The sequence below is a fragment of the Vibrio ichthyoenteri ATCC 700023 genome, assembly GCF_000222605.1.
Taxonomy (GTDB): domain Bacteria; phylum Pseudomonadota; class Gammaproteobacteria; order Enterobacterales; family Vibrionaceae; genus Vibrio; species Vibrio ichthyoenteri.
On the sequence record NZ_AFWF01000308.1, the window covers coordinates 1 to 57,671 of the forward strand.

Here is a 57,671-nt window from a genome sequence, read left to right on the forward strand (position 1 = left end):
CCATTTTGGGAGTCCTTACGCTTTGCGAATATTACAGAGAGTCACTTTGGTTTCTTGCATCAAAGTAACAGGGTCATAACCGTAAGTGGTCGCCGTGTTAGCAGCTTCACCAAGCACATAAGGAGCTGAACCTTCAGGATATTTATCCAGAAGACTTTCACCCTCGAAGCGACCACCGAAGTGGAACGGTAAGAATGCAAGGCCAGGCATAACGCGTGGAGTTACCATCGCTTTTACCTTAATACGGCCTTTCTCTGCACCTTCAACCCAAACGTCATCGCCATCTTGAATGCCAAGGTCGTTTGCGTCTTTCAGGTTAATTTCAACAAACATCTCTTGTTGAAGCTCAGCAAGCCATGGGTTAGAACGCGTTTCTTCACCACCACCTTCGTACTCAACCAAACGGCCAGAAGTCAGGATAATCGGGTATTCTTTCGATTTATCTTGTTCTTGGATTGATTTGTACATCGTTGGTAGACGGAAGATTGCTTCTTTGTCATCCCACGTTGAGTATTCAGCAAGAAGATCACGACGTGGCGTGTACAGTGGTTCACGGTGCAGAGGAACTCGGTCCGGGAACGTCCATACAATGGCACGTGCTTTCGCGTTACCAAATGGAATACAACCGTGTTTAATCGCAACACGTTGAATACCACCAGATAGATCGGTCTTCCAGTTTTTACCTTCAGCAGCCACTTTCTCTTCTGCCGTTAGGTCATCCCACCAACCAAGCTGTTTTAGTAGCTTGTCGGTAAATTCAGGGTAACCATCTTTGATTTCACAACCTTTTGAGTAGCTATCTACTGCAAGTAGGCTCTGACCTTCAAATTCAACACCAAAACGCGTACGGAAGTTACCGCCACCCTCTGCAACCGTCTTCGACGTATCGTAAAGAATATGCGTCCCTGGGTGTTTCATTTCAGGCGTACCCCAACATGGCCATGGCAAACCATAAGTTTCACCATTTGCTGGACCACCAATGCCTTCAAGTGTTGTGAAGTCAAATGTGTGCCAGTTTTGTTGGTGCTCCTTCAAACGCTCAGGGCTTTGACCTGAATAACCAATGGTCCACATACCTTTGTTAAATTCGCGGGTAATGTCTTCGATAACCGGTTGGTTGTTTTCAACTTTAATGTTCTTAAACAGCTGCTCAGAAATGCCTAGCTTTTGTGAAAGCAGGTACATGATTTCGTGGTCAGGTTTAGAATCAAACAATGGTTGGATAACTTGATCGCGCCATTGGATTGAACGGTTTGATGCAGTCACACTGCCGTGCGTTTCAAACTGAGTCGTTGCTGGTAACAGATAAACACCATCGGTGCGATCATTCATTACCGCGGCAACCGTTGGGTATGGGTCTACAACAACCATCATATCCAGCTTTTGCATCGCTTTTTTCATCTCAGGCCCACGAGTCTGAGAGTTTACTGCGTGACCCCAGTAGAACATTGCGCGAATATTTTCGCGTTGACGGATATTGTCTTTGTTCTCTAGAACGCCATCAACCCAACGAGATACAGGGATACCTGCACTGTTCATTGGTTTTTGGCCAGCGTATGAATTATCGTCGAAGCGACCGTGAACCCAGTTGTAATCTAGATCCCAAACCTTCGACCAGTGACGCCAAGCGCCTTCTGATAGGCCGTAGTAACCTGGAAGCGTGTCAGAAAGTACGCCAAGGTCAGTTGCACCCTGTACGTTATCGTGACCACGGAAAATGTTCGCGCCACCGCCTGATTTACCCATGTTACCCAGTGCTAGTTCAAGCACACAGTAAGCACGCGTATTATTGTTACCGGTCGTATGCTGAGTACCACCCATACACCAAACAACACAGCCAGGACGGTTTTCAGAAAGCAATTTCGCCGTTTCATAAACTTGAGCTTCAGCGACGCCAGTCACGCGCTCTACTTCTGCTGGAGTCCATTTTGCAACTTCAGTACGGATTTCATCCATACCAAATACGCGTTGGTAGATAAATTCTTTATCTTCCCAATTGTTTGCAAATACGTGCCATAGTACGCCCCAAATGAAGGCGACATCAGTACCTGGACGAAGAGCAACGTAATGATCTGCTTTTGCTGCTGTACGCGTACGACGCGGATCAGCAACAACGATCTTACAGTTGTTTTTCTCTTTAGCGATTAAGATATGCTGCATCGCAACTGGGTGCGCTTCTGCCGGGTTTGAACCGATGAATAACATCGATTTACAGTTGTGCATATCATTGAATGAGTTTGTCATCGCACCGTAACCCCAAGTGTTTGCAACACCGGCTACTGTGGTCGAGTGACAGATACGTGCTTGGTGGTCAACGTTGTTGGTACCCCAAAGCGACGCCATTTTACGATACAGGTAAGCCTGTTCGTTGTTGTGCTTAGCACTACCCAAGAAGTAAACCGAGTCAGGGCCTGATTCTTCACGAATCTTCAGCGCTTGCTGGCTAATCTCTTCTAGAGCTTGTTCCCACGAAAGCTTTTTCCACTTACCGTTTTCAAGCTTCATTGGGTATTTTAAACGACGCTCACCATGGCCGTGCTCGCGCAGTGCTGCGCCTTTTGCACAGTGGCCACCAGCGTTAAATGGGTGGTCGAATGCTGGTTCTTGATCCGTCCATACGCCATTTTGAACTTCCGCGTAAACACCACAACCCACAGAACAGTGTGAACAGATAGTACGTTTCTGCTCTACTTTTGCTTCTGGGTCGACCGTTTTAGCTTCTGCTTTTTTGATCATGCCTGGTGCAAATAAACTTGCGCCAACTACCGCGCCACCAGCCGCTAATGAAGAGTTCTTCATGAACGTACGACGTGATACACCAAGTTGATTTTGCTCTTTGCTCACCGAATCGGAGCGTTTTACTAATTTCATGCGCTAAGCTCCAAATTACAATGAGTCGTAATAATCGCGAACATGCTGAGTTTCACGATAGCCCGTCTTCTTTTCGTCAGATTTAATTTCCACAGTTTCTGCTGCGGTTGCCGCTTTGGTTGCACCAGCGACAACTGCACCAGCTACGGCGGCAGTCGTTAAGCCTTTCAGGAGATCCCTGCGGCTTGTATTAATATCATTATTATCTTTCATTATTGCTTCCTTACCCTCAGGTAGTTTTTTTGGGGGCTTGACGCCCCTCTTATCGATGTTATTACTCGTACTCAGTTACGTTTTTTACATCAATTTTTAAATGCGTTTTGCTCTTAGTATTTTTGCTGAACTGCACTTGCTCAAGCGTACCGAAAGCACGTAGCAGCGCTGCTGCTGAGCGGTAGAAATCAGCACTATTGGCGGTTTCTACCTGTTGCGCGAATGCGTCATACCAAGTCGCAATGTGCTTATTGAAGAAAGCTTGTTGAATCTCAACCTCTTCCTCCGTTAGCATCGCCATCACTTCACACAAAGCAGAAATATGATCTTCCGGCTCCTTCACTTGATCTTCACGTTCAAAGCCAAGCAATTCGAGGTCATGTCGAATATCCGCTAATGGTTTTTCCATTAGTGAACCCGTCATATGCCAAGAACCAAATAAAACCGCCTCTCCGCGACCAATACCGATAAAGAGATTTTGATATTCCTCTTCTAACGCTTCGCGTTCGGCATGTTTAGCGGCATCTTGGAGTGCAAACCAAGCTTTTTGCATGGCACTTTCTGTTTGTTCTACTTCAAGCGCAGTCAGAAATTCAATCAGTTCGGCACTTGGGGCTTGGCGAAATAAAGTCGCAAGCAAGAGATAGATATCGCTGCGTAGTGATTGTTGTTCGTTAATGTTTTCCACGCACAGCTCCTAATATTTCAATTGGTTAGTTGGATCTTTCGCCATGCTTTCAAACATGTCGATCACACGGCAGTCTTCACACATCGCAATACGACTCACGGCCGCTTCGTTATCAAAATGCGAGTGACCGCGTAACTTTGATTGCAACATATCAATCATAGATTGAGGTGCAAATGGCTTATGACAACGAGTACATTCCGCCGCTTTCTCTTGATGAATAATAGTCGCTTTTTGACGCGACTCCTTATCCCAGTTGATGCGAGGAGTTAATGTAAGAACATTTTCTGGACACGCTTTGGTACATAAACCACATTGAATACAGTCTTGTTCAACAAACATAAGTGAAGGAGATTGACCATCGGTATGCAGAGCACGTGTTGGACAAACCGCCACACAACTCATGCATAATGTACAATCTTTGCTCTCACACTCTACGTTGCCGTATGGCGCACTCGCTGAAAGTTCAACAATGTTATCGACTGGAATACGTGACATTGCCAATGCATCAAGAGCGGTAAACAAACGTTGACGCTTATTGCCTTCTAAATCGCCTAATGCCAGATCAAATGAATCAGTACAAAGTGTTGGAGGGCCTTCGCGTAATGATTCAAGATAAAGGATATCAATACACTCTTTTTGAATTCCCAAATGAGCTAATAGCTCTTGGGCCATTGATACTTCATTATTCAAAATACGAATGATCGTTGGCGGCATAAAGCGACTAGCAGCAAACAGAACTTGAGTCGCACCATTCACCAGCGCGGCGAACCAAGTATCAATGCCAATGGATGGTAATTCTTCTACAACGACCGGAATGACGTTATCTGGCAATGCTTTAAGTGCCATGACGTTGTAACTTTCATGACGCGAACTACAGATAAGAACGATCGGATCTAGACCACCAGCTTGCTCATAATTGGCGAGAGTACGCTCAATGAATTTTTGTGTATCACTTGGATTTGGTAGTGCGTAGTGGATAGCTTCTGTCGGGCAAGCCGTTGCACACGTTCCCACCCCTTGACAAAGGTATGGGTTAATTTCGATATGGTGACCGCTTTTATCGTCACCTTGACTGGTTAATGCACCAGCCGGACATGCGTCTACACAACGCTCACAACCTTTTACGCCGCGAGAGCTATGTGCACACAAATCGGTATCTAAACGGAAAAATTTAGGCTTATCGAAAGTCCCCATTAAGGTTGGGATCTCTTCCAAAGCATCGGCTAGTTTTGGATAACCACGACCAACAGGGTAATAACCAGGAACTGGAACCTCTTCGCTCATACAGCTATTTAGGCAAAGATCCAAAACCACATCAAAGCAATCATGACCAATCGCGACTTCTGCTAAGTTACTACGTAGCAGGTTGTTTTCAATCGTCACTTCAAAGGTACCAAGGAAACCGGTCACTTCTACTGAATTAGCGTAGTAAAGCTGACTATTGGTGCCCTTTTCCCCATCCGTAGAGAGCAGTGTCAAACTTTTCATTTGCGACAGTTGTTGTGCTGCGCTCTCAATGATGGTCGTAGGACCGACAATAAGCGTATTACCACCACTTTCATAACTGACCGTTGGTGGGATCAAATTGGTTAGCTCGACGGTGTTGTCAAACGCGTAAAGTCTCGCTTTACCATTTGTAGATGTTGCTTGTTCTAATAGTTGTTTTAGCATCGCTCAGTTCCAGGGTTTAAGCAGATGAATTTAACTTCGGTTACACCGAAATCTTATCTACCCTCCTAATAGCAAATGCCGTACCAACTTTTATTTTAATTAATATCAATAACTTAAAGTTGAAATTGCGAAGTCATCAGATAAAAAAAACCGAGTGAGACAAATTGTCTCACTCGACGTTGGCTTGAATAAGTCAAAATGTACCTATTTTTAGTGTGGTATATTTTGTCTCAGTGGTTTCTAGCCCTGATAGATAAGCCGCTAAACAAAAAATGAGCAATGCATTTTATTCGTCGATCATCACAGCGATTTATCGACAGTCGCACCATTATCATCTGCACAATCGGTGGGCTCGCTTTGCTTCGATGTTTCGCTAATCTCAGTTTCGTAATCACTGTCAGAATCCACTGATTGCGAAGGCTCAGCATCGGATGCATAAGCGCTTTCCGCTTCACTATCAACAATAGTGTTATCTGAACTTTCTTCAGTGATTGAATCATCAGATAATGTGCCATCTTCTTGTTCAAATGCTGAGTCTGACGTTGCGTTTTGTTCTGCCGCCTCTTCCGGTTTTTCCTTCACCCATTCACGTAATGTTTCCGCCACGCCTTGTGATAACGTCTTGAGGTTACTGTAATCCTCATCATAGTCATCTAAGCCATCACGAATATTAAATTCTGCCGACATAAACATCTTACGCATAGCCGCTTTCTTGGCACTCTCTTCTACCTGAGAAACCAATAAGTTGGCCAGTGACATTTCCTCTGGATCTTGAGTGTCAGGCTCTGTCGCCTCAGCTTCGTTAGCCTCTTCCGCTAATGCTGAACCTGTAGTTGTTGTCGCATCTACACTTGATGAGCGCTCTAAAGCATCCACAGTATCTTGATCGTTAACCTGTGATTCTATTGATTCTGATTGTTGAGTTTCTGCTAGCGTCATAGGTTCGCGAGCATGATCAGACTCTTTTTCAACGGCCTCGCTACCCAGTTTACGTTTCGACCAGCGGCTTAAAAAGTTAGTTGCCATTTGAACGTCCTGCACCTTTGCGTTTTTTACGTCGCGTTTCTAATAGTTCACCATGGCGACCGATGAAAGCTTCCATCCACGCCTGAATTGGCAAAGGAATATCATTTGATAAGACGAGGTAGTCGCCATCCATATATTGTGCAGCTACACTTTGCGAGGCGGTCAACGTGACCACTTTAACCACGTCATTGCCATTAAAGTTATCCAGAATAAGAAACAGCTTAGGCTGCTGAGAACTAAGGTTAAAGCGGTAATCAGTACGCTCGTCACGATGCAACTGCAGCAAGGTCAAACGCTCGCTCTGCTGTTCTGGTTTGATATTAAAACCAGTCAACTCTTGTTGTGTGGTTGTCCATCTACCCGTTTGTATTTCACGAGCGACTAGATCACATTCAACTGGCCAAATGTCATCGGTTTTTTCAAGCGTTAAAATGGACATAGTTCACCTTTGTTTTTCGTTATACTGCCTACTTACGCGATGTTTAAGCAATATTTGTTCCCAATACTACTCGCACCAATAAAGAATTGTGTTTCTAGCCAAAGTATCGATGACAAGTAGCAATGAAAAACAACGCAATTACCGCTAAGATAAATTCTAGCCGATGGACGCTTATCCGGATACTTTAACGCAAACCGTCATTGTGGTGACTAAATGGGGTACAGTAATTGCTTAAGCAGTATTAAGTCCGTGAGATTGCGTCAATTTGATGCGTGTAATAACTTTTATCCCGCTTGCTTGAGAGCCTCTCTCAAGTTAGTGACTAGCTATAGGAACTACCGTGGTTAAGCCAAATATAATTAAAACCAGTGAAAACCCACTACAAACCATCGAAGTAGAAGTGTATGACGAATATGGCGAGAAACTCACAGAGCAGATTGCCTGTGAACGCCCTCTTACCGTGATGCTTAACTGGCGCGAAGTGGTGACACTAATGACGCTTGGATCGCGCCCTGAATCATTAGTCTTAGGCTATTTGAAAAACCAAAGTTTTCTGTCTGATCCTGAGTCGCTAGAGTCGGTGATTATTGACTGGGAAACCAATTCCGCGGCTGTGATCACCAAAGAAAACACCGAACACATTGAAAGTGCCTTGAAGAAAAAGACGGTGACCTCTGGTTGTGGCCAAGGCACGATGTACGGCAATGTCATGAAGCAACTTGAAAATTACCAAGTGCCGCAAACTCCGATTAAGCAATCTGAAATCTATACCGCCCTAGAAGCATTAACACATTACAACGACACCTATAAAAAAGCGGGTGCCGTGCATGGTTGTGCGATTTGTCATGATGACCAAGTGCTGTCATTTGTGGAAGATGTAGGCCGTCATAATGCGGTCGACACCTTGGCCGGTGAAATGTGGCTTAATCAAGAAACCGGTGACGGTAAGATTTTCTATACTACAGGTCGTTTGACGTCTGAAATGGTCATCAAAGTGGCACAAATGGGTATTCCAGTATTATTATCTCGTTCAGGAGTGACACAAATGGGGCTTGATTTGGCGCAGAAATTCGGCATCACCACCATTGCCCGCGCGAAAGGTTTACGCTTCCAAGTCTTTACTGGAGCAGACAAAATCACCTTCGATGTCAAAGGCCAAACTGAACAATAACCGCTTCATCCACAGTAAGCCCCTATATATATTGGGGCTTACTGCTGTCTTTATTGAGTTGCAAAACCCCTCGACACTGCTATTAGTTTAATAACCGCTTAAAACCAAAATCACATCAAGTGAACAATATGATAAAGCGGACCTTAAACGTCATCAGCTAGGGAGGTGTCTATGTCTCAGTCACCCAATGTTTCGCGCGCTCTAAATGGAATTAGCATTCGTGCTAAATTAATCTTACTCAATGCTGTACTTATTATTGGAGTCATCTGTTACGGTTTTTTTGAACAGTACAGTCTCAACAACCTACATGAATTAGAATTAGCCTCAGTAGAAAACACCGCCGCTGAAGTTGATCTACTCAACCTGCGTCGCCATGAAAAAGATTTTCTTGCGCGTCACGAATTAAAATATCAAGAACGATTTGAACAAACCTTTTCCAAGCTTTCCACTCGACTGACAGATTTGGATCAGCGCATTCACGATCATGGACTTCAGTTTGATACTCGCATGGGTGTCATCGTGTCAACATTGGATAACTACCACGAAAAGTTTTCGCAGCTCGTCACGCAAATTGAAAAGATTGATTCTCAATCCAATAGCAGTGCTCTTTTGCCCCAGTTAGTTGAAGCGAGAGAAACATTACGTGAAAACGTTGTAGCGCTGAACAACCTGCAAGCGAAAGTCGCGTTTTCATCACTGATGGAAAATGATTTTAAGTACATAGGCAAACCCAGTGAACAAACCGAGCTTGGCCTGTCACAATCATTGCAGTCGTTCCATCAGACCTATGCAAGACACCCATCATTGAGTAACGCGTTTGACGATTACCAGCATGCCCTAGTCAATCTATTTGAAGCTAATATCGCATTAGGCTTAACACCCAATGAAGGTTTGCGAGGTGAGTTAAGAAGAACAGTGCATCAAACCGAACAAGAGATCCTCTCATTACAAACTGAAATTGAAACTGCCATTGTCCAAGCGTCGGACAAGGTTAAAAATCAACTGCATATCTTTGGCGCTATTATTGCCGCAGTCGTGTCAGGACTACTCATTTTGATTGGCCGTAGTGTGTTAAATCGGATACAAGATATTAATTCGATGATGAGTAATATCGCCAGTGGTAACGGAGATCTTACCGCACGCATGGATGCGCAAGGCAGTGATGAACTGGCTCAACTGGCCAACTCCTTTGATAGATTCATATCTAAGCTACACGGACTTATCCAAGATGTTGCTGGGGTCAAAGAAGTACTGAACCAAAGCTCAATTGAGAGTGAACAAGCCGCATCAAATAGCATTAAAAATGCAGAGCAACAACGGATTGAGTCTGAATCGGTGGCGACTGCGGTGAATGAACTGGTGCAAACCAGTAACGAAATTACGCAGAATATCGAGCATGCCGCTAGCAATGCCTCAAAAATGAAAGAAGGCTCTCATCGTGCGTTAGACATTACCCATAATGCCAGTAACAGCATGCAGAACTTGGCCAATGACATTGCCAACTCCCAAAACCTGATTGAACAATTAGAAGAACAAAGCCGTGAAATTAATTCCGTTATTTCAACCATCCAAGGTATTGCAGAGCAGACCAATTTGTTGGCTTTAAATGCAGCAATAGAAGCAGCACGAGCGGGTGAATATGGACGTGGTTTTGCTGTTGTTGCCGATGAAGTAAGAGATCTGTCGATGAAAACAGATAACTCTACTCGCCAGATTGAATCAACCATCAGTAATCTGACAGAACGTATTCATAGCACCGTTAGCATGATGTCTGAAAGTCAGCTGCAAGCCGAGTCGACCAAGCAAGAAACCCAACGAGTCGTAGAAGCGATTGATAGCGTCAATCAGCAAATTGAAGATCTATTTAATATGAACGCGCAAATAGCAACAGCATCGGAGGAGCAATCGATGGTATCAGCTGAAATCGATCGAAATATTACTCAGATAGCAAACCTTGCTAATGATACGCATCGCGAAGTTAAAGGGTCGGTCACTTGCAGCAAGCAAGTCAGTGACGTGAGTGTAAAGTTGGATGCCATTGTGGCGCAATTTCGCTACTAGCGCTTCAGCAGCACAATGTAGTCGTCAGAAACCCTTACCAATATTCACACTTTTTGCATAACTAGACGGCAAGTAAGCAAAAACCCCGGGTTAGTAATTCTAACTCGGGGTTTTTTATGCATTTTTTTGTTTAGCCTTGCTGGACAGCAAGACTAATAAAATGTCATTTACGCATCGATACCACGGTGTTTTTGGTATTCAGCATAAGTACCACGGAAATCGTGGATTTTGCCATCACGGATCTCAAGGATACGCGTTGCTAGCGAGTCTACGAAGATACGGTCGTGCGATACGAAGAACAAAGTACCTTTGTATTCTTCAAGAGCCGTGTTTAGCGCTTCAATCGATTCCATATCCATGTGGTTAGTTGGTTCATCCATTAGCAGCATGTTTGGTTTGTGCATCATTAGCTTACCAAGCAGCATACGACCTTGCTCACCACCAGACAGAACTTTAACTGACTTCTTAATATCATCTTGACCAAACAGCATACGACCAAGGAAACCACGAACCACTTGCTCGTCGTCGCCTTCTTGACGCCATTGACCCATCCAATCCGTTAGGTTTAGATCTTCCGCAAAATCATGGGCGTGGTCTTGCGCGTAGTAACCGATGTTTGCGTTTTCAGACCATTTGAACTCACCGCTGCGTGGCTCTAGTACACCCGCAAGTGTGTTCAATAGTGTTGTTTTACCCACACCGTTCTCACCGATGATTGCAACACGCTCACCTACTTCGAAAATCGCATCAAAGTTGCTGAATAGATCTTGATCAAAGCCTTGAGTCAAACCTTCTACGTTCAGTGCGTTACGGAATAGCTCTTTAGACTGTTCAAAACGAATGAATGGGTTTTGACGGCTTGATGCTTTAACTTCATCAAGTTGAATCTTATCAATCTGTTTTGCACGTGATGTTGCTTGTTTTGCTTTCGATGCGTTAGCAGAGAAACGTGCAACGAACGTTTGCAGTTCAGCAATCTGTGCTTTTTTCTTCGCGTTGTCAGACAGTAGACGAGTACGAGCTTGCGTTGCCGCTGTCATGTACTCATCGTAGTTACCTGGGTAAACACGTAGTTCGCCGTAATCCAAGTCAGCCATGTGGGTACATACTGAGTTTAGAAAGTGACGGTCATGCGAGATGATGATCATGGTGCAGTTACGTTGGTTTAGCGTATCTTCCAACCAACCGATCGTATCCATGTCCAAGTTGTTCGTTGGTTCGTCTAGTAGCATGATGTGTGGGTCTGCAAATAGAACCTGTGCCAATAGCACACGCAGTTTCCAACCTGGTGCTACTTCGCTCATTAGGCCGAAGTGCTGCTCTAGTGGAATACCTACCGCTAGAAGAAGCTCACCCGCTTTAGACTCAGCCATGTAGCCGTCCATTTCTGCGAATTCAACTTCTAGATCCGCCACCTTCATACCATCTTCTTCACTCATTTCTGGTAGAGAGTAGATACGATCGCGTTCTTGCTTAACAGCCCAAAGCTCTTTGTAACCCATGATAACCGTGTCGATTACGGTGAATTCTTCGTAAGCGAACTGATCCTGGTTTAGTTTTGCTACGCGCTCGTTTGGATCGTAGCTTACGTTACCTGCGCTTTGCTCTAGCTCGCCGCTCAGGATTTTCATAAAGGTCGATTTACCACAGCCGTTCGCGCCGATAAGACCGTAACGGTTACCTTCGCCAAACTTAACCGAGATGTTTTCAAAAAGTGGCTTAGCGCCAAACTGCATGGTGATATTCGCTGTGGAGATCAAAACCTGTATCCTAATCTAATTCGTCAAAAAACCGCGCCACGTTACTTATAAAGTCCCCTAACTGCAAGTGTTGATTTCAGTTTCGCCCATTTAAGAGCCGAGCTTTTCTTCGAACCAAGCTGTAAAGAACTCAATAAACTTATGCACTTTTACCGGTGTGTGTTCGCATTCGTTACCAACCAGGCTCACCGCGAGCGCGCCGTTATCCTATTGTGGCAGTAAAAGCTCGATTTGTGGATTATTGGCCAAGATATAACCCGATAAAAATGCAATCCCCTGATGTTTGTCTTTATGCCACCCAATTTGCTATGTATCACGACTCACTCAGAGGCGAGCCGTGGTGCCTTTTTATGACACGTTCCTGACATTTTGTTATCATTTATCAATACAATGCGTCCCCCCTTATTTTATAGCGGAAACTCCTCTTCCGTTAAAACAACTACAATAATTCCTAGATAACTAATTTAAGAGATAACTATGCGTTTTTATGTGCGCTGTTTATTGCTCGTCAGCATGCTGATGGCTTGGCCAACGCTGGCGAACAATGACTACGGCTTTCAGTCTCAACCTCAACGTTCTCCCGTTGCGGATGAAATCGCTCAACAAATTTCAGCCTTGCCTGAACCCCTATTTATGTCGAGTAAAGACAAACGCCAAGTCAATATCTTGCTCGCCAAGGTGCTGCGTGTTCAACGAGAGCAGATCGCGAAGTTTGATACTCAGCTTGTGGCTCATCGCCAAAATGGCTCCCCCCAAACATGGGCAGACGTACAAAACAGCTACTTTACATTGACCAGTCTCAACCAAAGTAAAGAAGCATTATTAGCATTGACCAATCCGGCTAATCGCGATCGTTTAACGGGTTTTGGCCCCTATGGGGTGACGCAATTTAAGCAAGAGTGGCAGTTAACCAAACTCAATGCTGAATATATCCTCTACTTCCAGATTGGTAGCTTTAAGGCGCTGATCAAAGATATCTTTATTTCGCCAATTCCGGTTATCTGGGCGGCGTTAAAAGTGCTCTTTATCTATTTTGGTCTAGTATGGTGGTTGTCCAACAGCAAGCGACTGATTGATCTATTCCGCGTTAGTCAATTGGAAAGCAATAACAAACCACCATTCTGGGTACGTATCGTTTGGTACATCAGTCGTGCGCATCGTGCAATTGCATGGTTAATCGCTATTACCTTGTCATTGCGCGTACTTTCGCAAATTCCAAGCCTGCAGCATTTGATCTTCCTAGAGATCTTTACTTGGTGGGTATTGGGTGGCTCAATTGCTATCAGCTTTATCTTAGAATTTGCTTACCGCAATAGCCGCACATCGTCACGTGATGTGATTGCTCTACGTTTATCGACCATCCGTCGCTACGTATGGAGTATCATTATTGCTGGCGTGATCATGCAGATTTCAATGCGAACTTTAGGAAAAGGCACCATCTACACTTGGATCTACAGCGCCTTATTCTTCTGGTTTGTATTGGTGACGATTTCCATTTTGCGTTTATGGCGTAAAAAGGTATTTGAATCCCTCAATGAATATACTGAGCGACCGGTATGGGTCTCGTGGGCAATTAATCGTCAAGATACGATGTTACTCAACATTGCCGCGACCGCGATTGGTATTACATGGTTAACTATTGAAAGTGCCAAACACCGCCTGATGGCGCTGCTATCACGCTCGACCCTATTTAGTCAGGCGTTGGCCTACCTATTCCGCATTGAAGTAGCAAAACAATCTGATATTGATAAGTGCCAACATCACCTAGTGCGCATTAAAGGCGAGCAAGTGTTTGAATACGTCTTACCAGGCAGTATGGATAGCACGTTAATCAACTACGCTACGGAAGAAGTTAAACAGCTCTCACGTTACCTGATGTCAGATAACCCCGCGATATGCGTGGTATCGGGCGAACGTGGCATTGGTTCTACGACACTGCTTAACAGCATGCTAAACAAGGTATCAAATGCCGAGCCAATTTATCTCAACTGCCCTTATTCCGGCTATTCAGGACTGTTGGCGCAACTGGCTCTGAGCTTAGGTCTTGATGAAGAATCAAGTGAGATTCAAATCCTAGCGTATTTGCGTAAGAGCGAAACCACCTACTTAATTGCGATCGATAATGCGCATCGCTTGGTGAAACCAATGGTTGGTGGACTTAGCGATCTTATTCGCGTCACTAACCTACTTCGTCGCTCGAAAAAGAATCACCGTGTTGTGCTTTCTATCGTGAAATCAAGCTGGCGCTTTGTTGATCGTGCCCGTGGTGAACGCTTGCTGTTTGATTTGGTTTGTTTCCTACCTCGTTGGAACGAAAAACAAATCGGTGAACTGCTCGATAGCCGCATCAATAAAGATCTTGAAAAACCGCTCTCTTTTGAAGGTTTAGTGGTACCAAAACAGTGGGATCAAGATGAAATGAGCGAAGAAGAGCGTGCGAAACAAGGCTTTTACCGCATTCTTTGGCACTACTCAGACGGGAACCCTACCGTCGCCTTGCGTTTCTTCCGTTTATCGATCAACCGCAATAAAGAAAGCGACCAAGCGGTGGTTCGATTGTTCCATGTACCTGAATCGCAAGAGCTTGAAAACATGCCAAAACCAATGCTGGCGGTACTGCGTTCAATCGTACAACTAGAAATTGCATCACCAGAGATTCTCTCTGACTGTACTCAACTGAGTATTGCCGAAATCACGGGTATTTTGCGTTACTTCCAAAGCCGTGGTTACATTGAGTGGAGTGAAGATCAAGCGCGTGTTTCGGATCACTGGTTCCGTCACATTACTAACGTTCTCGACCGTCAACATCTTTTGGTGAAGTAGTATGAAAAGATTAATAATCCTACTGTTTATTGGCTTTGCTGCCTTACCGTGTTTTGCAACGGAAGAGATCGCCAACGTAGAAAACATTTCTAAAATAGCTAGCTTGGTGCGTTGGAGTGGTGTTTTCTTCTCACTCTTTGTTATTGCTGGTGCGTGGTTGCTACTCAAGTTCATGAGTTCAATGGTGGAAAGCTTCGGTAGCCAATTCGTTCAATACCGCATGCTGCTACAAAAACTGCAATCCTTTACTCAGTTCTTCATCTATATGAGTACTGGTATTGTGGTGTTTATGATGAGCTTTCGCATCAACGATCAAATACTCGCATTGATTGGTGGTACGTTAGCAGTCTCGGTCGGTTTTGCACTAAAAGACCTTGCGGCATCGTTCATCGCAGGTATCACGGTAATGGTCGATCGTCCGTTCCAAGTAGGTGACCGTGTCACATTTGAAGGTAACTATGGTGATATCATTACCATTGGTTTGCGTTCGGTGCGCATGCGAACGCTAACGGATGACATCATTACTATTCCGAATAACAAATTTTTGAATGAAGTGGTTGTCAGCGGAAACTATGGTGCGCTCGATATGCAGGTGGTAATTCCGTTCTATGTCGGTATGAATGAAGACATCACCCTCGCCCGTGATTTGATCCAAGAAGCGGCGTCTTCAAGTCGTTATATTCACCTGCCTAAACCGGTGACCGTATTAGTGAAGCAAACCATCACTGATAACTACTTAGCGATTCAATTAACCTGTAAAGCGTATGTTGTTGATACCGCATACGAGAAGTTGTTTGAAACCGACATTACTCTGCGCGTAATGAAAGAGTTTAGAAAACACAACATCAATCCGCCGAAGATTGCGGTTAACGCGAGTTAATCTCGATTTATCGGAATAAAAAAAGCGCCTGATTTGGCGCTTTTTTCTTATCGGTATTTTATCTTATTGATCATAGATATATTAGTGATTATGTTCGCCGTCTGCGTGATCACATTGGGTTGGCTCGTAACGCGTTGCCAATACACGTTGAGTGAGGTTTTTTGCTGGCATCGCAAATGCTTTAGTAAATGCTTTAGTGTTTGCTAACGATCTAGCTTGCTCATCACCACCTTGAACTGTGTAAACGGGTTCTAGAGTTGGCGCAGCGATGGTCAAGGTATCAAGCACATCACCATCACAAACAACACTCGCCGTTTTCGGGTTATCAGAACGTGCTACGTTAACGTGGAACTTGTTCATGTTATCTGCATTGCGGCGATTGTTTTTCAGTGCATAGGTATCGACATCGCCGTTAGCCATTTCGACCTCTAGTGCACAGTTTGCAGCAAGGCTTGCGCTTTCAGCAGCGTAAACATAACCATATGAGCCATGCAGAGCTGGGAAGATAAAGCTTTCTAGTTGCTTCGACGGGTCGTAGTAACCCACTAATGTCGTCACAGGAACACCATATTGAGTTGGTTTGATCGCCTGATGTTGTTCAAAGCTTGCATCTTTCATCCATGTTTGACCATCAGAGACAAACACCAAACGACTGCCGTAAGGCACCACCATCGACTCCCCGTTAATGGTTAAGTTCGAGTGATAGCCCGCATCAGAGTTAAAGGTAAAGATCTTACCTTTATTGCTCGAACTGGCTTCAGGAACCGACATATCACGCGCCCAGTGTCCATTCCAAGTAGACAACTCGACTTTGTCAAAGTCACTTAGCAAGGCAGCAATACGCTCAGCGTTTGCTTCCCATGGCGCAACACTGGTGATTTCTAGAGTATCAACACGGTGGGTGTATTCCTCCATGCTCTCAGTCTCTTCATTCCACTTTTTAAAGCCCGTCGAAGACGTTTGATCAAACACCGCTTTGCTCTCTAAATTATTCTGGATAAAGAACATCGAATATGGCGTATACATCGTAAAGCGCTGTTGGTTATACATCGCCCAACCACCAGCCATTGCGTCACTACCAAAACTAAACATGTCGTTAAATGCAGGGACACATTGCCCATCTAAACAGCTCTCACCGCCATTTTTTTGCGGGGCAAAGTTAGGAATGAAGACATCGCGTGATGAATCCCAACCCCAAGTTGAGTTACTCATATTGGCTGGCTTATGAATTGAGCCTTCAAAACCGCCAGGGTAATGACCCAAACCGTAGTTGTGCCCTACCTCATGGCTAAATTCATTGCCAATTGAGCTATCTAGGGTAACCATGCCACCACCACCAGAACCACCATGGGTTACCACACCATTGCTATAGACACCTCGCGTATTATGCGCGGTTAACTGCGCAACAAAATAGGGATGTTCGCCCTCACCAACACCCGCGGTAGAGTGAATTCCGTAGTTAGCATTATTGATACCAATTGAGAATAACTCTTTACCAATACGCTGGCGCATGGTGCCGCCATGCCAACCACCTTCGCTTGGATCGTGGTCGGTCAGTAACGTGCCGTCCGGTAGCATCACTTCAAGCAGGTGAACAGGCTCATACTCATTCACCACCATTTTACTCAACGGTGCAGTTTCAAAATATTCACGCTGTGCTTGTTTGTCTTGTTGGAAGTCAAAACGTTCACGAGGCTCAACCAACATGCCTACATCGATAGTATGCAGAAGTAACTCGGTTGGTGCGCCGACTTTAATCCCTGTTAAACTGCCAGACTTACCGTTATTAGCAAAGGTTAGATTCAGACCAGGTACGAGCCACTCTTTTGGTAGTTCTGCTGACCAATAACCATCGGCATAACCGATTTCGTTAAAGATCAAATCCTCTTCGAGTACCCATGCACCGTTTACGTTTTTAAATACCGTCGTCGTACCATTTGTAATCGTGCGGGTACGGTCTTGGTAGTAGCTTACGTTTGAGTTATAACCTGCACTTGATTGGAAGATAAATGTTTTGCCATCAAGTTCTGGGTTGTTTTGTTCTAAAGCAATATCACGAATCCAATGACCATTCCACGTGTTTAGTTGCACTACATCATGCTCGGCTAATGCGCTAGAAATTGCCGTACTAGAAACCTCACGTACCGCAAACACAGCCGATTCATCATAACTAAAGTCAATATCCGTCGTGCTCATTTCAGGAATCGCAAGCACGTTACGAGCGAGCAGTTCAGGCGCACGCATATCCAGTGAGCCAAGAATTTCACCCTGACGGTTTTTCGCCGTCACGGTCACTTTAGAGTGAGGCTCGAATGCAGCTTCCGGTTTGAACATCACTTTGGTATTTCGTTCACCCACCAAGTGCATGCGTTTTTCATCGCTGGCTGGTTTCGCCGGAACAATGTGTGCTTGCGCGAATAAAACCGCACCGTTCAATTCACCGGTGAGCATGTTTTCAAGCTGATTATTATTAAAGAAGATTGATGGTTTTTGAACAACAGGAGTACATTCAGAGTTATCAAGAATGGTGGTTAGAGGGCGTTCCCAAATGTAATTCCCTTCATTGTCTTTTGAGCCACGACCGGCCGCATACAAAGCAAAGGTACATTTTTCCCAGTTTGGCGCGTCGTAGCCTTCCGGGAATAAGTCAAAACCACCCGCGTAACCCCAGTACTGCCAATGTTTCGGGATAAAGTCGAACACCGTTTGGAACTCTGATTCAATATCGAACAGATCAAACATGACGTTACCATCAAAGTTGATGCGCAGATTCTTGCCTTTGTATTGCAAGTACTGGTAATCACCTTGTTGAATAACATTTTCTGGTTGAGCAGCCAATAGTGCTAGCTCTTCCATTTTGGTCATAATTTTAACGCTAGCTTGCTCTAATGTTAACTCTGCAGCGTTCGCATTCGTCGCCAATACAGACGCAACCATAAGCCCTAATAGTCTTTTTTTCATATCTAGTCTCTGTTTTAATTATTGTTTACTTGTGAAAGTTGAGATTCACGATCAGATACGAAGAGGCCCCTTCGACTAGAATTTTAGAGCCTTTATTCAAAGACAAGCCAATGACAGTTTTGTTAACTTAGATCTCTATTCCAAATGATTCGTACTCAATGATTTAATAAGTGATTTATTGCCAAGTTAAATAATTTTGTAACTAATCATATAAAAATCAAATGAATCAAACAGAAAATTCAGATGATTATTCTTTAATCACAGGGTGGGCAATTAACGAACACCTGGAAAGGGCATTTAAAAAATCAGCTAAAACTTGGGGCTTTTAGGTGAACCAATATTTGGCTACGAGTAGACATCAAGCAAGGCCAATCTCGTCTACGTTTGCTCACAAGTACGCGATGTATTGCCATAACTCGACATTGCTCCCATCACGAGATTCAAATTAAAAATACTCGCTAAATTTTGGCAACAAGCTCAAATATCTTCATTTTATTGCGGAACAAATATCTCACTAAAGAATTTATCAAATCGATTTTTCTGCGAACCAATTCAAAATATCAAAGCAACAATGGCAATTTTTCATTCAAATAACATAAGGATAAAGTATGAAAATAAAATTGTTATCTTTCATGATTGGGGTCGCGATCAGTGGTCACTCGAGTTTGGTTCTCGCATCAATACCATCCTCAGCTTCAATCGATATCAAAAGTCAGTCCTCGGTTGAGCATGCTCCAACAATTGAACAATTTCACGTAGCGTCTCTTTCTGATGTAGCAGTGCAATTCAGCTGGAACAGCAGCGGAAAAAACAACCGCTACGAAGTGGACATCATCGAGCGTCCAGCGAATTCATCACCGATCGTTTATCGTGCTGATGCGATCGAGTCGGGTTTTTATCGTGGCCATCTCACCCCAAACACGGAATACGAAGCAATCGTAAAAGTTTGCAACGATAATGGCTGTAGCAGCAGTGAATCCCTCACTTTTACAACGCAGGCTGAACGTTATACCTACAATGATGCTCGCCAAGCGGATAATCATCTTTCTGGAAACCTTGCTGCGCACATCAATTTAGCCCAGACTCACACCAGCGTAACCCCCGATGGAAATGAAGACCAAGCCCGTCCATTCCTGATCGCCGAGCGAACCGCCCTCCTTCTTGTGACACCTAAGGCTTACTGGACCAATCATTTGTGGTTGGAAGTGCTACAAGATGGTGTCGTTGTTGAACGCGTTGCCATGAATCCACCCAGTGCGCAGCCTGAAACCGACCAACGAGATCATGGACGCGAGACTGTCGTTTTCTCTAACCACTCTTGGACTACCCCTATCAGTTGGCAATGGATGAAGCCGGGGATATCACTGCGTCTATCCGATAACTTTAACCGTGTCGGTGAACTCAGTGAAGATCGCTTTATATTTGGTGGCGCGCCAGAACTTGTGATTCAAAATATCGATATCGGTATGCTGACTGAACCTCGCGATCAGTACCGCATGATTGAAGAAATGCATCAACTGGCCCCTGATTACTTCCAAAAAATTCCTGCGTCTAAACTTATCATGGCGGATTACACCCCGCTCCACTTAACAAAAGTCACTCTGCCAAACGGCAAAGTGTATACAGAGCGTAGTGACGATGAAGGTGGTGTGTACGGCGGAGATATGCGTGAAGCCATCGGTAAAGCACTGGTTTCAACCGGCATAAACAACGCGAACTTTGGTATCGTCGATACCGCTGGCTATTCTCAAGGTTGGTTCCGCTACACTAACCATATCACCGCGCACAACAATCGCGGTGTTTACCAAAATGGTATTGTTAATCATGGTCTCAGTGGCGGGGGCGGCAAGGTAACCCTCAGCAGTAGTATAGGAAATGAATGGTCACACGAATTAGGCCACAACTATGGTCGTAGCCACTACCCGACGAACGCTTCCGTTCACGATCTGACCACTGGCTGGGGTTGGGATGCGTTCTACAACCGATTTGTCGGCAATCTGCATTGGTCTGGTGAAGCAACCACGATCTCTCTCGGTGGGCAGGTGGTGCCTCCATTTGAAGGGATCTATCGTTTCACCCGCGATGCACAAGCAGGTGGAGAAAGTGCAGGACTTGGTAAAGTCAGTCTATTTACACTGGAACACCCAACCCAAACTCAAGCGATCCAACGTTTCTTCAATGACCGACCAAACATTGACCTTGAAAGTCCAACCGGTTATCTAACATGGGATCACGCCGCACAACGCTATGTCGCAGCAGAAGTGGATCATGCCGCACCAATCGCTAATGGTGTCCCTGTAATCACCGTTTTGGGGATTTACGACCCAATGAATCTCAATCCGAGTCAAATTTATCCTTTGACTTACTCCAACTACGGCAATGTGTTTGAACTGCCTGAGCCAAGTGCTATTGAACCGCAACTTGAAGGTTGGCAATCGGTCTCGGATCTTAACGCCGAGGATCGCTTGGTGACGGAATGGCAAACGATGACCATTGATGGGGAGCAACGCTCACTTTGTCAGTTTAGCTACACAAACGGCAATAGTGAACAAGCCAACTTTGTCGGCTATGAAGACAGCAACGAAGGCGTGTGTCGAACCAGTGCCGATATGTATTGGAGTGTCAATGCACAACGTGAGCACCCGGTATCTCAAGAAAACGACTACCAACTATTGGCAAGCAAAGGTAGCCTGATTGGCGCGGTGACTTACACTCCAACCCCAGAACTTGGTGAACAAACCCTTTGCACACTCAATAAAGGCGGGACTTCACATGATGGCGCGGGCTTCCTAGCCGATGGACGTTGTAAGCAGGTAAACGGCATGAAACACACTAATGGCCGTGATTGGACCTATGCCACTCACCAAGGTGGTGTTGTTCAATATGAATTGAAATCGCAAAACCAATGTCAGCTTAATGTGACCTATCCTGATGGCCGTATAGACGAAATCGCTCTAGCAGGTTCTCGCCATACCGGTAATCAGAGCAATAAGTTCCACTTAAACTTAGACGCCAGTCAACACCCGACTGATCTCAACGTAACTTGTCGTGCAGGCAATGGTGAAGTGACCATTCTCGATCATGTCCAAGTTGAGCGTCCAAGTTCAGTCGATAAGTTAATGGGACCGATCATTGTTGGCCAAGAATACGGTTACTCAGCGAGCCAATCCGGCCTACCAGCAGGTTGGTTTGCTCACTCCGATTCATTTGACCCAGCCACGCTTGAACAAAAAGACCGAGCGACTTTAGTCACAATGCGTAAAGGCAATGACCGTGAGTATGTGTGTCGGTTCGAAACACTTGTGGATGAGACAAACAAAGTGCTGCATGGTTACGTGGAATCACTCACTGAAGGACAATTCCAATGTACGGGAGGCAGTGAAATATCGATACGTGACAGCCAAGGTGAGCGTCCAATGCTCTCTGAGATTAACCAATTTGAATGGCTATCAGCAATCAATCATTCACAAGTAGGTGAACGTATTAAAGCCAAACCGGGCAGCGATGCTAACCTATGCAGCTTAACTGGCAATGGTGAGTGGTATGGGGTTGGTTATATAAACCAAGGCGGCCAATGCGTTCAAGAGCCTGAGGTCTACTGGTCGAATGGTAATCGCTGGATATTCTCTAGTAGGCATGGTCAGTACACCTATCGCTAAGTTCTAAATACGCCGACACAGCAACTTAACATCGAGTTATTTAGAGACTTAGAAACAGAGTAATTTGATAGCAAAGACCACCTTACGGTGGTCTTTTTTTGTTGGGATTAGTGGTGTTGACGGTCAGTAAGTTGCAACTGATCCCATTACTGTTAACTTCGAGTTGAAACCAACAAATGCGTTTCCGCTTTATTGGGTAGTCTAATGGTAAAACGGCTACCATTACCCCATTCAGACGTCGCCGTTAACTCACCACCAGTTTGACTGAGAATACTCTGTGATACCGACAACCCCAAGCCAGTACCTTCACGCTTAGTGGTATAAAACGGCGAAAAAATGCGCTTAAGATTTTCAGGTTTAATCCCGCACCCTTCATCTTCAATATGAATGAGAGCCCCTTTAGCCACACCCTCTTCACACCAATCTTCGCTGATCACCGTGAGTCGCCCTTTTCCCTGCATTGCATGAATGGCGTTCATTTGTAGATTGACCAAAATCTGCAACAGTTGATGGCGATTGATCTCTACCGAAGTATGAGCATGAAGATCGGTAATAAATTCGATATCACGCTTCTTACTACCGGTTTTGACCAAGGTAATACTCTCTTCAATAATAGGATTAACGTGCTGCCAAGTAATCTCGTCTTGCACGCCACCTTTACGGCTATACTGCAACAAACTACGGGTAATATTACGTATTCTGTCTATCTGAGCATGAATCGCTTCCAGTTCATCTTTGACTCGTTCTGACTCTTCACCAAGTTCAAACTGAATCAATTCGACATTACCCAGGATCACCGCACTTGGATTGTTAATTTCATGGGCAATGCCCGCGGTTAATTCCCCTAATGCCGCCAACTTTTCATGCACCACCAGCTTATCGCGGGTTTGATGCAACAGTTGAATGTGCAGCTCCAGTTCGGTGGTTTTCTCTTCCAAACTAGCTGTCCGTTGTTGGATTTTTTCTTCGAGCTCAACCGCCGCATTTTTCAGCTCATTTTTTCTCTGGCGTAGCAAATCCAACATGTTATCGAACTGCTTTGCTAGTTGCGCTAATTCATGCTCGTCATCTAAACCCAGCGGGCCGATGCGCGTGTCTTTACCCAGCTGGATCATTTTCACTACGCGATGGATATGTTCAATCGGATTAAATAGATCTCGAGAACCGCGATAAACCATCAAACCGGACACCAACAATAAAAATAGCGTCGTGACACTGATTTCCGCAATGTTCGTCATGTAGGCTTTGAGAAATGGCCAAATCAAGTAGCCGGTGTAAAGCATACCGATCACATTGTCGTATTTATCTCGGATCGGTTGATAGGCGGTGATATACCAAGCATCATAAACGTAAGCGCTGTTAACCCATTTTTGTCCTTCTATCAGGACTTTTTGTCTCACATTGTCAGACACCGGCGTACCAATAGCACGCCCTACACCTTCATTGCTGTCCAAAGGTACATTGGTACTGACACGAAGATCGTCTAGAAATAACGTTAACGTTCCCACCGGACGCAAACTGTCCTCGCGACTTGAGTAAATTAAGTCACGGATTTGATCGACTAAAACGGTACTGTTGTTGAGCAGCAAGCCGCCATCGAGAAAACCAACGATATGACCTTCTTTGTCATGTACTGGAATGACGGTACGGCTAACAAGGCCGCGATTTTCCACTTGTTGGCTGTCCAATATAGGCACTTGCGCCCGTATCGCTAAATCACTATCTAACGCATTCAATTCTTGCTGTGAAAGCAAGTCAAAAAAAGACTCGCTGTGGGTCAAATCTAGATAGCGAAAACGACTTTCAAAACCATCAACTCGATGCAAACAAAGGAAATCTAAGTTGTAGCGTTTCTTTTGTTTCGCGATCCATTGTTGCAGCGCTTGTTCATCCGTGCTGTTTTCCAATTGAATGCGAAAGTCATAAGATTCCGCAAACGCTTTAACATGATTCGCTTGTTTTTGCTGAATCAATTCAATGCTGTTATTGGCAACACCTAATCGTTCCGAGACATCAAGTAAAGCACTCTGCCACGTATAATGAATCGACCAATAAATGGTGATACCAATGAGCGCCAGTAGCGTTAAGAAAATCGGTGCTGAAGTTAGGATCATCAAACGGTAGCGCACCATACTTTTAAAGCGGTAGCGCCACTTAGCAATCAACCCTGTGCGAGTTGAAGCGCCGTTATTGGCCATAGCCCATATCCTCAGCTTCCCACTCTTTGAATTTACGCTCTAGGGTTTTACGCGCGACACCTAAATCTCGCGAGGCTGCAGATTTATTGCCATCATAAAATTCAACCAGTTGTTGAATATGGGACTTTTCAACTTCTTTAAGCGACCAAGAATTAGGATAACCTTTTCCAGGTGCTTTCATTGGTTCAGCCACCTCAATCAATTCAGAGCCAGAAGAAACTGACACCGAAATACTTGGTTGTACATGACTGCCCGCCAGTTCTCGCCAGTAGTGTGCCGGCGGTTTGGCCAATAAAATGCAGCGCTCGATTAAGTTCTTAAGCTCACGAATGTTACCCGGCCAATCATAGTTTTGCATCGCTTCGATGTCTTCACGTGCCCACTTAGGATCTGCAATCCCCAGCTCTATTGACAACATCTTGGTGAAATAAGGAACCAGCTCTGCCAGATCGGATTTACGTTCTCTAAGCGGCGCCACATCGATCTTAAGAACATTAAGACGATAAAAAAGATCCTCGCGAAAACGGCCACTTTTAACCTCTTTTTGCAGATTACGGTTGGTTGCAGCAACCACGCGCACATCAACACTCACTTCTTTTTCACCGCCCACAGGACGAATGGCGCGCTGCTCTAATACACGCAATAGTGCAGATTGCATCGCCAAAGGCATTTCACCTATCTCATCGAGAAATAGCGTACCACCACTGGCAACACGAAAGAGACCTTCACGGCTCTTCTTGGCGCCGGTAAATGCGCCCATCGTATGGCCAAATAGTTCGCTTTCGAGTAATTCAGGTGCAATCGCACCGCAGTTAATCGGGACAAATGGTCCTTTACGGCCACTGGCTTCGTGTACTCCACGAGCGACAAGTTCTTTACCGGTTCCAGATTCACCTTCAATCAACACCGAAGCGCGAGAAGGGGCAAATTGACTGATCAATTGCTTAAGTTGACGAGTTTTATCGGAAGTACCTGCAATCTCAGTGGTAATATGGCGTTTAACATCGCGATGCAATGCGTATTGTAAGCGCTCGTTTAAACGTTTATCCATACAACGCTGTACCGATTGCAGCATTTGACTTAGGTTGAACGGTTTGAGAATAAAATCGGTGGCGCCCAATTTGAGAGCTGAGATCGCGGTTTCTAGGTCGGCATAGCCGGTCATGAAAATCACATCCGCCTTTCTTTCCTCGTCATTAAAGGCTTCTTCCCACTCAATACCTGAGCGTCCAGGCAAGTTAATGTCTAAAATAATAAGATCATAATGATTCGCGAATCTTAACGCTTCGGCTTGCTCGATGCTGCCAGCCGTATCCACTTTCGAAAACCATTTACTGAGCGCTTTTTGTAGTATTGCTTGCATGCCAGCCTCGTCATCGACAACCAAAACTGAAAACGCTTGATATTGAGAGAGTTTGTTCGCATCCAAAGAAGTAGACATATCTTTACTCGATTTAAATCACCGTCATTGGGACAGAGTGTACCAAGGTTTTGTCTTCGGGATCGAGCAATAGTGCGACAAATTGTCCCAGAGCCCCTTTTTGTCCACAAAATCAAACTAATCTGCTTGAAAAATAGACTGAAATCTTGGCATTTAGTTTGCTTAAGGCATAGCAGCCAATTTTTGGCTATCGCCATTCGTAGGTAGTGAAATTGACGCCTAACGGCAAACAATATGGAAAACATTACAATGAAAGCAACAATCAGTTATACCTTAGCAGCAGCGTCACTTGTTTTATTTAGCCACACCGCAAGCGCAACGGAAGAACAACCGCATATTCGCTTAGCAACCACCACCAGTACATACCATTCTGGCTTACTTGATTACATCTTGCCTGAGTTTGAAAAAGATACCGGCTACAAAGTAGATGTTCTCGCGGCAGGTACCGGTAAATCTCTAAAAATGGGTGAGAACGGTGACGTTGATTTGGTGATGACTCACGCGCCTAAAGCAGAAGCTAGCTTTGTAGAGCATGGTTACGGCGTACTGCCACGCAAATTAATGTACAACGACTTTGTCATTGTCGGCCCAGAATCTGATCCAGCAAAAGTTGCTGAGCAAAAAGATATCTTCGACGTATTCAAGAATATTGCCTCAACCAATTCTACGTTCGTTTCTCGTGGTGACGATTCTGGTACGCACAAAAAAGAAAAAGGCATCTGGGAACAAACCAAAATTGAACCAAACTTTGGTGGTTACCGCTCTGTAGGCCAAGGTATGGGCCCAACACTGAACATGGCGTCTGAAATGGAAGGCTACACCATGACAGACCGTGGTACATGGTTGGCATACCAAAACAAACTGGCGCTTAAGATCCTATTCCAAGGTGACAAAAACCTGTTCAACCCATACCAAGTTATCCTGGTAAACCCTGAGCGTTACCCAACTCTTAACTACCAAGGTGCAAAAGTCTTCAGTGACTGGCTGGTTAACCCACGTGGTCAAGAGCTGATCAATAACTTTACCATCAATGGTAAGCACCTATTTGTCGCTAACGCGAACGAGAAATAACCATTCATGAGTCTCTGGCAAACTACACTAGACGCGCTGGCACTTTTGGTCGCCTTTGATCCTGACCTGCTAGCCATTGTTGCGGTCTCATTTAATGTCTCTTTGACTGCGATATCTCTGGTGTTGTTGCCAGCGATTCTGTTCTCTTTCATCCTTGCTTACACGGATTTCCGTGGCAAATGGTTCTTTCTATCGATTATTAATACTTTGCAAGCCGTGCCTACGGTGGTGATCGGCTTGCTGCTTTATATGTTGCTGTCACGCGCAGGCCCTCTTGGTGATTGGCAGATGCTATTCACCCAAAAAGCAATGGTCTTCGGTCAAATGCTGATTTGTTTCCCGGTTTTGGTGGCGATGATGCATGGTTCACTGCAATCCAGTGATCGCCGAGCAGTCGAAACTGCCATAACTTTAGGTGCCTCACCATGCCGTGTGGCTGCCACTATGATTTGGGAAACTCGATTTCCCCTACTTGCCGCTACAATTACCGCCTTCTCCCGCATCGTCACCGAGGTGGGTTGCTCTATGATGGTCGGTGGCAACATTATGGGCGTAACGCGCAATATTCCAACCGCAATCTCAATGGAAAGCCATAAAGGTGCTTTCGCTCAGGGCGTGGCACTGGGAATTGTATTACTCTCGCTAGCACTGCTGCTAAACTTTATGTTAGGTAGCATGCGCGGTCGTGGCTATTTGAGAAACTAAGGCGCTGTATGACGATAAAAATAACTGCACAACAGCTCTCAATGCGATTTAAGAATCGAGTGTTGTTTCACATTCCTGAATTATCGATTGGGCCAAATGATGCGATTTACTTAAAAGGTGATAACGGCGTAGGTAAAACCACGTTGCTAAAAATCTTATCTGGCCTACTCAAGCCAACCACCGGTAAAGTTATCGCACCACACGACAATTTCATCCAACGGTTTTCGGCAAGAAGCGGCCGACGTGATGTCGTCTATTTGCACCAAGCACCCTATCTTTTTGATGGTTCAGTCTATCAGAACGTCGCTTATGGTATTCGCTATCAAAAAATGTCGTCGCAAGATAAACGCGCTGCGGTAATCTTTGCACTACGGAAAGTCGGTTTAGAAACCCTCGCCGATGAACATATTTCTGTGCTTTCAGGTGGCGAAAAACAACGTGTTGCGATGGCAAGAGCGTGGATTCTCACCCCTTCGATTTTGTTGATGGATGAGCCAAGCGCCTCGCTCGATCAAGAATCAATTGACCGTTTAGTGCTGTTAGCAAAAGATTTGCTCGAAAAAGGCTCAAGCATTGTCATTACTAGCCATCAAAAAAATGCCTTAACCGATTTATGTCGTAAACAGTGGTGGATAAAAGAATCAACTCTGATAGAGTCTCCGCTGCTACAAATCATCACCGATGAAAAACAAGAGAACGACTATGCTACATCCAACGCAAACTAGTTGGGTTATTTTAGCTGGTGGCCAAGCCAGCCGCATGGGTGGCAAAGACAAAGGCCTTATCGAACTAAATAATAAGCCGCTTATACAGCACGTTATTGAACGCTTGTCACCACAGACCCCTAGCATCTTGATTAACGCTAACCGCAACCAAAGTGAATACCAAAACTTTGGCCCGGTGTTTAGTGACCAATTTTCTGACTACCCTGGTCCAATGGGTGGTATTCACGCCGGTTTGCTGCATGCAGAAACCGATTGGGTTGGCTTTGTCCCCTGTGACAGCCCACAGATCAATCATGATTTAGTGGCGCGTTTCTGCGCACAAGTCACCGATGAAAGTGACATTTTGGTTGCTCATGATGGCGATCATCAACAACCCGTATTTACGCTTTATCACAAGCGAGTGTTGCCAAAACTGACAGCATTTTTAGAGCGCGGCGATCGTAAAATTATCCTACTCTACAAAGAGTGCAACACCTCTTACGTCGACTTTAGCGACTCACCAAACTGCTTTGTTAATCTAAATACGCCGCAAGAATTGGCTCAATTTGGGACTTTAGAATCATGACTGCTCGCCACTTAATTCCTGTTATTGGTTTCGCTGCCTACTCAGGCACAGGTAAAACCACCCTAATTGAAGCGCTTCTGCCTAAGTTAACCAAAGCGAGTTTGCGTATTGGCATGCTCAAGCATGCCCACCATAATTTCGATGTGGACCAACCAGGCAAAGACAGCTACCGCTTACGTAAAGCCGGCGCGAGCCAAATGCTGATTTCATCGCGTAATCGTTACGCATTGATGACAGAAACACCGGAAGAAGAGTCAGAATTTCATTTCCTGCTTAGCCGCTTCGACCAACAAAAACTGGATGTCATTTTGGTTGAAGGCTGCAAAAATATCGCCTTCCCTAAAATAGAATTGCATCGCGAAGAAGTAGGTAAACCTTGGCTCTACCCTAGTGACGATAACATTATTGCGATTGCCGCAGACACGGTCGTGACTGACAGCGAACTGCCACAAATGAGCATCAATGATCTTGATGCGATCACTCAGTTTATTCTCGATTTTGTCGCAGGCACTAATAATACGGCCGAAAACATCGACAATAATGAGCATAAAGCCGCCTCTTCATGTTGTGATATTTTGTCCCCTGCATTTCTTTCGGTAACTCAAGGCCAAGAGAAAATATTATCGCTGGTCAATGAAGTCACTGAGACCCAATCATGTGCGATCGAATCGAGCTATAACCGAGTTTTAGCGCAAGATGTTGCGTCGCCAGTCAATGTACCGCAATACACCAACTCAGCGATGGATGGTTTTGCCATCCGTGGTGATGATCTTGAGCGCAGCCAATACCAAGTCGTTGCCGAAGTCATGGCTGGCCATGCTTACTCAGGTGAATTGCAACTTGGCCAAGCAGTTAAAATCATGACCGGCGCTCCAATGCCTATTGGTGCTGACACGGTTGTGATGCGTGAACAAGCAACTGAACTTAGTGACACGGTAACCTTTAATGGTGCGCACATCAAAGCGGGCCAAAATGTTCGTCAAGCTGGTGAAGATTTAGCGCAAGGCAGTGATGTATTTACCCAAGGTTTACGCATTGAATCACCAGAAATGGGCATGTTAGCGTCGCTTGGTTTTGGCGAAACCAATGTCTACCGCAAACTTAAAGTCGCCCTCTTCTCTACCGGAGATGAAGTACAAGCACCAGGTAGCGAACAAAAGCCAAATACTATTTATGATTCAAACCGCTTTACTTTGATGGGTATGCTGGAAAAGCTGGGTTGCGATGTGATTGATTTCGGTATCTTAGAAGATAACGAACAAGTGATGATTGATGCAATCCAACAAGCCAGCCAACAAGCCGATGTAGTGATCACCTCCGGTGGTGTCTCTGTTGGTGATGCCGACTACGTGAAACTGGCGCTGGATAAGCTGGGGCAAATCGATTTTTGGCGTATCAATATGCGCCCGGGTCGCCCACTTGCGTTTGGTCAGGTAAACGACAAACCTTTCTTTGGCCTACCGGGTAACCCGGTCGCAGTGATGGTGTCGTTCATTAACTTTGTTGAACCTGCACTGCGTAAAATGCAAGGTGAACGCAACTGGCAACCACTAAAAGTGAATGCAATTGCGACCGAAGATTTGCGCTCGCGCCAAGGTCGAACGGAATATAGTCGCGGCGTATTCCAGATAGACCCAGCCGGCCGCCTAACGGTGCACACGACCGGAAAACAAGGCTCTGGTATTTTACGCTCAATGAGTGAGGCAAATTGCCTTATTGAAATTTCACCGGCGGTTGATACAGTAAAAGTCGGAGAAAGCGTGACAATTATCCCACTTCAAGGCAGAATCTAGCCCATTCAAGGTCAGCTCACTTTGCTGGCCTTCCCATTTAGTGACATAGAAACAGAAGCATTATGGCTCGTACAATTATCTACACCTACAAAGAGAAAGAGAAAGAACTGCTATTCTCTTACCAACAACACCGTAACCTTCACGAAGCCGTAGCAGAAGCGGAAGGTATCGATATTACTGAATTCCTCAAGATGGAAACTCGACTTGAGCTTATCTCTGATACCAAAGCGGTGCGTAACTACCGTGATAGCCATTTCAAATCATTGGGCTTTGGTAAAATAACCCTTAAGCCAAAAGAGAACTTGGGCGTAGGTAAAAAGAACAAGTAATCTTGCTTTGCGCTTGCAACAAAAGCATGAATAAAGAAAAGGGCTTCCAGTTGGAAGCCCTTTTTCATTTTGATCAGCCCGTAATTTACGACTACTTGATATTCAAGAACGCTGCGCCGCGCACACCGCCTGAATCACCATGCTTCGCTTTTACAATCTTAGGACATTTAGCCACAGAGAGCAGATGCTTAGGAATTCGTTTTGGCATTTCATCATAGATCATATCAAAATTTGATAGACCACCACCTAACACCACGACATGTGGATCGTTGGCAGTAAACAAGTTAGCAAAGCAGATCGCCAACAGTTCCATGAAGCGTTCAACGTGTTCAACCGCTTTAGGCTCGCCTTCAGCTTGCGCTTTAATGATCTCAATCGCTTTCTTCTCTTCACCAAAGTAGTGAGCGTATAGCAATTCAAAACCTCGGCCAGAAAGGTAATTATCGATACAGCCTTTCTTATCGCAGCCACAATCAAGTAATGGCGCGTTGTCGCCAAGATGGAACCATGCATCAATAGGTAGACGCATATGACCCATTTCACCGGCTACGTGGTTACGACCAGAGAATACTTGGCCATCGTAAATCAAACCACCACCGAAACCAGTTCCTAAGATCAAGCCCATCACAGATGGTGAATCTTTTAACTCTTCATCCCATGCTTCAGATAGCGCAAAACAGTTCGCATCGTTATCAACTTTTACGCTACGACCAATTTTTGCTTCCAAATCTTTACGCAGCAACTTACCTTTCGCTGCCGGAATATTTACCGTTAGGATTGCACCAGTATCAGCATCTTCCATGCCAGGCAAACCAAGGCCAATCTTACCTTCACAGTTGAATTCTTGGTCATATTTATTCACCAAGCCTGCAATAGCTTCAAGTAATGCTTGGTAATCGCTGGTTGGCGTAGGCACGCGCTCTGTCGCAACACGTTCTAATTTTTCATTGAATGCGCCAAACTCAATCTTGGTGCCACCCACGTCAAAGCCGTAGTACATTGTATTCACTCCCAGAATATAATTTATTAAATCCAAACTTGGGTCATTATCCATAAGGCAGTGGCCATAATCCGTGACCTATGACCATTTATAAACCAATTGAACAGGGTTTAACCATCTAAATCAATCATCTAGCTCTGGATTTGCGGCAAGGTAGCGTTTTAACTCTGGACGAGTTAAATCAGGCTTAATGCGGGTTTTACTCAGCAAATAGGTTTCACGGAAGACACAAAACCACTCATCAAGTATTTTAGAGGCTTTATGTTCTCCCAATTGGTCCAATACCAACACGGCCACTTCCGCTGTAGAAAGATGTTGTTCATTTTCTGACTTACGCATCATGTACTGGGACAATACTTGTGGCTGTATCGACAACACTGGCAACCCTTGCAAATAAGTCGATTTGCGGAAAATTTTACGCGCTTCACGCCAACTCCCATCAAGTAGGATCATCAACGGTTTTTTACCATGGCAAAACGTTTGCACTGGCTGTTCGATGAGGCGTGTTTTTACATCTACATATTCATCAGGGAAGACAATAAATGGCTGATAGTTTTCATTTACCAGCAACGTCATCATCTCTGGGTCTGGCTCAGTACGGTTCCATTGATAAACATAGCCTTCTTTAACCGCATCAAGGATCAAGCGTCCGGTGTTGCTCGGCTTGAATACTTCACTCTCCGACACGATCAACATCGCCGCGACCTCAGTTTCAATATCAGGCTGATAAGCACAAACACAGTACTTAGTAGCAACTTGGCAGTAATCACAGCGAACAACTTTGCTGCCTCTCGCGTTAAAGACTCTGGTTGCGACAGCTTGCCTGTGGAGGAAAAGACGATGAAATGCGTGGATTCTCATTCGGATTCATTGATAATAATAGTTGGGCGACAAATTCTACTCGCCATGGCGTCAGTTGCAAGTTGAAAGCGTAAGGATACTCAATGCAAAACCCAGATATGATTCGGCTGAGCTTTTTTCTTTCCACCTTAGTACTGTGCGGATTGTGGGAATGGCTCGCGCCGCGTAAAACACTGACTCAAAATAAAGGCCAACGCTGGTTCAATAACCTTGGCTTAATCGGTTTTAACTCATTGTGTTTAAACCTATTCATGCCGCTACTTGCTATAGAAGCCGCACTATGGGCTCAACAAAGCCATGTTGGCCTATTGAATTGGCTTTCATTACCCGTATGGTTAAATATTGCAATCGCGATTATTGCACTCGATTTTGCTATCTACGTGCAACATGTGGTGTTTCACCGTATTCCTTGGCTTTGGCGCCTACATCGTATGCACCATGCCGATCAAGATATCGACGTCACGACAGGTGCCCGCTTCCACCCTATCGAAATGATCATGTCAATGTGGATCAAAATAGCGATTGTGGTGTCATTGGGAATTTCACCGTTAGCGGTATTGCTGTTTGAGATCATTCTCAACGTGAGCGCGATGTTCAACCACAGTAACGCTAAGCTTCCGCTTAGCCTCGATAAATGGCTACGCAAAGCGATAGTCACGCCTGACATGCACCGCGTTCACCACTCTGAGATAGTGAAAGAAACCCATTCTAACTTTGGTTTTTTCTTGTCGATATGGGACCGCCTATTTCGCACCTACCGTGACCAACCTCAATTGGGGCATGACAAGGTAAAAATTGGTATTCCTGAGTTTCAGACGCCACGTGAACAGTGGTTAGATAAGATGCTAACGCAGCCATTTCGTCGTCAATAGGCTTGAAGAACGAGATTTAAGAAGCGAGAAAAATCGAGATTCGAGACTTTAGAAGCGAGAGGCGAAAAGATAAGAGCGAGAAGCAAGATTTTAGAGACGAGACACGAAGAGACAAAAGCGGGATCAAGAGGCGAGAATTAAGAGTTGGGGCGCTTCTTTTCTCTCGAAGCGCAGCGGTTCAATTCTAAACACTCAAATCATTTTTTATTTTTCCTCGGTTCTCGCCCCTTTGCCTCTGCATTTCCTATATTTATCGACTCTTTTTGCCTTTCACATCTCGAAGCTCTGTGTTCTAAACTCACAATTCTATCTCTGTTTTTCTCGCTTCTCAGCTCTCTAAGCGAAGCGCTCTCGCCTCTACCGCTACAGCTCTACTTTAAACGATACTTGTGCAGCATTTGCTGTTGGTCTTGGGCAATTTGAGAAACATGTTGTGAGTTTTCCAGCATCGATTCCAACTGAATTTTAGTGTCATCGCCTTGATTGGAGACTTGGCTAATGGCGCGACTAACTTCGGCGGTCGCGCGTTGCTGCTCTTCTGTTGCCACTGATATCTGCTCAAAGCGAGAACGAATAGCCCCCACGGAGTATTCAATATCATTAAATGCGAGTTTAACTTGCTCGCTTGAATCCAATGCGAACGCCATTTCTTGACGAGTATCATGCACCGCTTGACGTGATTGTTCCGCAGCAGAAACGAGTTCATTGATGTTACTTCTAATTTTGGCTGTTTGATCGGACGTATCTCGAGCTAGTTTACGAACTTCATCAGCAACGACGGCAAACCCACGCCCTTGATTACCTGCACGGGCAGCCTCAATCGCGGCATTTAAAGCTAATAAATTGGTGTTTTCCGCAATACCAGAAATTACATCGACCATTGCATAAATTTGCTTTACGCGCCGATCAAGCTCAACCATTGATTGTTCATTGGCGTTCAATGTTTGCTCTAGGGCATATAAACGCTGGCGGTTTTCCTCCATCGCAGCCACCCCTTGATTCGAGTGCAGCTCTGCTACTTTTGATTCGTCATGAGACTCATTGGTGACAGCTGCAATTTCTTTAATAGACACTTCAAGCTGAGACATGGTCGTTACCATCTCGGTAAGTGCGTGGTTTTGTGCTGCTAAACTTTGGTTGGAGGTTTGTGCTGCATCATGGCTTAACTCCGCGGTTTGATAGAGTAACTCACAGTTGCGCGTTACGCTTGATAGTGACTCACTGGTGCTATCAATCACTCGGTTTAAGCGTAACGAGACTTGCTGCATTTCATCTGGCCCTTGCAATACCACTCGCTGACGAAAATCGTGTTCTGAAATGAGAGTTAGCTGCTGCAAAATATGAGTAAGACTGTTTTTAAGCCAGCGACGCAACGTTATCCAAAGCGCCACAATAGCCAAAGCACTCAACCCACTCGCGAGCAGCAACGTATTGGCAATTGAAGAAATAGTATTTTTTACAATGCTCTCGCTTTGTTCAATCAGTGACTCTGCCGACGCTGAGATCTGATTGAGCGTTTCTATACTTTGGATCGCCAATACTTGCGCCGCTTCAGTTTGTTGCTTTTGCTGCTGACTTAACTCTAATTTGGCGAGGATCTGCTTTAAAACCCCTTTCTCTTCAAAGCCATTTTTCACCATGTCATACGATGCCGTCAGACTTGCAAAATCATTCACATCTGGATGCCACTCGGCAAAATCATCGTAGGCTAAGTTAATGCCTGCAATGCGATTGCGCATTTCTTTGTATTCCTGTTGCGCTTTAAGTAAATCAGCCTGCATCATGAACATCAAAAAGGTGCCTTCCATCGAACTTGCACTAGCAACAAAACGGTTAGCGGCATCGGAGGATTCGGGGTTATCGAGCGATAAAAAAGAAGAAATTCGGTTCATTTCAGGGCCAATCGAGTTTAACCCATAACGGAAACCGGAAACCTCAGCATCAATATTGGCTTGCATCACCAATAATTTTCGTTGCGTCGCTATCACAGACAGCGTATAGCGATTAAGCATATCAAGTGAGTCGCTAAGTAAATTCTTTTGCTGCTCTGAGATTGCTTGTTCAAAGTTGTGAGAAATCTCAAAAACTTGAGTTCTTTGCTGTCGGCTATACTGGATTAATTGATTGATTTTGGCTTCAATTGCAGCAAGTTCTGTTTCTGAGCCAGACTGAGTGCTGAAACTTAACTGCTTGGTTTGTTCAAGTAGCGACTGAGTGAGTTTCGCATTGGCCGCAGAGAGCGGAAGTGCGTGGTCAGATAAAGTGGTAAAATGAAACTCCACCTCGTTCAGACCTTTGTTATTCACCACCGTTAAACCAATCATCAAAACCAGAAATCCGAGAAACAAAGCGGTAAGTGATTGAATTAGTGAAAGAGACCACCGAGCATTATTTAATTTAGTCATTGCATCCTAGCACTGCGTAATTCAAAAGTTCATTGCGTGCAGTCTATGGCTTAACTATTACAGTAAAATTTCACTATAAAGGCGTAATAAATTCCTTAATGATCAAACCACTCGATTTCATTCGCCAACATTGCATCTGCGTATTATTCGCTTCATCAATGGCTTTAACCGGCTGTAGTTCTTCGCCTTCGCAATCCGAACCTTCACCAGTACTAAGTGAATACCACCAGCAGCTAAAAAATGAGTTCCTGGATGTATTTTACGTCTGGAAAGGCACTCCTTATCGCTTGGGCGGAAGCACTCTCAAAGGGGTCGACTGCTCTGCATTCGTACAAACGGCTTTCCAACATGCGGCAGAGATAAACTTACCTCGTACGACAGAGTACCAAGTTCAAGTTGGTCAAGAAATTGAATATGGGCAAGCAAAGGTTGGTGATTTGGTGTTTTTCAAGACGTCACGTACAACACGCCATGTAGGTGTGTACTTAGGTCAAAACCAGTTCATGCATGCTTCGACATCTAAAGGGGTGATTATCTCACGTATGGATAATCCTTATTGGGCGGGAAATTTTTGGCAATTCAGGCGAGTGACAACCTCGCCTGTGCTCTAATTCTATCTGAATCCGTACCAGCGTTAGTCGTATTTTGCGACTGCGCTGTCAAACAGATTTTTTACCAGCGCGATGTATTCATCAAGAAATGCAATCTGTTCATTTGTCGCCGCTTTTGTCCACATACCGGCCAGCACTTCGCCAAGATCAGCCACTACTGAATCAGCTTCTTTGAGCAACTTAAAGCGAACACTAGAATGCAATTCAGGGTTCTGTTCAAAGATCGCCATAATGTTACTCGCCACCATATCGGTCACTACATCTTCGACACTCTCTTTACCAGTGTCGCCATCCTCGGCGGAAAATACATCGAGATTGGATGCGAGATGTTCAACTAGGGCTAAATAACCATCAGTATCAACAACCATTTTCTCTCCATCTAAATTATTGTTTTCGTTTTCTATACTACGGGAAATACGGCCACATTAACAATTATTGACTCGGCGATATGATATTCGCAGCCCAAACACTTATGAAACAGGCTTTGATTCACTCACTATAAAGCAATTGTTCTAATGCAACTTATTGAGACTTAAGCTTGAATGCTTGTAATATTGTAGTCGTTCAGATCAAGCGACATTTGAAGCTAGATCATAAATCCCATGTTTAGTCAGTTATCTTACCATCAATATTTACCATGCCAGCCCTAGCGAAATGTTCTGTTGCACCATTAAATTACGACGACGCTGTTCACATTTTAGTAAGTAGCTAACTAAATTCGCTTCAAATTATTGAATTCTTTGCTTTGTAAGTCGGAATTGATCACGACAGTAACCTACACTGTAACCTGTAATTAGATGATTTAGGGGCAGGCTATGTGGCAAGCAATTTCCGAGCAGTTATCTGAAACCTTGATGTTTTCTTTTGTAATCCGCGAAAAAACAAAGCTTTCCGGTGGAGATATCAGTGAAAGCTACATGATCAGTGATGGAGAGCAACGGTACTTTATCAAACTCAATCATCGTGAATTTTTAGCAAAGTACGAAGCGGAAGCGGAAAATATCCAATGCTTGCGCGACACTGACACCGTTTTTGCTCCTGAGCTTGTTCATCTCGGAAAATCAAAACATCATGCTTTTTTGATTTTAAATTACTTGCCCACCAAGCCGCTGGAAAACGGCGATGCTAGTTTTGAATTTGGTCAAAAACTTGCCGCGTTACACCAATGGGGTGAGCAGAAAGAGTACGGTTTTGATTCTGATAACTATATTGGCAACACCCTACAACCAAATCAATGGGATCGGAAATGGTCACGCTTTTTTGCTGAACAACGTATAGGCTGGCAATTACAACTCATCAAAGAGAAAGGCGTTTCTTTGGTGGACATTGCAGACTTTACCCAAAAAGTGCAGCATATTTTAGCCAACCATCACCCCCGCCCTTCATTACTTCATGGCGATCTTTGGAGTGGCAATGTTGCTAATTCCGCCTTTGGCCCTATCTGCTATGACCCTGCGAGTTACTGGGGCGATAGAGAATGTGATATAGCCATGACAGAGCTATTTGGTGGTTTTCAACCTGAGTTCTACCAAGGTTATCAGGAAGTGATGCCACTCGATCCTCACTATGAGGATCGCAAACCTATTTATAATCTTTACCATGTCCTCAACCACTATAATTTGTTTGGCGGGCATTATCTTGATGAAGCGCAACAACTCATTGATACTGTGAATGATTATTAACTTTATATTACAAAGAGTTACATTCTTAGCCTAACGTAAATGCAAGCGTTTGGATCACACCATGGAAAAAACCAAGCGCTTCTCGGCGAGTTTTATGCCCACAATCAAACTTTGTACTTAATTCACGCCCATTACTAACTTATCGCCGTACTATTTATCTATGGCAAACGATTCGTGACAGCTTTAACGTCACAGGTAGTAATGAAGAGGTAAGTCTATGCGTAATTTCACCGAGAAACAGGTTTTCTGCCCTCACTGCGCTCACTCAATTGGCATTACCCTAGACGCGTCAAATGGTAATCAAGATTTTTACGATGATTGTCCTGCGTGCTGTAATGCTATCCATTTTAACCTCACCGTTAATGAACAGATGGATCGCATCGATTTAACCATTGATGCAGACGATGAGCAGATATTCTGAACCCACAAAAAAGAGCGCATAAGCGCTCTTTTTATTGTTCAGTTATTAGCTAAGTGTTCAATCTACGAGTCGCGCCGCTAAAACACGCTCAACGGTATCAACAATGGCTTGTGTTTGAGGATCGACTTCCACATTGATTTTATCCCCTACTTCACGCGCTCCAAATAAGGTACGTTGTAACGTTTCTGGAATAAGGTGGACGCTAAAACGATTTTCTTCAACCTCACCAATAGTCAACGAACAGCCATCCAAACCAATGTAACCTTTCGGTAAAACATATTTCATTGCCTCGTTTGGCATTTCAAACCAAATGGTGCGGTTGTTCGGAGTATCAATGACTTCATGCACATTAGCCACCAAGGCAATATGTCCCGACATACTGTGACCGCCAATTTCATCGCCAAACTTAGCCGCACGCTCTATGTTTACGCTATCGCCTACCTCAAGCTGGCCTAAGTTGGTCAGTTTTAACGTTGCCTGCATCAAATCAAAGCTAATATTATTACCATCAATATTGGTCACAGTCAGGCAGCAACCATTGTGAGCAACCGATGATCCAATCGCGAGATTAGCACCAAGTGTTTGATCAAGTTCAATTACATGCGTTTGAAAATCTTGTTTCTTATCTATGGAAACAATTTTCGCCATGCCTTGCACAATACCGGTAAACATCGTTATCTCCTTAATCGGTAACGTTCTGTATTATCTTTAGGTTACTTCGCTTTCGCTAACCTGCTTGGGTAAATTAACCCATTAATCGACTGCAGCACAAGCTTACCTGAATCTACCAACATCGGGGGTTCACTGTTTTTAAGCCCTCAGAAACGCTCTCAATTCTCTTCAACTTACTGAAACTTAGACACTTTACCCAACTCCACAATAACCACATCAGTGATATACTTCCTATTAAATCGCTTACTGGTGAGGCTACAGAAATGGATAAGAAGACTTTTACCGAGCAAGGATTAGATGCTCACACTGCACATGCAGATGAGTTGGCGTAGCTGGTTGAGGAAGAGATAGATTTAGATGAAGTCGAAGAAGAAGGCTGCCACGAGTAAAGCGCTCATTCGCAGCTGCTTATCTTTAAATTGACCTAAGGGACTAACTCATTTTTGGACAATTCTGAGTTACGAAGTGCCAACTGTGAAAGTTCTGGACAAAAAGAAACCCGACTTTTCTCTGGTTCGTTATCCTAGATTAGGGTTATTACAGGTATAACCTACTTCAACCCTAATCGTGAAGCTTCGCGCCTTTGACGATTTTATCCACGAGCTTTTTCTCTGCACATAGAGCAATCCCGACCAAGGGTAAGCGCTCCGTATCATAGGAACGAACGGTGCCTCGATTCGCTTCATCATGACCTGTTTCGAACATATCATCGATGAATATTGCGGTTTCTATGTTTGCACGATGAGCGCGTTGGATAAAAGTCGGCAGTTTACTTCTCTTCACTTTAAGGACGATTGTTGGCTGAATACAAAGCGGTAGGTAGGTGTTGTCACTCCCATCCACATATCGTTCTCCAGTCTGAACCGCGGATGTCGAAGTGATGCCACCAGATAAAAAACTGACAACATTCAATTTCTGCCACACTGGTAAATCTTCTGCCACAACAATAACAAACTTAGAATTAAATTGCATATAACCTCTTATTAATCAGAACACTAAATCAATGACTGGCGACACACCCATCTTTAAGCCAACAAACATTAACAACACGGCCATTAGCTTATTCATGGCAACTAAGTAGTCAGTTTCGTTTATCTTTTTGCCAATAAGACGCCCTGCAATGTAGTAAACCGTAGGAGCACCAAACGCAAGTAGTGCCAAAATAGCGCACCACACAAAGATGTACCCGCCGGTAATACCTGCAGATGGAAATTGAACTGTTGCAATAGGTAATGCAACCGTAATGCCTTTCGGGTTAAGCAGCTGTAGTATCAAACCGTCTCGCAGATTCATGCTTTGGCTAGGCTTGAATTCAACCTTACCCACTTGGCTCACGAATATTTTGTATGCCAACCAAAGAATGTAGATTGCCCCCAGTATTGCGGTCCATTGTAAGAAAGCATCATTCATTAATGTCTCGCCAATCAGCGAAACAGCGCTGAATAATGCAAACATGGCGATCGAGACACCGAGGCTAAAGCCAAATATTGAATTTTGTTTCTGTATGCCACTGTTTAAGGAGATAGCGTTGACTGGCCCGGGGGTGTACATGACCCCTAGAGCATAAATAATTATGTCCAGCATAGCGTTAATCTTTTGGTCGATGCTTTAGTTGAGGCTAAAGCGAGAGTTGTTTTTGGTATTGGGTTGGCGTGATGCCAAACGTATTCTTGAAGTTACGATTTAGATGACTTAAATCAGAAAAGCCATACTTAAACGCAATATTCGCGGCATTATCCCCTAGCTCTAACTCGCGTTTTACACGGTTGATTTTATAGCTAAGTACATACTGGTGTGGCGTCATACCAAACTGTTTGTTAAACAGTCGAATGAAATGATATTTAGACATATTGGCAGCGTTTGAAATCTCTTCAATCCCTAGCTTTCGATTTAGGTTGCAGTGAATAAACTCCTTTGCTTGCTCCAATAATTTGTCTGTTCGCCCATACGCTACCTTCTCAATAAACGCCCCATCGCCAAGGCGAACTATCGAATGCGCAATGCCCAGTAAGAGGTGCTCTTCTTCTAGTGAAGAAAGCGGCTGTTCTAAGTTCATAGAGCGGGAAAATGAAATGATCTGCCGTTGCAACACCGCATCATGAAAGGATGACGCTTTCAATCGAGACTGATCCTTAGACACACTCCCTATGCTTTGCATCAAACTCATCATTGTTGATTCAGGTATGTAGAGCATTTCATACTCCATATCTTTTCCACCTCCAGCATTCCCATCATGAACCTGCTCTGGATTAAAAAAGACAATGTTTCCTGCCTGACTTTTATGAAAAGCGCCATTGCTAAAAAAGTCCTGACGACCACGGCAAGTCACACCAATACTGAACTCCTCATGAGCATGTTTACCGTAACTAAAGTCTTTCATCTTTGCCGAAAATGAACACAACCCTAGAGTGTGCGCACTTTTTTGATAGCTAAATTGTTCTTGCATTCTGACAGACTCAATCTATTTGGTGGAAATATAAGGAAAGTATAGAGAGCAAGTGATGGTGAAGATAGAACAAAATTGCTCAATACATAACCGCTGCTTTTGCTTATCTAGCAAACTTTTAGGCAAGAACAAGTTAGAACAACTCGGATAAGCAGCTAAAAATGTTCTGACTTTGAACATTTTGCTCCTCCGAAAATGACAAAAAGAATTCTAACCTAGAACACTTTAAGATCGGTCGTTAGGATCTAACAGTTACTTCAACGCCTAGATAAATCGCTGTCACTTCCTCTCGGCTATGCCCTAACTCTTCGCTAATGATCATTCTGGCGTCATAATCACGCTGCTTGTCTGCACCACTCAACCCTTTCGTTGACGGGCCTCCCGCAGCAGGAGCGCTATTACCCGTGTAAGAGTTCGAGTACCGCCCAACTACCCAATTTTTATCCAATTAATGATCGTGGAGCTGCACATACCAGATCCAGGATAAAATTACTCAATGTACTGACTCGGTCTTAAGCATCGGATTGCCATGTTCTTTTCCTCACATTTCAAATAATTAAAATTGCTTGAGAAAAACTATGCATGAAATTTTCGGTAAGATTTGTTTTGAGCGGTAATTGGACACAAAAGCAAATGAAGAAGAGATGCGTAAAGTGGTCGATGCCAGTCGCTATAGGGTGGACTTATACAGTAGTAGCAAATCTACAACCAATTGATTTATTAGCTTTACTAACTAGAGCATTTTCGCATCTAAGACGTCTCTTTAAGATACGAAATGCTCCATCAAGTAATGAATACAACAAAAATCAATACCCTACAATTGTGCTTACTACCAACATACGCTGCTCATTTTGCTGCATTGGCGGCATAAAATCACTGAATTAGCATCATTATCTCATTGATTTTTTATGCAGGTAAATATCTAAAGACTTCGCTGCTATTGAGGTCTCCAACCACGATAGTGAGTTATTTGTTAAAAACGCAATAAAAAGCCGCGACGAATCGAATTGTTTCGGTATAATGCGCGTGATTTTTAAGCACAACAACGCCCATACCAGTCTGACAAGTCGCAATTGATAGAGCGTCACTCTTACCCATACCGCTCATGTACTCTCACCGTACTTAGCCGTTAGTGACATTCTACTTATATCGCTTAGCAACCGTCCCTACAGAATCAATCTTGATTTTGACAGATTTGTATCAAAACCCACTCGCTGGGGGAAGAGTTGTGCGCCCCCTCTTTTGGAGTTTTCCGTGCATCGTTATAAGCAAGAAGCTAACACTTTGATTAAGTTAGCAACCCCGGTATTGATCGCCTCTGTGGCACAAACTGGGATGGGTTTCGTCGATACTGTTATGGCCGGTGGTGTCAGCGCTATCGATATGGCCGCAGTTTCTATCGCCTCAAGTATCTGGTTACCGTCTATTTTATTCGGTGTTGGCTTACTGATGGCCTTGGTGCCTATCGTCGCGCAATTAAATGGTTCAGGAAAAGTCGATCAAATCCCATTCCAAATCCAACACGGTTTTGTCATGGCGCTATTGATCTCAATCCCGATTATTGGTGTGTTATTCCAAACGCAGTCAATTCTGGATCTCATGGACGTTGATGTCACCATGGCAGTGAAAACGGTTGGCTACATGCATGCGGTGATGTTTGCGGTTCCCGCTTTTTTAATGTTTCAAGCACTGCGTAGCCTTACCGACGGTTTGTCGTTAACTAAACCGGCTATGTTTATCGGATTTATCGGTTTACTGTGTAACATTCCCCTTAACTGGATTTTTGTTTACGGTAAATTCGGCGCACCAGAACTGGGTGGCGTCGGATGTGGTGTGGCCACCGCAATCGTCTACTGGATTATGTTTGGTTTGATGCTGCTGTATGTACTTACGGCTAAGCGTGTCGCCTACATCAAACTATTTAAGCAGTTCCATAAACCTGAATTAAAGGCGCTGGTTCGCCTATTTAAACTCGGTTTCCCTGTGGCTGCTGCGCTGTTTTTTGAAGTGACCTTGTTTGCGATTGTCGCATTGCTCGTTGCCCCACTTGGGCCAATGATTGTTGCCGCGCACCAAGTGGCGATCAACTTCTCATCACTTATCTTTATGTTGCCGATGAGTGTCGGCGCTGCGACCAGCATTCGCGTTGGTTACCGTCTTGGTGAACGCAGTACCGATGGTGCAAAAGTCGCATCACGAGTGGGTTTATTAGTGGCGCTCGCGATGTCATTAACCTCAGCACTACTTACGGTTCTATTCCGCGAACAAATTGCCTTGCTCTACACGGATAACCGTCAAGTTATCGACCTTGCGATGCAATTGTTGTTGCTGGCGGCGATTTACCAATGTATGGATGCCATCCAAGTGGTTGCTGCTGGTGCACTGCGTGGCTACAAAGATATGGCATCGATTTTTAACCGCACCTTTATCGCATACTGGATTATTGGTTTGCCATCAGGTTACATCCTTGGTATGACCGATTGGATCGTTGAACCAATGGGCGCACACGGTTTCTGGATCGGCTTCATTATTGGCCTCTCTTCTGGTGCGCTAATGCTTGGCTCTCGTCTACATTGGATGCACAAACAACCAGACGAAGTACAGTTGAGCTTTTCTGAGCGTTAATCTGTGATTTAGAACATCAATAAAGAAAGGTCAGCATATGCTGACCTTTTTGCTGAGTGTTCCGTACACTATTATATATTGACTGGTTCGGAGCACTCCTACATCCCCTATGCCTTGGCTACTGATTGCTATACTACTTTTTGTCACGGGTTGTAACTTCAATAAACACCCGATTGAAAGCCAATTCGAGACCTATCTCGAACGTATTGCTAATGTGCAAAAAGAGCCCGCTTTAGCTCCCGTCGTTCCTGAACAAATTACGCTTCCTGATAAGCGTGCACTTGCCTTACCCATTGAAACCGTCACCATTGGCTTACTCGATAGTTACGAGCTTAGAAAATGTGGCCTGTTCCATTTAATTGCCGAAAAGAACTCTATCTTAGGTAAGGTACAAGATCAGTTTCGCGAATTTGATTACCAACAAGCACTGATTCTGGGGATCAGACAATGCTTAGCCAATGTTGAGGCTATATCAGAAGAGCAAACAGCCGACAATGCCTCCTCTCAGCGTTCGTCACAAATATCGCTACAATTGAGTGAGCAACTGGCCGAAATTCTCAGCATAAAACTCGCACAGCAACCACACTATATAGCGAACCTGCTCTTCACCAGCAACGCGATGCGTGAGCAACTCACCGGCACACAATGGCTCAAGGTTGATTATGCTAAAGTTGACGTCACAATATTGCGAGGCATGGATGTTATCAACCAAGCTTATCGACGGACCCTACCTAGCCAAAACTCTCATCTGATTGATGACGGCAAAAATAAACATAACCGTCACCGCAATAGCGGTGAGATTGGGTCTGTTACCGATTATCAAGAAGGTTTAGAAAAACACCAAGCTATCGGATCCTTGCTCTTTTCGCTACACAATACAACGAGATGGTTAAATACTATTACGCAGCAACTGACTCTTCACGACAACAAAATACGTTGTGAGCCCAATCGCGACCGCACTCAATTTCGTTACCTAAAGAATGTATTCGACCTGTTTTTTGCAAAAGAGATACAAGCTTATCTAGCACTACTCGATGCCCGATATTACGAACTACAACCCTACTTGCCGCTGTTTCAGCAGGCACATCCTAACTACCAATATCCGCTCGCATCAACTCATGCAAATTTTCGCCAAGCGACTTTAGAACATGTTCAATATTGGCAAACCCTATTTGCACGCTGTGGGATTCAGTTGGCGCGTTAAATCATGGGCTGACATGAGGAGGGGCGATTTGAATGGCGGCATATAAGCCACTGACCAAAAAAATGACGATCACAGTATCGTCATTTTCATTTCGCTTAGCGTCAATATTTTACATAACGCGCTATATTCGCATAACGCGCGATGGCAACTATCGCGACCAATTAATCATCCACACCACATTTCACACATGGTTCATAGGTGCGCCCCTCCTCGTTGATGACGACAAAGCGACCAACGCACTCATCACAAAGCACCAATTTAGGATAAGCATCCTTAGCTTTCTTCGCGTTAATATCGCCTTCCACCGTATATTGTTTTCTCATTTTTTTGCCCAAGCGAGAGATCGAAATTTGGCGCCATTATAGCGCTAGATGTTGCACTTCAAAACGACCATTTCACTATCGTTCAATGCAAAGCTAATTCACATAGCAACCACTAATTAAAACAATACAAATCAATCACACTAATTATGTTTCAACTAGCAAATAGAAATTTTAGAGTGATAAACCCTACATAAGCACCAATTAGCCTATCATTTATCAATGGTAGCGCTGTTTCTCATAGTGGTTTTAAGCTACTGTATTTACAGTTAATAAACAGCACATTACGCCTCATGAACCAATTCGATAAAAATAAAATCATCACCCTCGACATCCAAGAACCTCAGCAAATCAAAGCGGCACTCATTCAATATCAAACCATGCTGATCAGCGGTGAAGCCTTCAAAGAAGAGCAGTTTGATGTCGAGTTTAGACACAGCAACGCAGGTAAAGTACGTCGTTTACAAACCAGTGATGCGGGTGGCAACTTTGGTTTGTTAAAATCGGCCTTAACTAAAAACCAAGGTGGTAGCGAAAGGTATCTTAACGAAGAGATCAGCGACCAATCCGAAGTTTACATTTCAGAGCCGATTCTTTTTGCGGCCGCATTACAGTACCCAGAACTCAAAGAGACCATCGTTGCAACAGTCAAAGCCATCGTGGACTACAGTCGTCGCGTTAACGACACAGACGAAATCTGGATTGACGACATGGACGTATTCGGCGTTGAAGCCGTCTATATGCTGGCTAAAACAGATCTACAATACCTCTACCTACTCGGACAGTTTTTCTTCCCCTACTGGGATGAAGACCATACCGGTGATTGCATTAACTATTTAGCGGAATTTGTGACTGAACTTGGCTGGCACCCAGAAGTGATCAAAGCCTATATATGGTGTGACAACGCAAGCTTTCGCTTAGGCATGTTTATGAACAATCCCTATAGCGATGAACCAACACACCAGACGCTAGGTGAATACCTAACTGAAAACCCATGCCAATATGGCACTTTTAAACAAAGTGTCATCGAGCGTTTTCAAGCGGAACCAGTACTGCTGTATTCCTACGATGAACATAGTGATGAGGAAGAAGATCTCAGCGGTTGCAATCCCGTCGTGTGGCTCTATGAAACACTCTTTCCACGCCATCGTCATTTTTACGATGACGATCTTGAAGACGCCTTTATGCAACAGCCCTTTATGGGCAGTACGTTAGAAAATGAGGCCTATGATCTACAAGGAATGGTAAAAGGCCAAGTTGACGGTCTACTTGTCAAACCCGCTGAAAGTGCACTAAGAAAACGCGCCCGTTATAAAGCCTATCAAGAGCGAGACGAACATCGTTATGACCTCAACTACGGCACTGAAGTACTAAAACCACTGATTCTTGCGATGCCGCAAGGTGAGCGCTTATGGAGCTATATTGAAAGCGGCACCGAGCGCGATGCACTTGATGCTATTCATGAAATTGAATTGATCCCTCTGGCTAGAGCGCATGCGCCGATCATGTTTGAACACATTGACGATCAGCTCAGTTCATGGGAGTACAACAACCGCGGAATTCTTGATGAAATAGAGAATATTCTCGATTTGGCTCGCGACGATCTACTGACCGACCACTTTGGGGATGAATCAACGATTGAACTCGCCAACGGCCTAACCACGACTCTAACGGTGACACTCGATAGCGATGTCACACTGCTTGCTGCGCGCCGAGAACAATATCTTCGCATCGTCGATGTCTTCTACCGCGCTCTCGGTAAACGTGAATTCAACGAATATATGATGGAATCACTCACCGAAGAAGACGAGCCACTGCTATCACGTCAAGATTATTATCGTCGTTATAGCCAACTTGACGAGGCTGTCATCAACGGTTCAGTCAATGAAACAACAACCGCCACAACGACTGCCACGAACGGAATACTGAGTGCACTTGAAGGATTAGACCCCGCTCTCGCGCGTGACGTGCAATCTATTTTTGGCACCTTTATCGATCGAGACGAAATTCTCTACAAACTTCACTTTCAACGTGTCGATGGCGTGCTGCGCACCTCCCGAGCACTGTGCCATCCCAAACTTTGGGCAGACTGTGAGCTCGCTGATATGGGGTTTTTCGCTCTCGCAAGCTATCAGTTATTCAACGATTTCAACCAGCGTATTGGGGATGACGTTACTGAAGCGCTATTCAACTTCCTCAACGACCAACACATTTGGCAGATGGCGGCGGCCAAAATCATAAGATCATGCCGAGTTCGCGATGATCACCACTTTCCTAACTCTGGTTTAATCGATGCTGATATCACGCGTATTAAAACGTATTTCACCGCCGATAAACCAGAAGATGATCAAGCCGAGCTACTTGCTCTAATAACCCCTCACTTATACCGTGATGATGTCAATCGCGGTGAGCTTCACGTCAACAAATTCAGTGAGTATCAACCTGGCTACACGCTATTTCATGATCGCGATGACGATTTCCAACGCTTTACTCTGATTGCCTTCTGGTTGCGACAACTGCCACTTCCGTTGCGCGTTCAAGCGGATCGCCTATGGAGATTCTTGATCGCTCTCGCGCCAGTACGCGTTGCGCGTAACATCATGCGTGCTCACTCTGATGAGCCATGGGACGTAACGATAAACACTCCCCTTGATGAAATTAACCTAACAGAGCAGTTAGAAAAAGCAGGCATCAACTCGGGGCAATTAAATGCCTACGAAATGAGCCGCCACTTCCACGATAACAAATCCTATCAGCAATGGTTGGATGCTTATAGTGAGATAACCAGCACCGCAACCGGTATGTTTGGCGCCATCGACCGTAAAAAAGCGGAAGCGATGCGTGAAGGCTTGAAGTACATTAATGAACATACCAAAATTGACTTTTTGCACGACGTGTCGTTGAAATACCCTGAGGTTAATTTAGATCTTGAGCATGATTTCAAACGTGCATTGAAATTGATGGTGCGTTTGAATATTCGTTCATGGGAAGGCGCTCTAGCATATGAATATGGTCAAGCTTGCCTCTACGTTGGCGATGGCGATGAAGCGCCGGAAAATCTACTCAAACCTATCGCTTCAGATCAGCATACCGTGCACGACAAACCTTGCTATGTCGACGGTTGCTCTTGGTTAAAGAGCACAGTACTGCAACAACGTGGTGAGCAAAATATCATTCTAATGGCCGATCATGAAGTGCCATTAGACAGCTACCAACACTCATTGCCGCGCGGTACGTTACTGATTTTCAATTCAGAAGTAGAAAGTAAAACGCTACTGGCACGCATTGCTGAACTGCAAGATACCACTGCGCGTATCGAGCATTTATGCGAACAAACATGGGCCTACCTAGAAGGCGAGATCGACTATGACAGCATCGCTAATTTGTATAATGCTCATCTCGCAATGGATGGTTTCCGCCCTAGCCTAGATGAATATCGTTTATACAGTATGAACCAGTTTATTTGGACGCTGGATAAAACACGCCGTAATAGATTGGCTAAACTACTGCTCAACCAAGATTGCCACGGCTTTAAAGTGCTGGATGAAAACTATGAAAAGTGTTGGTTACTACACAGGCTCGAACAAGGTGAAATCAATTTTAATGACTACTTTGGAAAAGTACGTGAAAGCCAACGCTTAAGAGAAACCAGCGAAGAAGCCATGCAGTTTATGTTGAATTGGCTAATCGAAATTGGCGTGAACCTAGCTCATATTACGCGTTTCTGTATCAAACATACTCAGTTTGATGCGTGTTGCGAGTTTATTCAAAACCACGCGCGCGGCATTTACGACCACACAGATCAAGGTAGTTTTGCCCAAACCTTAGCTTATCTCTACGCCGGACGTCGCGCGCAGTTGCCTGAGATATTAAGTCGCGCCAATGACGCCTCTCAATTGATTGAGCCCCTCACGAAAGATAAATCACGCTTAGTAAAGGAAGCTGTGATGAAATTTATGGTTCATTAATCAACGCTTATAGCCCCACTCTTGGGTAACTAAGAGTGGGGCTTTTAGGTTTAGTAATCATAGTATTATCGTTTCTAACGCGAGCAAGGACATTCATTGATGCCTATTGAACAGTACTCTTTTTGGGACTATTTCATCTTGATCGTAGGTGGAGTCTTAGTTCTCTTTTACCTTATTTATCTGCCTTACAGCGTCATTAAAAGCAAAAAAGCCATTAATCAATTAGCCAAGACAACACCAAATCGACAGTTAACGTTAAAAGAACAACAAGTCTTATACTTAATCTATGGTAAGAAGCTGCCCATTGGCCCCGTCTTCAACATCGAAGGTTATAGCTCTATCTTCATGAGCAAAAAATGGGATGATTATCGTGAATTTCTCGTCGGGCCATATCGAGTGTTTGGCTCTCACCTAAAGCCGTTTTTACAAGATCAGGGCAATGTAAAAGCCGAGATCTATATTCACCAAAAAAAATCCTATTTACTCAGTGCTAATGATAAAACCATCATCGAGCACTTTGCTGCGCAATGGCAAACAAGATTCAGCCCGACGGGAATTGCGGATGTAGTCAACATTGAGATTATAGCCAACCGAGCAAGCACAGCAGAGGAGCGACAACAACTCAAGATCCTCGCAATAAAACCTAAGCGTTTATTCAGGTCATTGGGCGTGTTTTTCTTCTCTTTTTTTTCCTTTGTCATCTTTTGTTTTGCACTACAAACAACACCCTATTTTTCAAGTATCTTGCCTGTATGTGCACTGCCCGTTTTACTCTTTGTGTACCGATATTATAGAAAATGTCCGTTTGCCCACTCTATTGAGAAAACCGTTAGACTGGCGCAAGGTACAGTTGTCGGAAATGAAGGCAGAAAAGTGTGGTTTAGTGGTAGTGCGGAGCACGCGCCCGAAGATCCGGCGCTTTGCTTTATTGTTCCAACGGAAAAAGAACGACTCTCTTTAGCGACAGGACAACGTGTTCAATTTGGCTTTATTGCTAGCCCTGCGGTCACTCCATATTTACAAGTTGAAACAACAGTGGAAGATTATCATCCACGTATCGTCTTTATTGATGGCGCGTTTGACGCTGGCAAAGAATTTAATGAAACGCCTTTTATTGCATGGCGCTATCCCTATTTCGCGCTATTGCTGGGTTTGAATCCGTTACTAGTAAGTGTTCCGATATTGCTCGATAGTGAACAATCTGCGGATTATTTTGTGCACTGGCCTTTCTACCTTCATTTAGCTTTAGGCTTTTTCTGGCTAATGATCGGCAGTGGCATGTTGCTATATCGTTATTGGATTTATAAACGACAACAGCGTAAAAATTTTGTCACCAAGAACCATGGGATATAAAGCAAATTTAGACCACAACACAGTAAAAAACGATGCCTTTTTCTCATCGCATTATTTATGGGTCTATGTATTGAAGCTCACATAACATGAGCTTCAATACGTGCTAAGCCGCTATTTCACCAGTTCGACATTACCGATACGCCAAGTCTTCTCGATCCATTCCTTTTGCGGACCATACATGCGATGAGCAACAAACCAGCTTTTACCCGGAATAGTCTCTACCCAGTTTTTTTCATATCCAGCCGGAGCCTTAGGCGCAAAATAAATAGTGTAAGAGCCATCTTGATTGGCGCGTAACCCTTCGGTTTGAGATCCAACACTTGGGAACGGTTGAGTTGTTTGTAGCAACGAGCGAGTCTGAGAGTCATACACAGTCAAAGCCCAAAAATCCGCAACAGGCACATTTGCCGGAACAGTCATTTGATAGGTTTTCGCACCATCAAAAAGCTGATCGGAACTGTCTAAATATGCAATCGCGTAATCAGACCCCTTACCCGGCATTTGACCCGCTTTGGCCATCGCCGGTGTAACAGCGGTATAAGGATAATGGAACATTACACGCGCGTCAGAGTTGATACCGCCACTGTCGCTTGGTTTAAAGAATACATCACGATTTACCCACGCCATTATCCAGTTACTATTGGCATCATCCGGGTACAACTCTACGCCACTCATATTATCAATGCTGCCTTCTGTGCGCGGGTACCACACAATTGAGCGTGAAGCAGCATTTCCCAAAGCGACGCCATCTTTTAAGATCCGCTGCATGCGTTTATCGGGGTTAAATTCTTTACCTTTCTCAATGCCAATAGAGGCCAACAGACCGCGCGTTTCATCATCAATAAGTGAGAGGGGCTCATATTGCACCACTTTATTCAAGTGCTCATAAAAGGTCACATCATTAGGATGAATGGTGTTAAACGCTTTACCTGAACCACTGACAAATTCCGTTTCGGCTGGATTTTCTCGGTCCGATAACGGATAGATTTCCAGGTTCTCTCGAATGTTGCCCTCAGTAATTTCCAAGCCATTTTTAATATTCGCACGCATAAAGACCCAAACACGATAAGAGTTGGATTCAATCACATGGTAGCCACTTGCTACGTCACCTTCATAACCCGGAGGCAATAGAAGATATTTCCCCCCCTGACCTTTATCCATACCAAAAGGACCAATATCGCCAAGATAATGGAACCAGGCATCATTAAACGCGCCAAGCATGCCTTGTGGTACTTCAACTACCGTAGGTCCCCACTCTTTTAGATCTAACGTCGACATTGCATACATTGTTGACGTGTTTGCGGTAAGAAATAATGAATTTGAATCCATCAAGTTGTCGAACAACAGCACTTTATTAGGAGAATCAACACCGATCGCCTTAGGTCCATCCATCAATGCCTGCACTGAGGCTGCTGGCATTCCTTTCATGAAGACTTCAGCTGCACGTGCCGTATCCAGATAATCGTAAACTTTACTTGCAGTTTCGGCGGTTGGTGCGCCGTCTAAAAATTGCAGAGTCCCGATTGATGTTTCAATTTGGTTAGGCGTTGAAATGGATGTGATTTGCTGCTCAAGTGATAAGGGTTGTGACGTTGCATGGGCTAAAGTAACCGCAAGCAATCCAGGCAGCGCAACTGCACAAACCATCGCTCGAGAGATTTTAGATAAGCGCATAATATAACCTTTAGTTTGGTGGTTTGCGCTTACTCTAATATTCTCAAAGTGAAAGTAGAGACATTGTCACTTGAATATTTGGAAAGTGGGTTGCTTTGCTCTTATTTTACTGCAACCTGATTAATTATTTGATGTAAACAAACTTGTAATGGCGCATCTCTATTAACAATATGTACGTTAGTGGCAATCTTGAATGCGTACTTTAGTTCTTCTGGTGGAATGACAACAGCAAGGTCCCCTGGTACACAAGAGCGATTGATAATCGCGAATACTTTTTGTTGATTAACGATTTGATGAATCGCTTCAATATTGTCTAACGTCGCGACAATATCCAGATCAATACCATTTTGCTTAAGCATATCTGCATAGCGAAAACGTCGATGGTTCCACCCTTGAGATCGCAACCTTATCGCAGGCCAAGTCACCAAATTATCCCAAGAAAGTCCCGCATATTTCTGGCTAACAACCCCGACGGCCATATCATCAAAAAGCGTGCGCTGCCAAATATCGGCAGTACGATCTTCATTATAAAAGTGAATCGCGATATCTAGTTGGCCATTCAATAACTTCTCCGTGGTTTTGTTTGACCACGTTTCCATTTCAATTGGTGCTCTAGGGAATGTTGCTCTTAGCTTTGAAAAAAGGGCGCCGGCATGCTTGTGCATGAAATGCTCAAACATAGCAATTCGAATCGGTTGCGCGTATTCACTTTGATCGAAGGTCTGCTTACGCAATATTCTACTGATAGATTTTAAACTTTCTTGCAGTTGTGGCCTTACCGATATAGCAAATTGAGTTGGCTTTAACCCTGCCGAAGTGCGGATAAAAAGTGGTTGACCTAGCTGTTCCGTTAATCGAGACAACTGTTTACTCACGGCACTTTCGGAAATGCCTAGACGCAGTCCGACCAACTTTAAATTTTGCAATTCACATGTAATTATAAAGGTTTTGAGTAGGTTTAAATCAACGTTACTTTCCATAAGGTCAAGTTGCTATTTCTTCACTGTCATATTTGGAATTATAAACTGCAGCCAATTGTTCAACAACCTATGAGTCGTTATGAAACTTTATTCTTTTCATATTCTTAGTGCAGTCTGTACTCTCACCTTCGCGTTTCCTACCATAGCTAGTGGCCCAATGATGGGAGAACCTGGCTATGCAAATCTCGGCGTCGCCGGTGCGGGGGATGGGGTTTATCATCAGTCAGCAATGTCGATGTGGACGAATCCGGCTGCAATGTCACTGCAAGACGGACATCAAACCTCTCTCGGTTTAATGGCGTATCATCTCACCGTCGATTATATTGGCGACGAAAATGCTGACGCAAACAGTGCCCTACCCATTGCCACCTTCGCTCATAGTTATCCCATCAATGACGATTTTAAAATAGGCCTTGTCTTTAATACACTGGGTGGCGCAACTCTCGATTATGGCAATGAGTGGCAAGGGCGATTTCAACTTACTGAAGTTATGCTACTTTCCTATCAGATAAACCCTTCAATAAGCTACCAATTAAATGATAGATGGGGGATCGCAGCTGGATTACAGTTCGATTTTGCCTTTTTAGAACAAGAAACGGCTTTGTTAAAACTCGATCGGGATATTGATACTACATTCGGTTTTAATGTCGGCACTATTTATGCCTTGTCCGATGAAATTACGCTTGGGTTATCTTATCGTTCTCAAATCGAGCATGACTTTAGTGGGGACGCGTTTATGCAAACGGCGCAAGGTGAATATAAAGTTACATTAATGTCCGCGCCCGCTTTGGTTGATTTCAGTGCGGCTTATCACATCACTGAGACCACCTCGCTGTTGTCATCAATTCAATGGCATCAATGGTCAGAAATGAAAGAGACGCCATTGATGCTTAACTTCTCTGGAATACAACAAGCCGCACCTGTCGAGCGCAACTGGGAAGACGTCTATCGCTTGTCATTAGGAATAGACCATCAGATCAATTCAGCATGGTCAATTAAGATGGGATATGCCTTTGAAACTTCACCACTCGATAACCCTCAATACCAAGCGCCTGATATGCCAACCACAGGGAAACAACACCGTATTGCGGTAGGAGCATCAAAGCGCTTAAGCCAAGCCGAGTTCTCTTTTTATTATCAATACACTAATGCCGAAGAGATTGACATTAACCAGCCGAACTCTTTGTTACAGGATGGGTCCCTGTCTGTCAGCGCGCACTACATAGGAATGCTGTATGATTTTTAGCGATGCCGTTAACCAAAATTCGCGTATGCGACGCGACTAGTTAGTAGCGCTACTCTTGTGCTAAAGAAACGGTAACTTTGATAATACATGATGATTAAACACACTTTTAGGCCTCTGAAAGTGTGTTTGTTTGAACGGTTAGTAAGCTTAGTCAAAGGCTGGGGTTTGCATCTAAATGGCGATGAACTGCTGTTTTACCTTGCCACGTCTGATTCAGCCCACCAAAGCATGAGAAAACTGAGTTAAGTACAATATTCTAATCACTTCTTGTAGCTAAGGGCCTGGCGAATTGTTTGGAGGGAACAAATAAAAAACTGTCTCAGCCAACTTTATCATCTCTTATCATCAAGCTGATAAGCCGAACCCAGCAACTCGCAATTGAACTGCTGATCTCGTTACGCTATAGTCATCGCAATCTAACGTAGCTTATTGCTGAGACACTGATATTAGCCATAATAAGTGTCTGATTTTCAGTTGGTTATCTTCTGAACACTCTGCCGTTTTTCGATAACAACACGGCGTTATTCTTTGCAGTGCATTGCTGAGCATTGCTGAGCATTGCTGAGCATTGTGATATTTTTGGTATTTAAAACATGACGATTGATACGCTCGTTGCTTTTGCTGGCATCGTTTTCTTATTGGCAGTAATCCCTGGTCCTAACGCGCTTCTTATTCTGTACACTTCACTGACGCAAGGAAAACGTTTTGCTTTCGTCAATATATTAGGTGTGAGCGTGGGATTCTTGATTCATGCGTTTGTTTCAGCGCAAGGCTTAAGCCTATTGTTATCGCAATCAGCGATGGCCTTTAGCATTTTTAAATGGCTAGGTGTTGTGTATTTATTTTGGCTGGGCATCAACAATGTCAAGGCCGCCTTAAATCAATCGAAGCTAAACATCGACCCGAAAAAAGCAACGTTAAACCCCTCATTAACAGGCAGTTTTACTAAAGGTTTGCTCACCAATTTGCTCAACCCAAAAATTGCGTTGTTCTATTTGTCCATCTTCCCTCAATTTGTGTCACCGCAACATATCTTAGAGCAGAGCATGCTATTAGGTTTCACTCAGGCGATGGTGGTTTCCAGTTGGTTCTTTGTGGTGATTCTGTTTGCAAGCAAACTAAAAACCATACTCTCCACACCAAAAACAGCGAAATGGCTCAACTATGTTAGTGGTGGGCTATTTGTTAGTTTTGGCGCGAGCTTAGCCAGCGCTAGATTGTAGTCGCGCGCTCATATAACAAAATTAAAGCTAAGTGTTGGAATGCGCCCCGCTGGGTTCAGCTTTAGCTATTTTCGCGGTTTCTGTGAGTATGAATTTTTTCAACCGGCACTACTTGCTCATCGGTACCGAATGAAGATGAAAATGCGCCGCTAAACTCACATTATTGGGGTAATAACATAGTTTGCATATATTCACCTTCATTCTGATCGCCACTGAATACAAACATAGCTAAAAGTATGTGGGACTACGTTAACCTGTATACTCGGCAAGCCAACTAGTATCTTCGGACTTGATTTAGAATCTCACACGACACATCATAATTACGCTGTCTTGCAATCTTTTGCGAGAGGAATAATTGCGGCAATTCAAAAGCCACTAATAGCAGTAGAATGAAAATAGCGCTGAGGTGTCCAAAGAACAGCGCTATAGCACTCACCGTGAACAATAATAGTTCTGTGATAAAAAGTGCATACTTGCCTAAGTAACAATGATGAAACCCGCCAAGAAAAAGCCAATTTAGAGTGGCATAAGTATCTGGGTCTTTAAGACTATCTGATTGAATCTTGAAGAACTCTTTCTTTTGCTCTGCCGACAAGGCGTTCACTTCTTGCCTTAGTTTTTCTTCATTTTTCTCTAATTGCTCTATGGGTTCAAACAAACGCATCAAGGCACCTCATCATATATTCTCTCGACCAAATCAGGCTGATTACAACGCTTAATTCTAGACAAACCCAATCGCCAACCTTTGATAGCACCATACTTCTCAATACATTGCTTAGTATACTCAGAGCACGTCGGCTCAAAGTTACATTCAATATTTAATAGCTTTTTTGACCCACCGCTAGATTGATAACGATGGATCAATTTTAAGGAAACCAATTTAAGCAAGCTTAACGTCCTAGCGTAATAATAATGGCTTCACGCTTCCAAAATAACATAAAGCGCTTTTGCTCTACGATTTGAAAAACAACTTGCCATCCATCTTGAACATACTTATTCAATTCAGCTTCCATTTTTTGTACAGGTAAACCACTCGCGCCTAAAAAAACAGTACCGCA

Annotated in this window: 46 protein-coding genes (1 of these 46 running past the window's edge); 21 read left to right on the forward strand and 25 right to left on the reverse strand. The window is 44.2% G+C overall.

The window, feature by feature from the left end; translation table 11 throughout:
• Window positions 1–15: 15 nt before the first annotated feature.
• The 6 genes from RH85_RS20240 to RH85_RS20265 all read right to left on the reverse strand — a co-directional run bounded on the left by RH85_RS20240 (window position 16) and on the right by RH85_RS20265 (window position 6,908).
• Window positions 16–2,871 carry a formate dehydrogenase subunit alpha gene (locus RH85_RS20240; protein ID WP_006714613.1) on the reverse strand — a complete coding sequence of 952 codons (2,856 nt, stop codon included), beginning with the start codon at window positions 2,869–2,871 and terminating at the stop codon, window positions 16–18.
• 15 nt (window positions 2,872–2,886) lie between these two features.
• Window positions 2,887–3,084, reverse strand: coding sequence for a twin-arginine translocation signal domain-containing protein (locus RH85_RS20245; RefSeq protein WP_006714614.1), 198 nt, complete (start codon window positions 3,082–3,084; stop codon window positions 2,887–2,889).
• Window positions 3,085–3,145: 61 nt separating this feature from the next.
• Complete coding sequence (locus tag RH85_RS20250; protein ID WP_006714615.1) at window positions 3,146–3,772, reverse strand: TorD/DmsD family molecular chaperone; 627 nt, start codon at window positions 3,770–3,772, stop codon at window positions 3,146–3,148.
• Between the two features lie 9 nt (window positions 3,773–3,781).
• Entirely contained in the window at window positions 3,782–5,443 is a 1,662-nt protein-coding gene (locus RH85_RS20255) for a 4Fe-4S dicluster domain-containing protein (protein WP_006714616.1), read from the reverse strand.
• 300 nt (window positions 5,444–5,743) lie between these two features.
• Complete coding sequence (locus RH85_RS20260; RefSeq protein WP_006714617.1) at window positions 5,744–6,469, reverse strand: DUF3306 domain-containing protein; 726 nt, start codon at window positions 6,467–6,469, stop codon at window positions 5,744–5,746.
• Complete coding sequence (locus RH85_RS20265; protein ID WP_006714618.1) at window positions 6,459–6,908, reverse strand: DUF3305 domain-containing protein; 450 nt, start codon at window positions 6,906–6,908, stop codon at window positions 6,459–6,461. The genes RH85_RS20260 and RH85_RS20265 overlap by 11 nt, the downstream gene beginning before the upstream one ends.
• A gap of 340 nt (window positions 6,909–7,248) precedes the next feature.
• Between RH85_RS20265 and RH85_RS20270 the strand changes: the two genes are divergently transcribed.
• Window positions 7,249–8,079: a formate dehydrogenase accessory sulfurtransferase FdhD gene (locus RH85_RS20270; RefSeq protein ID WP_006714619.1), complete on the forward strand. Its 831-nt coding sequence runs from the start codon at window positions 7,249–7,251 to the stop codon at window positions 8,077–8,079.
• Between the two features lie 171 nt (window positions 8,080–8,250).
• The gene (locus tag RH85_RS20275) at window positions 8,251–10,140 is read left to right on the forward strand and encodes a methyl-accepting chemotaxis protein (RefSeq protein WP_006714620.1); all 1,890 of its coding nucleotides are present in this window, start codon (window positions 8,251–8,253) and stop codon (window positions 10,138–10,140) included.
• A gap of 167 nt (window positions 10,141–10,307) precedes the next feature.
• Here the strand turns inward: RH85_RS20275 and RH85_RS20280 are convergent, their stop codons facing one another.
• The gene (locus tag RH85_RS20280) at window positions 10,308–11,900 is read right to left on the reverse strand and encodes an ABC-F family ATPase (protein WP_039949489.1); all 1,593 of its coding nucleotides are present in this window, start codon (window positions 11,898–11,900) and stop codon (window positions 10,308–10,310) included.
• A gap of 477 nt (window positions 11,901–12,377) precedes the next feature.
• On the opposite strand from RH85_RS20280, the gene RH85_RS20285 reads away from it, so the two are divergent.
• Both RH85_RS20285 and RH85_RS20290 read left to right on the forward strand, forming a co-directional pair.
• The gene (locus RH85_RS20285) at window positions 12,378–14,723 is read left to right on the forward strand and encodes an ATP-binding protein (RefSeq protein WP_006714622.1); all 2,346 of its coding nucleotides are present in this window, start codon (window positions 12,378–12,380) and stop codon (window positions 14,721–14,723) included.
• A gap of 1 nt (window position 14,724) precedes the next feature.
• Window positions 14,725–15,603: a mechanosensitive ion channel family protein gene (locus tag RH85_RS20290; protein ID WP_005599053.1), complete on the forward strand. Its 879-nt coding sequence runs from the start codon at window positions 14,725–14,727 to the stop codon at window positions 15,601–15,603.
• Window positions 15,604–15,684: 81 nt separating this feature from the next.
• On the opposite strand, the gene RH85_RS20295 is transcribed toward RH85_RS20290, so the two are convergent.
• Entirely contained in the window at window positions 15,685–18,564 is a 2,880-nt protein-coding gene (locus tag RH85_RS20295; protein WP_006714623.1) for a M66 family metalloprotease, read from the reverse strand.
• A gap of 608 nt (window positions 18,565–19,172) precedes the next feature.
• On the opposite strand from RH85_RS20295, the gene RH85_RS20300 reads away from it, so the two are divergent.
• Complete coding sequence (locus tag RH85_RS20300; RefSeq protein ID WP_006714624.1) at window positions 19,173–22,223, forward strand: M66 family metalloprotease; 3,051 nt, start codon at window positions 19,173–19,175, stop codon at window positions 22,221–22,223.
• Between the two features lie 152 nt (window positions 22,224–22,375).
• On the opposite strand, the gene RH85_RS20305 is transcribed toward RH85_RS20300, so the two are convergent.
• Window positions 22,376–24,421 (reverse strand): sensor histidine kinase, encoded by a 2,046-nt coding sequence (locus RH85_RS20305; RefSeq protein WP_006714625.1) that lies wholly within the window; start codon window positions 24,419–24,421, stop codon window positions 22,376–22,378.
• On the reverse strand, window positions 24,411–25,862 hold the full coding sequence (locus RH85_RS20310; RefSeq protein WP_006714626.1) for a sigma-54-dependent transcriptional regulator: 1,452 nt from the start codon (window positions 25,860–25,862) through the stop codon (window positions 24,411–24,413). Before RH85_RS20310 ends, RH85_RS20305 begins: the two co-directional genes overlap by 11 nt.
• A gap of 249 nt (window positions 25,863–26,111) precedes the next feature.
• Here RH85_RS20310 and RH85_RS20315 point away from each other — a divergent pair, with 249 nt between their 5' ends.
• From RH85_RS20315 to RH85_RS20340, 6 genes are all read left to right on the forward strand, one after another.
• The gene (locus RH85_RS20315) at window positions 26,112–26,933 is read left to right on the forward strand and encodes an ABC transporter substrate-binding protein (RefSeq protein ID WP_006714627.1); all 822 of its coding nucleotides are present in this window, start codon (window positions 26,112–26,114) and stop codon (window positions 26,931–26,933) included.
• 6 nt (window positions 26,934–26,939) lie between these two features.
• Window positions 26,940–27,638 (forward strand): ABC transporter permease, encoded by a 699-nt coding sequence (locus tag RH85_RS20320; RefSeq protein WP_005599059.1) that lies wholly within the window; start codon window positions 26,940–26,942, stop codon window positions 27,636–27,638.
• An 8-nt stretch (window positions 27,639–27,646) separates the two neighbouring features.
• Complete coding sequence (locus RH85_RS20325; RefSeq protein WP_006714628.1) at window positions 27,647–28,363, forward strand: energy-coupling factor ABC transporter ATP-binding protein; 717 nt, start codon at window positions 27,647–27,649, stop codon at window positions 28,361–28,363.
• Window positions 28,341–28,928, forward strand: a complete 588-nt coding sequence (mobA, locus tag RH85_RS20330; RefSeq protein WP_006714629.1) for a molybdenum cofactor guanylyltransferase MobA — start codon at window positions 28,341–28,343, stop codon at window positions 28,926–28,928. Before RH85_RS20325 ends, mobA begins: the two co-directional genes overlap by 23 nt.
• On the forward strand, window positions 28,925–30,721 hold the full coding sequence (locus RH85_RS20335; protein ID WP_006714630.1) for a bifunctional molybdopterin-guanine dinucleotide biosynthesis adaptor protein MobB/molybdopterin molybdotransferase MoeA: 1,797 nt from the start codon (window positions 28,925–28,927) through the stop codon (window positions 30,719–30,721). Before mobA ends, RH85_RS20335 begins: the two co-directional genes overlap by 4 nt.
• 62 nt (window positions 30,722–30,783) lie before the next feature.
• A complete protein-coding gene (locus RH85_RS20340) occupies window positions 30,784–31,050 on the forward strand; it encodes a DUF2960 family protein (RefSeq protein WP_006714631.1) in 267 nt (88 codons plus the stop codon).
• 91 nt (window positions 31,051–31,141) lie between these two features.
• On the opposite strand, the gene nagK is transcribed toward RH85_RS20340, so the two are convergent.
• Together nagK and RH85_RS20350 are read right to left on the reverse strand one after the other, a co-directional pair.
• Window positions 31,142–32,050, reverse strand: a complete 909-nt coding sequence (gene nagK, locus RH85_RS20345; protein ID WP_006714632.1) for an N-acetylglucosamine kinase — start codon at window positions 32,048–32,050, stop codon at window positions 31,142–31,144.
• Between the two features lie 123 nt (window positions 32,051–32,173).
• The gene (locus RH85_RS20350; RefSeq protein WP_006714633.1) at window positions 32,174–32,911 is read right to left on the reverse strand and encodes a tRNA-uridine aminocarboxypropyltransferase; all 738 of its coding nucleotides are present in this window, start codon (window positions 32,909–32,911) and stop codon (window positions 32,174–32,176) included.
• 83 nt (window positions 32,912–32,994) lie between these two features.
• Here RH85_RS20350 and RH85_RS20355 point away from each other — a divergent pair, with 83 nt between their 5' ends.
• Window positions 32,995–33,783 carry a sterol desaturase family protein gene (locus tag RH85_RS20355; RefSeq protein WP_006714634.1) on the forward strand — a complete coding sequence of 263 codons (789 nt, stop codon included), beginning with the start codon at window positions 32,995–32,997 and terminating at the stop codon, window positions 33,781–33,783.
• Window positions 33,784–34,154: 371 nt separating this feature from the next.
• On the opposite strand, the gene RH85_RS20360 is transcribed toward RH85_RS20355, so the two are convergent.
• Complete coding sequence (locus tag RH85_RS20360) at window positions 34,155–36,188, reverse strand: methyl-accepting chemotaxis protein (protein WP_006714635.1); 2,034 nt, start codon at window positions 36,186–36,188, stop codon at window positions 34,155–34,157.
• Window positions 36,189–36,286: 98 nt separating this feature from the next.
• On the opposite strand from RH85_RS20360, the gene RH85_RS20365 reads away from it, so the two are divergent.
• Window positions 36,287–36,799, forward strand: a complete 513-nt coding sequence (locus RH85_RS20365) for an NlpC/P60 family protein (RefSeq protein WP_006714636.1) — start codon at window positions 36,287–36,289, stop codon at window positions 36,797–36,799.
• A gap of 23 nt (window positions 36,800–36,822) precedes the next feature.
• On the opposite strand, the gene RH85_RS20370 is transcribed toward RH85_RS20365, so the two are convergent.
• On the reverse strand, window positions 36,823–37,167 hold the full coding sequence (locus tag RH85_RS20370; protein ID WP_006714637.1) for a DUF3802 family protein: 345 nt from the start codon (window positions 37,165–37,167) through the stop codon (window positions 36,823–36,825).
• A 447-nt stretch (window positions 37,168–37,614) separates the two neighbouring features.
• Here RH85_RS20370 and RH85_RS20375 point away from each other — a divergent pair, with 447 nt between their 5' ends.
• Window positions 37,615–38,481 carry a fructosamine kinase family protein gene (locus RH85_RS20375; RefSeq protein ID WP_006714638.1) on the forward strand — a complete coding sequence of 289 codons (867 nt, stop codon included), beginning with the start codon at window positions 37,615–37,617 and terminating at the stop codon, window positions 38,479–38,481.
• 217 nt (window positions 38,482–38,698) lie between these two features.
• On the forward strand, window positions 38,699–38,902 hold the full coding sequence (locus RH85_RS20380; protein ID WP_006714639.1) for a CPXCG motif-containing cysteine-rich protein: 204 nt from the start codon (window positions 38,699–38,701) through the stop codon (window positions 38,900–38,902).
• A 57-nt stretch (window positions 38,903–38,959) separates the two neighbouring features.
• Here the strand turns inward: RH85_RS20380 and RH85_RS20385 are convergent, their stop codons facing one another.
• The 5 genes from RH85_RS20385 to RH85_RS22525 all read right to left on the reverse strand — a co-directional run bounded on the left by RH85_RS20385 (window position 38,960) and on the right by RH85_RS22525 (window position 42,468).
• Window positions 38,960–39,574, reverse strand: coding sequence for a riboflavin synthase (locus RH85_RS20385; RefSeq protein WP_006714640.1), 615 nt, complete (start codon window positions 39,572–39,574; stop codon window positions 38,960–38,962).
• A 561-nt stretch (window positions 39,575–40,135) separates the two neighbouring features.
• Window positions 40,136–40,546 carry a DUF2000 family protein gene (locus RH85_RS20390; RefSeq protein ID WP_006714641.1) on the reverse strand — a complete coding sequence of 137 codons (411 nt, stop codon included), beginning with the start codon at window positions 40,544–40,546 and terminating at the stop codon, window positions 40,136–40,138.
• A gap of 15 nt (window positions 40,547–40,561) precedes the next feature.
• Complete coding sequence (locus RH85_RS20395; RefSeq protein ID WP_006714642.1) at window positions 40,562–41,158, reverse strand: LysE family translocator; 597 nt, start codon at window positions 41,156–41,158, stop codon at window positions 40,562–40,564.
• A gap of 34 nt (window positions 41,159–41,192) precedes the next feature.
• Window positions 41,193–42,020 (reverse strand): AraC family transcriptional regulator, encoded by an 828-nt coding sequence (locus RH85_RS20400; protein ID WP_006714643.1) that lies wholly within the window; start codon window positions 42,018–42,020, stop codon window positions 41,193–41,195.
• A 238-nt stretch (window positions 42,021–42,258) separates the two neighbouring features.
• The gene (locus RH85_RS22525) at window positions 42,259–42,468 is read right to left on the reverse strand and encodes a hypothetical protein (RefSeq protein ID WP_083824904.1); all 210 of its coding nucleotides are present in this window, start codon (window positions 42,466–42,468) and stop codon (window positions 42,259–42,261) included.
• 806 nt (window positions 42,469–43,274) lie between these two features.
• Here RH85_RS22525 and RH85_RS20405 point away from each other — a divergent pair.
• Complete coding sequence (locus RH85_RS20405; RefSeq protein ID WP_006714645.1) at window positions 43,275–44,645, forward strand: MATE family efflux transporter; 1,371 nt, start codon at window positions 43,275–43,277, stop codon at window positions 44,643–44,645.
• 109 nt (window positions 44,646–44,754) lie between these two features.
• A complete protein-coding gene (locus RH85_RS20410) occupies window positions 44,755–45,849 on the forward strand; it encodes a DUF3080 family protein (protein WP_006714646.1) in 1,095 nt (364 codons plus the stop codon).
• Window positions 45,850–46,010: 161 nt separating this feature from the next.
• On the opposite strand, the gene RH85_RS23235 is transcribed toward RH85_RS20410, so the two are convergent.
• Window positions 46,011–46,172 carry a hypothetical protein gene (locus tag RH85_RS23235; RefSeq protein WP_039949492.1) on the reverse strand — a complete coding sequence of 54 codons (162 nt, stop codon included), beginning with the start codon at window positions 46,170–46,172 and terminating at the stop codon, window positions 46,011–46,013.
• 290 nt (window positions 46,173–46,462) lie between these two features.
• Here RH85_RS23235 and RH85_RS20420 point away from each other — a divergent pair, with 290 nt between their 5' ends.
• Both RH85_RS20420 and RH85_RS20425 read left to right on the forward strand, forming a co-directional pair.
• Window positions 46,463–50,137, forward strand: coding sequence for a hypothetical protein (locus tag RH85_RS20420; RefSeq protein WP_006714647.1), 3,675 nt, complete (start codon window positions 46,463–46,465; stop codon window positions 50,135–50,137).
• 99 nt (window positions 50,138–50,236) lie between these two features.
• A complete protein-coding gene (locus RH85_RS20425; protein ID WP_006714648.1) occupies window positions 50,237–51,490 on the forward strand; it encodes a hypothetical protein in 1,254 nt (417 codons plus the stop codon).
• Between the two features lie 111 nt (window positions 51,491–51,601).
• Here RH85_RS20425 and RH85_RS20430 read toward each other — a convergent pair whose 3' ends face one another.
• Both RH85_RS20430 and RH85_RS20435 read right to left on the reverse strand, forming a co-directional pair.
• Window positions 51,602–53,164: a DUF1254 domain-containing protein gene (locus RH85_RS20430; protein WP_006714649.1), complete on the reverse strand. Its 1,563-nt coding sequence runs from the start codon at window positions 53,162–53,164 to the stop codon at window positions 51,602–51,604.
• Between the two features lie 101 nt (window positions 53,165–53,265).
• Window positions 53,266–54,144, reverse strand: coding sequence for a LysR family transcriptional regulator (locus RH85_RS20435; RefSeq protein WP_006714650.1), 879 nt, complete (start codon window positions 54,142–54,144; stop codon window positions 53,266–53,268).
• Window positions 54,145–54,223: 79 nt separating this feature from the next.
• On the opposite strand from RH85_RS20435, the gene RH85_RS20440 reads away from it, so the two are divergent.
• Complete coding sequence (locus RH85_RS20440) at window positions 54,224–55,390, forward strand: OmpP1/FadL family transporter (RefSeq protein ID WP_006714651.1); 1,167 nt, start codon at window positions 54,224–54,226, stop codon at window positions 55,388–55,390.
• A 593-nt stretch (window positions 55,391–55,983) separates the two neighbouring features.
• Entirely contained in the window at window positions 55,984–56,613 is a 630-nt protein-coding gene (locus RH85_RS20445; protein ID WP_006714652.1) for a LysE family translocator, read from the forward strand.
• Between the two features lie 274 nt (window positions 56,614–56,887).
• Here RH85_RS20445 and RH85_RS20450 read toward each other — a convergent pair whose 3' ends face one another.
• The 3 genes in view from RH85_RS20450 to RH85_RS20455 are tightly spaced (at most 2 nt apart) and all read right to left on the reverse strand, a layout consistent with a single transcriptional unit that may run on beyond the window.
• The gene (locus RH85_RS20450; protein WP_006714653.1) at window positions 56,888–57,277 is read right to left on the reverse strand and encodes a hypothetical protein; all 390 of its coding nucleotides are present in this window, start codon (window positions 57,275–57,277) and stop codon (window positions 56,888–56,890) included.
• Entirely contained in the window at window positions 57,277–57,501 is a 225-nt protein-coding gene (gene yidD, locus RH85_RS22530; protein WP_083824905.1) for a membrane protein insertion efficiency factor YidD, read from the reverse strand. Before yidD ends, RH85_RS20450 begins: the two co-directional genes overlap by 1 nt.
• A gap of 2 nt (window positions 57,502–57,503) precedes the next feature.
• Window positions 57,504–57,671: the 3' portion of a DUF4177 domain-containing protein gene (locus tag RH85_RS20455; RefSeq protein ID WP_006714655.1), read on the reverse strand. Its footprint extends 48 nt past the window's final position; 168 of the gene's 216 nt are visible here — the last part of the coding sequence; its start codon lies off the right edge, out of view; its stop codon occupies window positions 57,504–57,506.

Excerpts from the sequence above, each read along its gene's own strand:
- RH85_RS20440 (WP_006714651.1), top strand. The coding sequence starts at position 54,224 with ATGAAACTTTATTCTTTTCATATTCTTAGTGCAGTCTGTACTCTCACC.
- RH85_RS20380 (WP_006714639.1), top strand. The coding sequence starts at position 38,699 with ATGCGTAATTTCACCGAGAAACAGGTTTTCTGCCCTCACTGCGCTCAC.
- mobA (WP_006714629.1), top strand. The coding sequence starts at position 28,341 with ATGCTACATCCAACGCAAACTAGTTGGGTTATTTTAGCTGGTGGCCAA.
- RH85_RS20335 (WP_006714630.1), top strand. The coding sequence starts at position 28,925 with ATGACTGCTCGCCACTTAATTCCTGTTATTGGTTTCGCTGCCTACTCA.
- RH85_RS20450 (WP_006714653.1), bottom strand. The coding sequence starts at position 57,277 with ATGCGTTTGTTTGAACCCATAGAGCAATTAGAGAAAAATGAAGAAAAA.
- RH85_RS23235 (WP_039949492.1), bottom strand. The coding sequence starts at position 46,172 with ATGAGAAAACAATATACGGTGGAAGGCGATATTAACGCGAAGAAAGCT.
- RH85_RS20240 (WP_006714613.1), bottom strand. The coding sequence starts at position 2,871 with ATGAAATTAGTAAAACGCTCCGATTCGGTGAGCAAAGAGCAAAATCAA.
- RH85_RS20255 (WP_006714616.1), bottom strand. The coding sequence starts at position 5,443 with ATGCTAAAACAACTATTAGAACAAGCAACATCTACAAATGGTAAAGCG.
- RH85_RS20350 (WP_006714633.1), bottom strand. The coding sequence starts at position 32,911 with ATGAGAATCCACGCATTTCATCGTCTTTTCCTCCACAGGCAAGCTGTC.
- RH85_RS20390 (WP_006714641.1), bottom strand. The coding sequence starts at position 40,546 with ATGCAATTTAATTCTAAGTTTGTTATTGTTGTGGCAGAAGATTTACCA.
- RH85_RS20305 (WP_006714625.1), bottom strand. The coding sequence starts at position 24,421 with ATGGCCAATAACGGCGCTTCAACTCGCACAGGGTTGATTGCTAAGTGG.
- RH85_RS20355 (WP_006714634.1), top strand. The coding sequence starts at position 32,995 with ATGCAAAACCCAGATATGATTCGGCTGAGCTTTTTTCTTTCCACCTTA.
- RH85_RS20425 (WP_006714648.1), top strand. The coding sequence starts at position 50,237 with ATGCCTATTGAACAGTACTCTTTTTGGGACTATTTCATCTTGATCGTA.
- RH85_RS20375 (WP_006714638.1), top strand. The coding sequence starts at position 37,615 with ATGTGGCAAGCAATTTCCGAGCAGTTATCTGAAACCTTGATGTTTTCT.
- RH85_RS20285 (WP_006714622.1), top strand. The coding sequence starts at position 12,378 with ATGCGTTTTTATGTGCGCTGTTTATTGCTCGTCAGCATGCTGATGGCT.
- RH85_RS20340 (WP_006714631.1), top strand. The coding sequence starts at position 30,784 with ATGGCTCGTACAATTATCTACACCTACAAAGAGAAAGAGAAAGAACTG.
- RH85_RS20295 (WP_006714623.1), bottom strand. The coding sequence starts at position 18,564 with ATGAAAAAAAGACTATTAGGGCTTATGGTTGCGTCTGTATTGGCGACG.
- RH85_RS20445 (WP_006714652.1), top strand. The coding sequence starts at position 55,984 with ATGACGATTGATACGCTCGTTGCTTTTGCTGGCATCGTTTTCTTATTG.
- RH85_RS20290 (WP_005599053.1), top strand. The coding sequence starts at position 14,725 with ATGAAAAGATTAATAATCCTACTGTTTATTGGCTTTGCTGCCTTACCG.
- RH85_RS20260 (WP_006714617.1), bottom strand. The coding sequence starts at position 6,469 with ATGGCAACTAACTTTTTAAGCCGCTGGTCGAAACGTAAACTGGGTAGC.
- RH85_RS20410 (WP_006714646.1), top strand. The coding sequence starts at position 44,755 with ATGCCTTGGCTACTGATTGCTATACTACTTTTTGTCACGGGTTGTAAC.
- RH85_RS20385 (WP_006714640.1), bottom strand. The coding sequence starts at position 39,574 with ATGTTTACCGGTATTGTGCAAGGCATGGCGAAAATTGTTTCCATAGAT.
- RH85_RS20400 (WP_006714643.1), bottom strand. The coding sequence starts at position 42,020 with ATGCAAGAACAATTTAGCTATCAAAAAAGTGCGCACACTCTAGGGTTG.
- RH85_RS20320 (WP_005599059.1), top strand. The coding sequence starts at position 26,940 with ATGAGTCTCTGGCAAACTACACTAGACGCGCTGGCACTTTTGGTCGCC.
- RH85_RS20420 (WP_006714647.1), top strand. The coding sequence starts at position 46,463 with ATGAACCAATTCGATAAAAATAAAATCATCACCCTCGACATCCAAGAA.
- RH85_RS20365 (WP_006714636.1), top strand. The coding sequence starts at position 36,287 with ATGATCAAACCACTCGATTTCATTCGCCAACATTGCATCTGCGTATTA.
- RH85_RS20430 (WP_006714649.1), bottom strand. The coding sequence starts at position 53,164 with ATGCGCTTATCTAAAATCTCTCGAGCGATGGTTTGTGCAGTTGCGCTG.
- RH85_RS20360 (WP_006714635.1), bottom strand. The coding sequence starts at position 36,188 with ATGACTAAATTAAATAATGCTCGGTGGTCTCTTTCACTAATTCAATCA.
- nagK (WP_006714632.1), bottom strand. The coding sequence starts at position 32,050 with ATGTACTACGGCTTTGACGTGGGTGGCACCAAGATTGAGTTTGGCGCA.
- RH85_RS20325 (WP_006714628.1), top strand. The coding sequence starts at position 27,647 with ATGACGATAAAAATAACTGCACAACAGCTCTCAATGCGATTTAAGAAT.
- RH85_RS20370 (WP_006714637.1), bottom strand. The coding sequence starts at position 37,167 with ATGGTTGTTGATACTGATGGTTATTTAGCCCTAGTTGAACATCTCGCA.
- RH85_RS20300 (WP_006714624.1), top strand. The coding sequence starts at position 19,173 with ATGAAAATAAAATTGTTATCTTTCATGATTGGGGTCGCGATCAGTGGT.
- RH85_RS20435 (WP_006714650.1), bottom strand. The coding sequence starts at position 54,144 with ATGGAAAGTAACGTTGATTTAAACCTACTCAAAACCTTTATAATTACA.
- RH85_RS20315 (WP_006714627.1), top strand. The coding sequence starts at position 26,112 with ATGAAAGCAACAATCAGTTATACCTTAGCAGCAGCGTCACTTGTTTTA.
- RH85_RS20395 (WP_006714642.1), bottom strand. The coding sequence starts at position 41,158 with ATGCTGGACATAATTATTTATGCTCTAGGGGTCATGTACACCCCCGGG.
- RH85_RS20310 (WP_006714626.1), bottom strand. The coding sequence starts at position 25,862 with ATGTCTACTTCTTTGGATGCGAACAAACTCTCTCAATATCAAGCGTTT.
- RH85_RS20275 (WP_006714620.1), top strand. The coding sequence starts at position 8,251 with ATGTCTCAGTCACCCAATGTTTCGCGCGCTCTAAATGGAATTAGCATT.
- RH85_RS20265 (WP_006714618.1), bottom strand. The coding sequence starts at position 6,908 with ATGTCCATTTTAACGCTTGAAAAAACCGATGACATTTGGCCAGTTGAA.
- RH85_RS20245 (WP_006714614.1), bottom strand. The coding sequence starts at position 3,084 with ATGAAAGATAATAATGATATTAATACAAGCCGCAGGGATCTCCTGAAA.